This window comes from Leucobacter sp. 7(1) (assembly GCF_900163635.1).
In the GTDB taxonomy this organism is placed as follows: Bacteria; Actinomycetota; Actinomycetes; order Actinomycetales; family Microbacteriaceae; genus Leucobacter.
On sequence record NZ_FUID01000100.1, the window covers coordinates 1 to 46,943 of the forward strand.

At 67.8% G+C, this 46,943-nt stretch carries 36 protein-coding genes; 16 read left to right on the plus strand and 20 right to left on the minus strand.

Annotation, left to right across the window (positions count from 1 at the left end):
- Window positions 1-233: 233 nt before the first annotated feature.
- The gene (locus FM113_RS17095) at window positions 234-1,775 is read right to left on the minus strand and encodes an APC family permease (protein ID WP_254909072.1); all 1,542 of its coding nucleotides are present in this window, start codon (window positions 1,773-1,775) and stop codon (window positions 234-236) included.
- Between the two features lie 212 nt (window positions 1,776-1,987).
- A complete protein-coding gene (locus FM113_RS17100) occupies window positions 1,988-3,160 on the minus strand; it encodes a P1 family peptidase (protein WP_087016067.1) in 1,173 nt (390 codons plus the stop codon).
- A 110-nt stretch (window positions 3,161-3,270) separates the two neighbouring features.
- Between FM113_RS17100 and FM113_RS17105 the strand changes: the two genes are divergently transcribed.
- Both FM113_RS17105 and FM113_RS17110 read left to right on the plus strand, forming a co-directional pair.
- On the plus strand, window positions 3,271-4,773 hold the full coding sequence (locus tag FM113_RS17105; protein WP_087016069.1) for an APC family permease: 1,503 nt from the start codon (window positions 3,271-3,273) through the stop codon (window positions 4,771-4,773).
- Window positions 4,774-4,850: 77 nt separating this feature from the next.
- On the plus strand, window positions 4,851-5,477 hold the full coding sequence (locus FM113_RS17110; protein WP_087016071.1) for a TetR/AcrR family transcriptional regulator: 627 nt from the start codon (window positions 4,851-4,853) through the stop codon (window positions 5,475-5,477).
- Window positions 5,478-5,646: 169 nt separating this feature from the next.
- Here the strand turns inward: FM113_RS17110 and FM113_RS17115 are convergent, their stop codons facing one another.
- The 4 genes from FM113_RS17115 to FM113_RS17130 all read right to left on the minus strand — a co-directional run bounded on the left by FM113_RS17115 (window position 5,647) and on the right by FM113_RS17130 (window position 10,984).
- Window positions 5,647-6,318: a hypothetical protein gene (locus tag FM113_RS17115; protein ID WP_087016073.1), complete on the minus strand. Its 672-nt coding sequence runs from the start codon at window positions 6,316-6,318 to the stop codon at window positions 5,647-5,649.
- 3 nt (window positions 6,319-6,321) lie between these two features.
- Window positions 6,322-7,731: an aldehyde dehydrogenase family protein gene (locus FM113_RS17120; RefSeq protein ID WP_087016076.1), complete on the minus strand. Its 1,410-nt coding sequence runs from the start codon at window positions 7,729-7,731 to the stop codon at window positions 6,322-6,324.
- 39 nt (window positions 7,732-7,770) lie between these two features.
- Window positions 7,771-9,828: a primary-amine oxidase gene (locus FM113_RS17125; RefSeq protein ID WP_087016078.1), complete on the minus strand. Its 2,058-nt coding sequence runs from the start codon at window positions 9,826-9,828 to the stop codon at window positions 7,771-7,773.
- 199 nt (window positions 9,829-10,027) lie between these two features.
- Window positions 10,028-10,984 carry a helix-turn-helix domain-containing protein gene (locus FM113_RS17130; RefSeq protein ID WP_087016080.1) on the minus strand — a complete coding sequence of 319 codons (957 nt, stop codon included), beginning with the start codon at window positions 10,982-10,984 and terminating at the stop codon, window positions 10,028-10,030.
- 312 nt (window positions 10,985-11,296) lie between these two features.
- Here FM113_RS17130 and FM113_RS17135 point away from each other — a divergent pair, with 312 nt between their 5' ends.
- Window positions 11,297-12,760 (plus strand): APC family permease, encoded by a 1,464-nt coding sequence (locus tag FM113_RS17135; RefSeq protein ID WP_087016082.1) that lies wholly within the window; start codon window positions 11,297-11,299, stop codon window positions 12,758-12,760.
- A gap of 253 nt (window positions 12,761-13,013) precedes the next feature.
- Here FM113_RS17135 and hpaD read toward each other — a convergent pair whose 3' ends face one another.
- From hpaD to FM113_RS17165, 6 genes are all read right to left on the minus strand, one after another.
- Window positions 13,014-14,156 (minus strand): 3,4-dihydroxyphenylacetate 2,3-dioxygenase, encoded by a 1,143-nt coding sequence (gene hpaD / locus FM113_RS17140; RefSeq protein ID WP_087016084.1) that lies wholly within the window; start codon window positions 14,154-14,156, stop codon window positions 13,014-13,016.
- A 163-nt stretch (window positions 14,157-14,319) separates the two neighbouring features.
- Window positions 14,320-15,816 carry an aldehyde dehydrogenase gene (locus FM113_RS17145; RefSeq protein ID WP_087016086.1) on the minus strand — a complete coding sequence of 499 codons (1,497 nt, stop codon included), beginning with the start codon at window positions 15,814-15,816 and terminating at the stop codon, window positions 14,320-14,322.
- A gap of 70 nt (window positions 15,817-15,886) precedes the next feature.
- Window positions 15,887-16,573, minus strand: coding sequence for a GntR family transcriptional regulator (locus FM113_RS17150; protein ID WP_087016120.1), 687 nt, complete (start codon window positions 16,571-16,573; stop codon window positions 15,887-15,889).
- A gap of 2 nt (window positions 16,574-16,575) precedes the next feature.
- Window positions 16,576-18,078: a fumarylacetoacetate hydrolase family protein gene (locus FM113_RS17155; protein ID WP_087016122.1), complete on the minus strand. Its 1,503-nt coding sequence runs from the start codon at window positions 18,076-18,078 to the stop codon at window positions 16,576-16,578.
- Window positions 18,079-18,507: 429 nt separating this feature from the next.
- On the minus strand, window positions 18,508-19,335 hold the full coding sequence (locus FM113_RS17160) for an HpcH/HpaI aldolase/citrate lyase family protein (RefSeq protein WP_087016087.1): 828 nt from the start codon (window positions 19,333-19,335) through the stop codon (window positions 18,508-18,510).
- Window positions 19,320-20,105: a fumarylacetoacetate hydrolase family protein gene (locus FM113_RS17165; protein ID WP_087016089.1), complete on the minus strand. Its 786-nt coding sequence runs from the start codon at window positions 20,103-20,105 to the stop codon at window positions 19,320-19,322. Before FM113_RS17165 ends, FM113_RS17160 begins: the two co-directional genes overlap by 16 nt.
- A gap of 291 nt (window positions 20,106-20,396) precedes the next feature.
- Between FM113_RS17165 and FM113_RS17170 the strand changes: the two genes are divergently transcribed.
- From FM113_RS17170 to FM113_RS17190, 5 genes are all read left to right on the plus strand, one after another.
- Window positions 20,397-21,938: an ABC transporter substrate-binding protein gene (locus FM113_RS17170; RefSeq protein ID WP_254909073.1), complete on the plus strand. Its 1,542-nt coding sequence runs from the start codon at window positions 20,397-20,399 to the stop codon at window positions 21,936-21,938.
- A 73-nt stretch (window positions 21,939-22,011) separates the two neighbouring features.
- Window positions 22,012-22,953: an ABC transporter permease gene (locus tag FM113_RS17175; protein ID WP_087016091.1), complete on the plus strand. Its 942-nt coding sequence runs from the start codon at window positions 22,012-22,014 to the stop codon at window positions 22,951-22,953.
- The gene (locus tag FM113_RS17180; RefSeq protein ID WP_087016093.1) at window positions 22,950-24,770 is read left to right on the plus strand and encodes a dipeptide/oligopeptide/nickel ABC transporter permease/ATP-binding protein; all 1,821 of its coding nucleotides are present in this window, start codon (window positions 22,950-22,952) and stop codon (window positions 24,768-24,770) included. The genes FM113_RS17175 and FM113_RS17180 overlap by 4 nt, the downstream gene beginning before the upstream one ends.
- Complete coding sequence (locus tag FM113_RS17185; RefSeq protein ID WP_087016095.1) at window positions 24,767-25,600, plus strand: ATP-binding cassette domain-containing protein; 834 nt, start codon at window positions 24,767-24,769, stop codon at window positions 25,598-25,600. Before FM113_RS17180 ends, FM113_RS17185 begins: the two co-directional genes overlap by 4 nt.
- Window positions 25,601-25,641: 41 nt before the next feature.
- Window positions 25,642-27,858 (plus strand): DEAD/DEAH box helicase, encoded by a 2,217-nt coding sequence (locus FM113_RS17190; protein WP_254909074.1) that lies wholly within the window; start codon window positions 25,642-25,644, stop codon window positions 27,856-27,858.
- 134 nt (window positions 27,859-27,992) lie between these two features.
- Here the strand turns inward: FM113_RS17190 and FM113_RS17195 are convergent, their stop codons facing one another.
- Together FM113_RS17195 and FM113_RS17200 are read right to left on the minus strand one after the other, a co-directional pair.
- The gene (locus FM113_RS17195; protein WP_087016096.1) at window positions 27,993-29,072 is read right to left on the minus strand and encodes a hypothetical protein; all 1,080 of its coding nucleotides are present in this window, start codon (window positions 29,070-29,072) and stop codon (window positions 27,993-27,995) included.
- A gap of 88 nt (window positions 29,073-29,160) precedes the next feature.
- Entirely contained in the window at window positions 29,161-30,090 is a 930-nt protein-coding gene (locus FM113_RS17200) for a LysR family transcriptional regulator (RefSeq protein WP_087016098.1), read from the minus strand.
- A gap of 136 nt (window positions 30,091-30,226) precedes the next feature.
- Between FM113_RS17200 and FM113_RS17205 the strand changes: the two genes are divergently transcribed.
- The 7 genes from FM113_RS17205 to hisC are packed head-to-tail and all read left to right on the plus strand — an operon-like array spanning window position 30,227 to window position 38,083.
- Complete coding sequence (locus tag FM113_RS17205; protein ID WP_176387285.1) at window positions 30,227-31,147, plus strand: MBL fold metallo-hydrolase; 921 nt, start codon at window positions 30,227-30,229, stop codon at window positions 31,145-31,147.
- A 44-nt stretch (window positions 31,148-31,191) separates the two neighbouring features.
- Window positions 31,192-32,130, plus strand: a complete 939-nt coding sequence (locus FM113_RS17210; RefSeq protein ID WP_087016102.1) for a transporter substrate-binding domain-containing protein — start codon at window positions 31,192-31,194, stop codon at window positions 32,128-32,130.
- The gene (locus FM113_RS17215) at window positions 32,130-33,023 is read left to right on the plus strand and encodes an amino acid ABC transporter permease (RefSeq protein ID WP_087016128.1); all 894 of its coding nucleotides are present in this window, start codon (window positions 32,130-32,132) and stop codon (window positions 33,021-33,023) included. Before FM113_RS17210 ends, FM113_RS17215 begins: the two co-directional genes overlap by 1 nt.
- Window positions 33,024-33,034: 11 nt before the next feature.
- The gene (locus tag FM113_RS17220) at window positions 33,035-33,832 is read left to right on the plus strand and encodes an amino acid ABC transporter ATP-binding protein (RefSeq protein ID WP_087016104.1); all 798 of its coding nucleotides are present in this window, start codon (window positions 33,035-33,037) and stop codon (window positions 33,830-33,832) included.
- Between the two features lie 47 nt (window positions 33,833-33,879).
- Entirely contained in the window at window positions 33,880-35,526 is a 1,647-nt protein-coding gene (locus FM113_RS17225) for a thiamine pyrophosphate-binding protein (RefSeq protein ID WP_176387286.1), read from the plus strand.
- Window positions 35,523-37,016, plus strand: coding sequence for an aldehyde dehydrogenase family protein (locus tag FM113_RS17230; RefSeq protein WP_087016108.1), 1,494 nt, complete (start codon window positions 35,523-35,525; stop codon window positions 37,014-37,016). Before FM113_RS17225 ends, FM113_RS17230 begins: the two co-directional genes overlap by 4 nt.
- On the plus strand, window positions 37,013-38,083 hold the full coding sequence (gene hisC / locus FM113_RS17235; protein ID WP_087016110.1) for a histidinol-phosphate transaminase: 1,071 nt from the start codon (window positions 37,013-37,015) through the stop codon (window positions 38,081-38,083). The genes FM113_RS17230 and hisC overlap by 4 nt, the downstream gene beginning before the upstream one ends.
- Before the next feature lie 85 nt (window positions 38,084-38,168).
- Here the strand turns inward: hisC and FM113_RS17240 are convergent, their stop codons facing one another.
- The 6 genes from FM113_RS17240 to FM113_RS17265 all read right to left on the minus strand — a co-directional run bounded on the left by FM113_RS17240 (window position 38,169) and on the right by FM113_RS17265 (window position 45,200).
- Window positions 38,169-39,581, minus strand: a complete 1,413-nt coding sequence (locus FM113_RS17240; RefSeq protein WP_087016112.1) for an aldehyde dehydrogenase family protein — start codon at window positions 39,579-39,581, stop codon at window positions 38,169-38,171.
- A 96-nt stretch (window positions 39,582-39,677) separates the two neighbouring features.
- Complete coding sequence (locus FM113_RS17245) at window positions 39,678-40,916, minus strand: multidrug effflux MFS transporter (RefSeq protein WP_254909075.1); 1,239 nt, start codon at window positions 40,914-40,916, stop codon at window positions 39,678-39,680.
- Window positions 40,913-42,022, minus strand: coding sequence for an alpha/beta hydrolase (locus tag FM113_RS18540; RefSeq protein ID WP_176387284.1), 1,110 nt, complete (start codon window positions 42,020-42,022; stop codon window positions 40,913-40,915). The genes FM113_RS17245 and FM113_RS18540 overlap by 4 nt, the downstream gene beginning before the upstream one ends.
- Window positions 42,015-43,085 carry an alpha/beta hydrolase gene (locus tag FM113_RS17255; RefSeq protein WP_254909076.1) on the minus strand — a complete coding sequence of 357 codons (1,071 nt, stop codon included), beginning with the start codon at window positions 43,083-43,085 and terminating at the stop codon, window positions 42,015-42,017. The genes FM113_RS18540 and FM113_RS17255 overlap by 8 nt, the downstream gene beginning before the upstream one ends.
- A gap of 2 nt (window positions 43,086-43,087) precedes the next feature.
- Window positions 43,088-44,053, minus strand: a complete 966-nt coding sequence (locus FM113_RS17260) for an aldo/keto reductase (protein WP_087016114.1) — start codon at window positions 44,051-44,053, stop codon at window positions 43,088-43,090.
- Between the two features lie 28 nt (window positions 44,054-44,081).
- A complete protein-coding gene (locus FM113_RS17265) occupies window positions 44,082-45,200 on the minus strand; it encodes a zinc-binding dehydrogenase (protein ID WP_087016116.1) in 1,119 nt (372 codons plus the stop codon).
- 138 nt (window positions 45,201-45,338) lie between these two features.
- Here FM113_RS17265 and FM113_RS17270 point away from each other — a divergent pair, with 138 nt between their 5' ends.
- Complete coding sequence (locus tag FM113_RS17270; protein ID WP_087016136.1) at window positions 45,339-46,757, plus strand: amidohydrolase; 1,419 nt, start codon at window positions 45,339-45,341, stop codon at window positions 46,755-46,757.
- Window positions 46,758-46,943: the final 186 nt, after the last annotated feature.

Here is a 46,943-nt window from a genome sequence, read left to right on the forward strand (position 1 = left end):
TCAGTGGTGAGGGCTTCCTGCTAGAGATAGGGCAGGTGTTGCACTCACCACCTGAAACCGCCGCCGTTTTCTGCGGTATTTGGGTCCGTCCAGATAAATTGACTCGGTTTGGGTGGGGTGATCGGGGCTGGCGCTGGTGCGTAGCCCGGATCGCGGCCCCCGGATCCCGCAGGAACGTCGACGGCCCCTTCTCCCGAGTGGTGTGGGAGAAAGGGCCGCCGAGCGACAACCTGCTACGGACGCTCGAGATCCACGACGTCGACAAGCTCCGTGCCGTAAGCGCCCGGTTCGGTGCCGTGGCCGATCTGGGCGTAGATCGCGGGCTTTCGAGCTTTGATCACCAGCGCCCATATGATGCCGATGATGCCGGCGGCGAAGATAAGTCCCGGGAGTACGAAGGTCGAGGCACTCGCTTCGTCCTGATCGAGCATCAGTTGGAAGTTCATCAGAATCATGATGAACACCCAGAGCAGCGCTACTCCCGACACAATCGGGGCGACGAGCGTGGTCCACACGCTGAGCCCCCGCCGATTCTGACGGAAGAACCCGATCACGGCGGCGGCGATCACGGCCATGAGAAGCACCAGGCCCATCGCGCCTGTGTTCGTAAGCCAGGTGAACATGGTGAGCACCGGGTAGAGGAAAGCGGCGTCCCCGAGAGCGGCAGCCCCGCCGAACGCGTCCGCCGCGAGCGCGAAGCCGACGACAACCACAAGCGCGATGATCGTCTGCGCAACCGACCCAGCCCAGGGTGCGCCCGCGCGGCTGGTGCGGCCAAACCACGCCGGGAGCACGCCCTCGCGCCCCAGCGAGAAGAAGTAGCGCGCTACGGCGTTGTGGAAGGACTGCTGCGCGGCGAACAGGCTCGTCAGGAACAGCAGCGTCATGATGTCTGAGAACAGCACGCCGACGTGGTCGGTCATGAACACGAACATCAGGTCGGGGCCGAACTCCTGCGAGGATCCGACGATCTGCGACGGGCCGACGCCAACGGAGAAGGCCCAGGCGCTGAACGCGTAGAAGACGCCGATGATGGCCACGGCGGCGTAGGTCGCGCGCGGCACGGTGCGCTTCGGGTCCTTGGCTTCCTCGCCGTAGATTGCGGCACCCTCGAAGCCCATGAACGCGGCGACGCCGAACACCAGGATGATGCCAAGCGAGGGTCCGAACAGCGCGGTCGGGTTCAGCGTTGCGGTGGAAACGCCCTCGGGGGCAGCGGCGATGGCGACGATGTCGAAGATGATCACGACGAGGAACTCGAGCCCGACGAGGATGCCAAGCACCTTCGCTGACAGGTCAACGCGGTTGACACCGAGCACGCCCACGACGACGATGCAGAGCAGGATCCAGAGCCACCACGGTGAGGCGAAGCCGAACTTCGCCTCGAGGAACATGGAGAGCTGGAATCCAAAGAGACCGTAGATGCCGATCTGCATCGCGTTATATGAGACGAGCGCGATCAGTGAGGCACCGACGCCGAGCGGGCGGCTCAGGCCTTGCGAGATGTAGGCATAGAACGCGCCCGCGTTCGTGATGTGGCGGCCCATCGCGGTGAAGCCGACCGCAAAGACGGTGAGGATTACCGCGATCAGCAGGAAGCCGAGCGGTACGCCCAGCGACTTCGTAACCGCAAAGGATGTGGTGACACCCCCCGCCACCACGGTGAGTGGCGCGGATGCGGCGATGATCATCAGGGTAATTGCCGGCACGCCGAGCGTGCGGCGACTCAGCCCTGGGGCCTGTGACGCCTGCGGCGTCGATGAGGTGGTGGTCATGTGGATTCCCTCCCGGTCTTGCGGCGTTGCCGACCATGCCAGCGTCCGCGCTGGCAGCACATGCGACTTGAGTCTAGGTTCGGGAACGGGGGAGGTGAAGCGAGAAGCTGTGCCGAGCGCGCACGGGGCATGACGGTGCGCGCACGGCTATCCAAATGGACAGTGTGCCTCGATGAGTGTGATGAGGTCGTGGCCTGAGTGCCCGGCGCGTGTCAGCCCCCGAATGCGGCGCTAATCTCCCCGTGGGGGAGCGCAAAACTCGTATGTCCGGAGCGTCCCACCGTGTCACGGGCCGCGACCAGAGCATTGACCACGGCCTCCTCGGTGGCCTCCACAACGGCGGCGAAAAACGGGTCGATACTGCCCCATGCGACATGTTCGAGCGACTCGGTCACGATGGTGTCGGATCCCATGCGGGAGCTGAGGCCCGATTCGTTCGCCGTCGAAAACGCGAGGAAGATATCGCCCGAGAAATGGCTGCCGGTAGTCCCGGTGCGAGCAAGGCCAAGTGGCACGCGCCGGGCCAGGGCGCGGCACTGATCCGGGAGTAGCGGTGCGTCCGTGGCGACGACCACGATCACGCTCCCGGCCCCCGGCGTGGCCTTCGCGGCAGGAATCGTCGCGGCAGGCGGGATGACAGATCCGTCTCCGCCCAAATCCATCTGGAACCAGTTCTCGGTCTCCATGGGATTGGGGGCCGCAGAGTTTCGCCCGAGCGGGTGCCCCTGGATGCGCAGCTCAGAACGCGAACCGAAGTTTGCTTGGAGGAGCACGCCGACGGTCCAACTCTGGGTGCCAGATTGGACCATGCGCGATGCGGTACCCGTGCCGCCCTTAAACCCGTAGCAATTCATGCCGGTGCCACCGCCAACATTGCCCTCGGCCAGGGGGCCGGTGCGCGCGTCGCTCAGTGCGCGGGCGGCATGCGCGGGCTGCACGATATCCGCGTTGATGGAATTGAGATAGCCGTCCCACGTCTCACCCACCACGGGCAACATCCACGCCGCCGCGCTCGTGGGGTGCTGCTCCGCCATCCACGCGTCGACCCCGCGGTGCACCGCGCCCACCGCGTGCGAGTTGGTGATCGCGATGGGTGCCTGGAGCTGGCCTGACTCCTCGATCCAGCTGCGCCCGGTGAGTTCGCCATTGCCGTTGAGGACAGCGACTCCCGCGGCGCAGGGGGAACCGGCGCGCTCGCGGCCGCGCGGCAGAATGGCCGTCACCCCGGTTCGGGCGGTCACCGGCGAATCACTCGAGATTGTCACATAGCCCACCTCTAGCCCAGGCACGTCGGTGATGGCGTTCCAGGGGCCGGGTGTCCCGTCGAACGGGACGCCGAGGGCGCGAGCTCGCGGTGCGGGAGTGGTGTGCTCAACATTGAACATTGTTCTATCCGTTCACTTGTGCCTAGACTACGGAACACAAAAGTTCCTCAGGTGGATCTGACCGATGTTCAAATCCTAGCCGGATCTCGCGTCCAGACAAAGGAGTCCCCATGCCCAGCTCACCCGCCCCACCAGTCGCCCCCGCCGAGAGCGCCGCGGGGAGCTCGTCGCAGCTCGCCGCGGGACGTCTCGGCACGTGGGACATCATCTTCTTCGTCGTTTCCGCGGCCGCGCCTCTCACTGTTGTCGTGAGCGGGGCCGCGACATCATTCCGCCTCGGCGGCCTCGGCGCACCTGGCGCGATGCTGTTCAGCGGGGTCGTGCTGATCCTGTTTGCCCTCGGTTTTACCGCGATGTCGAAGAGCGTGCGCAACGCCGGGGCGTTCTATGCGTACGTCTCTCGCGGTCTCGGAAAGCCGTTCGGCCTCGGCGCGTCATCGGTCACCGTGTTTGCCTATATCTCCCTGGTGATCTCCTTCTACGGCTTCATCGGTTTCTTCGCCCAGTTCACGTTCGCTGAGCTGTTCGGGATCGACCTGCCCTGGGGAGTCTGGTCGCTGATCTCGGTCGCCATCGTCGCGTTCCTCGGCTATCGCAAGATTGACGTCGGCGCGAAGGTTCTTGCGGTGCTGCTCACGCTCGAGGTTGCGATCCTCCTGGTCCTGGCCTTCGCGACAATTGCAAACGGTGGTCCTGAGCCCTGGAGCGCCGCGCCGTTCAGCCTCGACAACGTGTTCTTCGCGCCGACCGCGGGCGCGCTCTTCGTTGTTGGGTTCGGCGCGTACCTGGGCTTCGAGAGCACCGCGATCTACGCCGAAGAAGCGAAGCGCCCCGAGCGTACGGTGCCTCGCGCCACGATCATCGCAGTTGTGTTCCTCGCTGTGTTCTACGGCTTCACCTTCTGGATTCTGACAGTTGCGTTTGGTGTCGACGGGATCCTGCAGCTCGCCGCGAGCGACTCCTTCGAGACGATGGTGATTGACGGCACCGAGCAGATCGCCGGGGCGTGGGCCAGCTACGTGATGAAGATCCTGATCGTCACGAGTTTCTTCGCGTGTGTGCTGTCGTTCCACAATGCGAGCACCCGATACCTGTTTGCCCTGGGCCGTGAGGGACTTCTGCCGCGGGCACTCGGCCGGACGACCGCGCGGACGCAATCTCCGGCGGTCGCCAGTCTCACGCTCTCCGTGTTCTCCGCGATCGGGGTGCTGATCGCGATCCTCGTCGGCGCAGATCCGTTCCTCGGCCTCGCACTCTGGACCTACGCGACGGGCGTCCAGGGCCTGGTATTCGCACAAGCGCTCGCTGCGATCGCCGTGGTCTGGTACTTCCTGCGGGATCGCCGCGGCCACAGTATCTTCCGGGTGGTGATCGCTCCCATCCTGGGGGCAATCGGACTCGTGGTTGGCTTCACCCTGATCGTCACGAACTTCGAAGTGGTGACCGGCCTCGAAGGCCCGATCAACCAAGTGCTCCTGCTGCCGACGCCGATCCTCTTCATCGGCGGGATCATCGTGGGGCTCATCATCAAGGCGCGCCGCCCTGAGTACTACGCCGGGCTCACCGAGTCGGTCAAGGTGCCGGTCGAGGGGCTGCCGGAGGCGCGAGGCTAACGCCGTGCCGGGGTCGGTCGCGGGATTCCTGCTCGGGCCGACCCCGGGGACTCGCAGGATCCTCTAGGCTGAGCCACATGAATGCGACCGCGCGACGCCGTCTGGAACGCCGAGACGAGATCGTCCAGGCCTTCTGGCGGGTCGCGCGGACGCGCCCCCGCGGGGGCGTCAACGTTCGCGCGATCGCCGCTGAGGCCACAATGAGCCCCGCAAACGTATTGCACTACTTCGGCAGCTTGAACGAACTTCAGATCACGGCGCTCGCCGGGGCGATGGAAGAGTTCGCGGAGCGTCGTCAGGCGATCCTCGACCGCCCGGAGAGCGCCGCCTCCCGGGTGGCCGCCATGATTGAGGCCGGCGTTCCGGACGAGATCAGCGACGAACTGCGCCACGTCTACGAGAGCGTCCCGATCCTGACCGACCATCCTGAATACCGCCCCGCGCACCGCGCCCTCGTGGAGCGCCAGATCATGCTCTACCGCACCCTCATCGAGATCGGTGCGGGCACCGGCGAGTTTGCGCTTGCCTCACCGCCCGGCATGATTTCCCGGAACCTCGTCGCGCTCGAGGACGCCTACGACTTGTACCCGCTGATCGGGGATCGTACCCCGCGTGAGGAATGCCGGGCCGCGGTGCGCAGTTACGCGGAACTCGCCCTCGGCCTCGCGCCCGGTACGCTCGCGGCGGCGGCTGGCCAGCCGTAGCCCCCGGCCCGCGCGCCCCGCCCCAAGCCACCGCCGAAACCGAGGCAGTCTCGCTCCCACGAGCCATTTTCTGGCATATATTCATCGTCGTAGATAAATTGGCTCAGTTTGGGCGAGCCGGGGTGCCAGGGCGGCGGGGGTGAGGCGAGGGGTGCTGGGCGCGGGGCGCTCAGCCGTGACCCGCGAGCATGGCGAGCAGCATCGCGGCCATGCCCCCGGCCTCCGAAGCGGAGAGGGTGCGCCGGTCTCGGATGGCGAGCACGCCCAGTCCGAGAAGTGCGGCGATAAGCAGGATGACGGCCGCGAGGGGGAGTGCGCCGGTGAGCGTCGCCGCACTGTGATGGGCGGGCGCGGCCGCTGGGGCCACTGTGCCCAGTGTGGCCCCGGCATCCCGGGTACCCCCGGCGGTACCCTCGGCCTGCCCACTGTGGCCGAGCACGAGCCAGGCGGTCGCGGGATACGCGAGCGCCGCCGCAACCATCACGGCGCGCGGTAACCACGCGCGCCGCCGGATCGACTCGGATTCCCGCGCGGCGAGCAGACGTGGATGCCGGATCATGGCAGTCCCCAGCGCTGGCCCCGGCACCGCCGCATCCTGAACCGGAGCGGGATCCGGCACCGCAACACCGCGACCACGCAGCCCGATGCCGAGCAGCACGGCGGACGCGACAAGCGCCCCCGCCCAGAGCACCGGGGCCACGATGCGGCTGACGGCGAGGTCGAGCATGGCGAGCAGCATCACCGCGGAGGCCACGATCCCGATCCAGCGCCGACCGATGACGGCGCCGCCGAAGCAGAATGCCCCGGCGGCGACCATCACGAACCCCGGGAGGAGTCCCACAGACTAGCCCTGGATGACCTGCGGCTGTGACACCGACTTCAGACCGGCCGTGCCAAACTCCTGGCCGTACCCCGACTGCTTCGCGCCGCCAAAGGGGACGGCGGGGTGGATGCTGCCGTGGGAGTTGATCCACACAGTGCCGGCGGTGATACGCGCCGCAACTTCGCGGGCGCGCTCCCGGTCAGCAGACCAGACGGAGCCGCCGAGCCCCACATCGAGCGCGTTTGCGAGCCGTACGGCCTCATCGAGATCCGTGTAGCGCACGATCGGGAGGGCGGGGCCGAACTGTTCTTCCACAACAAGTGCTGCCTCGGGATCGATGTCTGCAACCAGCGTCGTCGGGTAGAAGTACCCGGTCGCATCGTGATCCGGTGTTCCGCCCAGCACCACACGGGCACCCGCGGCCTTCGCCGATTCCACGAGCCGGTCCACGACGTTGAACTGCATCTCGTTTTGCAGCGGGCCGAGGAGGTTTTCCTCAGACAGGCCCACACCCATCGGCACGGCTGCGGCGAACTCCGCGAGCGCCGCAACGACCTCGTCGTAGATCGCGTCCGGTACGTAGAGCCGCTTGAGGGCAGCGCACGTCTGACCCGTGTTAATAAACGCGCCCCAGAACAGGCCTTCGGCGATGGCCTTCGGGTCGACGTCGTCGAGCACGATGCCGGCGTCGTTGCCGCCCAGCTCCAAAGTGAGGCGCTTCAGATTGCCGGAGCTCGCCTCGACGATGCGCTTGCCGGTGCGGGTCGACCCCGTGAACATGATCTTGTCGACGCGCTCGCTGGCGACGATCCGAGCACCGAGCTCGCCACCGCCGGAAACCGCGGTGAGCACCCCCGCGGGGAGCTCGGTGTTCAGCACGTGGACGAGCGCGAGGCCCGACAGCGGGGTGTACTCGGACGGCTTCTGCACCACGGTGTTCCCCATCCGAAGCGAGGGCGCGATCTGCCAGATCGCGATCATCATGGGCCAGTTCCACGGGGTGATCGCGCCGACGGTGCCGAGCGGGCGGTAGTGCATCTCGGCGTACGTGTCGCCGTCGTCGATGACGGTCTCCACGGGCAGTGGGGTGTCGGCGGTGACGCGGAGCCAGGTAACGCACGCGCCCACCTCGAAGCGGGCGTTCGGACCGTTGAGCGGCTTGCCTTGCTCGCGAGACAGGATCTCGACGAGCGCCTCGGCGTTTGCCTCGATCGCGTCGGCGGCGCGGTGCAGGATCGCCACGCGCTCGTCGTTGCTGAGGCCAGCCCAGGAGGTCTGGGCGGCGACCGCGGTGTCGATGGCTCGATCCACGTCGGCATCGGTGTCGACGGGCGCGCGCCCGATCAGCTCACCCGTCGCCGGATCAAAGATTTCACGGGAGTTTGGGCCGTCTGTCGTGACGGCTGCGAGCAGAGTGGAAGCGGTAAACATGTGTGGTCCTATCGTCGAGTCACGGAGTGGGAGGGATGGCTACTTGCCGCACCCGCAGTTCGGATTGGCGCAGGTGCAGCGCTCGCCGCTGCAGCAGCCACAGCCACCGCTCGAGCAGCAGCCGTCTTCATCCATCGCACAGGAGGAGCGGGATTCGGCGGGAAGATTGAGAGTCGGATTCTGATCGAAGAAGCCCTGTGGCTTGAACCAGAATCCGGCGTAGTCGACGGGCATGATCGGCCAGTCCTCGGTGCGCGGGAAGTGCGTGAGCCCGAAGGAGTGCCACATCACGATATCTTCCCCGTCGAGGCTGCGGTCCGCCTTCGTCCAGGTCGGGAGGCCGTCCCAACCGGAACTCTGGTTCGGGTACAGGCCCGCCGGGTACAGCTCGCCCTCCGCGAACTGGGTGCCCCAGAGGTTTTTCGTGGCGAAGGCGGCGCGCGCGTACACGCTCGACTCGGGCTGCGCGAGGAGCAGAGACTTTTCTTCGGGGATCAGCCAGTACGCGGTGGGCTTGCCCACGATGTTCTTCCGGTGGGCGCTCGCGACCTGCCAGACGCGGCTCATTGGGCCGTTGGCGAGGCGTTGGGCCCCTTGCTCGGTCGTGAGCTGGGTGTTCGACCAGGTGAAGGCGTTGCCGTAGGGGTTGTCCGGGCCCATCGGGATCTGCACGGCTTCAATCTCGTGCAGCGTGTTATCTTCGCCGTCGATTGCGACGTCCAGTCTCGCGGAGAAGATGTGCTGGTGGATCGGCGTAAAGATGCCGGGGGAGATCTCGGTGTTGTGGGCGTTCGGGCTGCCCGGAATCCCTGCCCCCGGGAACACGATGCCGGTGGCCTTCGCCTCGAACTGGATCGCGCCATCGAGGTAGAAGTACCAGAAGAAGCCGTAGTCATAGTTGCCGATTGTGGCGAAGTAGCTGATCACCAGGCGGCGGCTGCGCCGGGTTTCGGTCTCACCGTCGTCGTTGGTGTGCTTCCACTGGATCCCGTAGTCCTCCTCGTGCATGCAGATCACCTGCGGGATCTTGACCGCGTGTCCGTGGTCGTCGTTCACGAAGCCGTCGAAGTAGTGGATCACCCCGAGGCAGTCGCAGCCGAGCGCGAGGGAGTTCGCGCAGCGGCCGAGCAGGTACTCGCCCGCGTCGAAGTAGCTGATCCAGTACCGGGTCTCGTCGGTGTCCCCGTAGGGAACCACCATCTCGGGCACGCTGGCGCGCGTCAGAATGGGGCGAAGCTCCTCGCCTTGGTGCCAGCCGATGTTGTTGAGGACGAGGCCCTCACGGGAGTTGAAGCCGACGTGGAGGTCCCAGTTCTCCCACCGAACCCGGTTACCGTCGACGGAGAAGCTCGGACCCTCCGGCATCGTGATGTCGATGGGCTTCAGGGTGGTGCGGGCGGGGCCCTGAGCGTCAAGACCGTAGTTGCCGTTGCGCATCGGCGTCGGGACGTCGCCCTCGTCGTAGACGTCGATGACGCGCTGCTCGGTGAGATCGACCCGCACCAGCATGCCCTCGACCGGGTGCGCCCAGGGGCTGTCCCCCTCGTTCGGGGTGAGGTACACGAGTGAACGAACGAAGCGGCGGCCCTGTTCGTCCTCCCGGCCGAAGTAGCCGGGCGCGAGCGGGGAGCAATACGCGGTGTCGATGTACTCGCCGAGGCCGCGGCGCTCCATTGCGGCGCGCCACTCGGGGGACGCCTTCACGATGTCGCCGACGCCTGTGAACTCCTCCATGAGTACGGCGGCCTGACCGAAGGGTGCTTCGGTCGTGGGGAGGGTCCGGGAGGACTCGATCTGCTCGGTGGCGAGCGAGACCACCACCTCGGTGTGCTCGATCGTGGCGCGATCGAGCAGTGTGAAGACCACCCGACGCGGGATCGGATCGCCCGACTTCCACGCCGCGAGCTCGGGCTTCGTCGGCTCCTGCAGGAGGAGCATGGCAACGCGCACATGCTCGGTGAGCAGCCCGGCAGCTTCGATCACGCGGCGAGCCGCGGTGATTTCCACCTCGTTCAACGGGTCGAGGGGATGCACAGCCATGACGGGCGTGCTCACCCGCTTTCCGTGGGTGTGCGTCGTGTCAGGTGCGTGTGTCATGGGGTCCCTCACTCTTCGTTGATGATCCGGATGGTCCCAGTATCGAGGTGCCGATGCCTCGGGACGCGCGGTTCCACACGCTCGTGCGCCGGAAGACAAGAGCAGCACGTCAGGAGGTGACTCCGGCCGCATGGCTGCGCTGATTCGAGTGCCGATCCCGCGCACCCCGCCGGGGGCCGCCATCCGGGCGGCCCCCGGGCTACCGCGCGCTCGCCTCGCTGCGCAGTTCCCGGGGTGAGACCCCGTAGGCGGCTCTGAAGTTCCGGCTGAAGTGGGCGGCATCCGGGAAGCCCCAAGAAGCGGCGATCGCGGCCACGCCCGTGCCGGCGTGCGCGGGATCCAGCAGATCCGCCCGGCATTTTTCGAGTCGGCGCTCCTTGATCCATGCGGAAACGGACGTGCCCGTTTTCTGGAAGAGCGTGTGCAGGTGGCGGGTGGAAATGAAGTGCGCCGCGGCGATCTCGTCGGGGGAGAGTGACGGGGACCGGAGGTGCGTCAGGATGAAGCCCGTGATCTCACGCAGCAGCGCCTGATGCGGGTCCACCGTGGGGGCGTCCACGTCGAACACCGCCGCGAGCGCGGAGTTCAAGAGCTCAACGCTCGTGTGCGCGAGCTTCGTGCGGGCCGGCGCGGTGAGCTCGTGCAGGTGCGGAGCCGCGTTTGTGATAAATCCGGCTACGGCGTCGGCGAGCGGGTGCTGTTCGCCGAGAGAGACCGCCGTCAACGAGTCCGTGAAGCCGGCGGGGAACTCGAGCCGCTGCTTCGGGAACATCATGATGAGGTTGCTGAACGGGGTATCGAACAGCAGCGAATACTCCTGCGAGGTGTCGTAGAAGCAAATGTCTCCGGGCCGCATTACGGCCTCGCGCCCGTTCTGAATGAGGACGCCGGATCCGGCGAGCAGCAGGCTCACCTTGATGTAGCCCGCGCCGCCGCGGGCAATGCCGCCGGCCGTCCGCTCGACGAGCTGCGGCCGTGCCCGAACCTCGGTGAACGCGACCTCGTCGGCGTTGACGCCGCGGAGTGTCCCCGCGAACGGGCCCGGGCCCGTCGGCGTGATCCGGAGCGGCACGAACGACTCGGCTACGGTGCGCTGATACGCGTCGATATCGTGTGTGCGCGTTGGCAGTGACGCTGCCGTGTGTGAACTCTGCATTGCTGTTCCCTCAGGGCGGACCCGGACTCCTATGTCGGCGATTTGGGGCCGAGCTTAGCCCATGTTGACGCGCGCGGCTATCCACTTGGCAAGCCCGGTGTGTGGCGGGGCGCGAGGCGCGCGGCTCTTGCACTGCGGCGTGGAAAACCTGCGACGACTTGACTCTCCGCGCTGGATGGCCCGGTCCGATCGCGCGATCCGGCACCGCGTGTGAGGATCTGCGTCAGGCTTCGAAACGACGAGAGACAGTCGCTTCGAGCCCGCCCGGACGGCAACGACGCCGCCCGGACCCACCGGACAAAGGAGTTCCCCGTGACTGACCCCTCCCCAGGCGGCCTTGCGAAAAACCAGCTCGGCGTCGCCTCGATCGTGTTCCTCGTGCTGGCCGCGGTGGCACCCGTCACCGTGGGCATCGTGGTGCTGCCACTCGCAATTTCGCACGGCAACGGGGGCGGTGTGCCCGTCGCCGTCATCATCGTGGCGCTCGCGCTGCTGCTGTTCGCGGTCGGCTACGCGCAGATGACCAAAGAACTCACGAACGCCGGCGGGTTCTACGCGATCGTCGTCAAAGGACTCGGCCGCGCGGCAGGCCTCATCACCGGCATCATCGCCACTATCGGCTACAACGTGTTCGTCGCGGGGGCACTCGGCACGATCGGGTTCTTTACGGGGGCAGTGGCCTTCCCGATGGTCTTCGGCTTTGAGCTGAACTGGTTCCTCTGCGGTTTCGTGCTGTTCACGATCGTGTTCCTGTTGGCCCGATCCGGCATCCATCTGAGCGCGGTCGTTCTGGGTGTGGCGCTTGTGCTCGAGATCCTGCTGCTCCTCGCCTTCGCGATCTCCGTGCTCGTGCAGACAGGTTTCAGCGTGGAGGCGTTCACGCTCGCTTTCAGCCCGGAGATCCTTGTCGGAGGATCTGTCTGGATTGGGTTGCTCCTGGTGGCGACCGCGTTCATCGGCTTCGAGGCCACCGCGCTGTTCGGTGAGGAGGCGCGGGATCCGCGCCGGACCGTGCCTCGGGCAACGTATGTCGCGATTATTGTGATCGGGCTGCTGCACGCGTTCGCCGCGTGGGCGATCGTCAGCGCGCTGGGTGTACGGGACGCGCAGGCTGCGGGTCTCGCGCACGAGGCAGACGGTGATCTGACGCTCGCGCTGATCGGTGACTATCTCGGGCCGTTCATGGGCATCGTTGCTGTGATCCTCCTCGTGATCAGTCTGTTTGCCGCGCAGCTCGCCTTCCACAACTCGGCGGCACGGTACCTCTTTGCGCTCGGCCGGGCGCACGTGCTGCCGGCCTGGCTCGCCCGCACCAACGACAAGGGTGCACCGCAGCGCGGCCTCCTCGTGAACTACCTGTTTGGGCTGATTATTGCTGCGATCTTCGCTTTCTTCGTGGATACCGAGTTGCCCCCGATCTTCACCCTCGTGCCGGTGGGCCTCGGCTTTGGGACGCTCTCCGTGATGATTGTGCAGGCAATCGCGGCGCTTGCCGTGGTCGTATACTTCCGGCGGAAGCGCGATCCGCGGTGGTGGCGCACCTTCGTGGCACCGGGCCTTGGTTTCCTGGCGCTGCTGACGTTTAGCATCATGGCGATTGTGAATTTCGACCTCGTCGCCGGATCCGATGCCGGCTACGTGCTTGCGTTGCCGTGGGTGCTTGTCGCCGCGGTCGTTGGCGGGCTCGCCTATGCGGCCTATTTGCGTGCGCGGCGCCCGGCGACCTACGCGAGCCTGGTGCAGGACCTGGAAGACTTCACGGAACTCCCGAGCTAGCCCTGGCTGGTCGTCCACACTGAGCCAAATTCGCCCGCACGAGCCATTTATGGCCATATATACATCGTTGTAGATAAATTGGCTCAGTTTGGAGGAGCCAGGGTTTGGCGGATCCAGGGTCTGGCGGATTCCGGGGCTCGGCGGATCCCGGGGCTCGGCGGATCCCGGAACCCACCAGATCCCGGAACCCGGACCCGCAACGCCGAAGGGGGCCGAGGCGCACGCGCCCCGACCCCCTTATGGTGCTCCCGCCTTACAGCGTGTTGCCGAGCTTGAAGCCCTTCTCGCCGTCCTCGTCACGAGTGTACGAGAAGCCGTCAGCGCCGATTGTCACGGCCATCTCCGACGCGTCGGTGCGGGCGATCACAGGCTGCGGGTTGCCGTCGAGGTCGAGCACAAGCGATGCGTCCGTGTACCAGGACGGGACAACGGGGTTGCCCCACCAGTCGCGGCGCTGGTTGTCGTGCACATCCCAGGTGACAACCGGGTTGTCCGGGTCGCCGGTGTAGTAGTCCTGGGTGTAGATCTCGACGCGGTGGCCGTCCGGATCCAGGATGTAGAGGTAGAACGCGTTCGAGACGCCGTGGCGGCCGGGGCCGCGCTCGATCCGGTCCGACATGCGCAGCGCGCCAAGCTTGTCGCAGATCGCGAGGATGTTGTGCTTCTCGTGCGTGGAGAATGCGACGTGATGCATGCGGGGGCCGTCGCCGCCGGTTGCGGCCGTGTCGTGCACGGTCGGCTTGCGGCGCAGCCACGCAGCGTAGACGGTGCCGTCCTCGTCCTGGATGTCCTCCGTGACGCGGAAGCCGAGGTCCTGGTAGTGGCGCACGGCGCGGGGCACATCCGGGGTGACCTGGTTGAAGTGGTCAAGGCGCACGAGCGCGCCCGGCGTGTAGAGGTCGTAGCGCCAGGCGAGTCGCTCGACGTGCTCGACATCGTAGAAGAACTCGTAGGGGAAGCCCAGCGGATCCTCGACGCGCACGGAGTCGCCGATGCCCTTGGTGAAGCCGTCAGCGCGACGCTCAACGCGGCAGCCCAACTCAGTGTAGAACGCGACGGCCTTGTCGAGGTCCTCGGGGGTGCGGACGCGGTAGGAGAACGCGGCAACTGCGGCGATCGGTCCCTGGCGCAGCACGAGGTTGTGGTGGATGAACTCCTCGAGCGAGCGGAGGTAGACGGTGGTCTCGTCCTCCTCGGTCACCGTGAGCCCGAGCACGTCCACGTAGAACGCGCGGGAGGCCGCGAGGTCGGTGACCACGAGCTCCATGTACGCGCAGCGCAGGATATCCGGCGCGGGCACCGACGGGGTCGGAACCGGGTTAGCGGCGTTGATCGGGGCTTCTTTGGTGACGTAGAAGCCGGATGAGGTCTTTTCACGACCTGCGAGTTCAGACATGACGTTGTCCTTCAATCATTCATCGGATGGGATCCGCGCGACGGAGCGCGAAAATGTGGGAAAGGGTCTTGCGGAAAATCTGGGCGCCAGCGAGCTGGCGGTGGGGGATCCGGACCGGCTCTGCGCCGCGTGCGGAAGGAGCGGTGCCGGATCCCCGACGCGGTTACTTGCCGGCGCCGAAGCGCGGCGAGTGTGCCTCGTTGAGGGTGATCTGGATCGACTGCGCGGTCGTGTAGAAGTCGACCGAGCGGTAGCCGCCCTCGCGGCCGAGGCCCGAGGCCTTGACGCCGCCGAACGGGGTACGCAGGTCACGCACGTTGTTCGAGTTCAGCCACACCATGCCCGACTCGATGCCGTGGGCGAAATTGTGTGCGCGCTTCAGGTTCGTGGTCCACACGTAGGCGGCGAGGCCGTACTTCGTGTCGTTCGCGAGCTCCAGCGCCTCTTCATCGGTGTCGAACGGCGTGATCGCAACGACGGGTCCGAAGATCTCCTCCTGGAAGATCCGCGCGTCCGGCTTCACATCGGCGAACACTGTCGGGGCCACGTAGTTGCCCTCGGGGAAGCCCTCGGGGCGGCCGCCGCCGGCGACGAGGCGACCCTCGGTCTTGCCGATCTCGACGTAGCTCATGACCTTCTCGAAGTGGCTCGGGTGCACAAGCGCGCCCACCTCGGTTGCCGGATCGGAGGGCAGGCCCACAACGATGTTCTTTGCACGCTCGGCGTAGCGAGCGACGAAGTCGTCGTAGATCGAGCGCTCGACGAGCACGCGGCTGCCCGCGGTGCAGCGCTCGCCGTTCAGGCTGAACACGCTGAACACGGTGGCGTCGAGGGCTTCTTCGAGATCGGCATCCGCGAACACGATCGAGGGGCTCTTGCCGCCCAGCTCGAGGGAGAGGCCCTTGAGGTAGGGCGAGGCGTTTGTCGAGATCATTGCGCCGGTCGAGCTGTCACCGGTGAAGGAGATCAGCGGCACGTCGGGGTGCTTCACGAGCGCGTCGCCCGCGACGCTGCCCGAGCCGAGAATGAGGTTGAAGACGCCCTCGGGGACGCCGGCCTCGCGGAAGATTTCGGGCCACAGCGCTGCGGAGAGCGGCGTGTAGCTCGCAGGCTTCAGCACAACAGTGTTGCCGGTCGCGATGGCCGGGGCCAGCTTCCAGGACTCCTGCATGAAGGGAACGTTCCAGGGTGTGATCAGGCCTGCGACGCCCTTGGGCTTGCGGTTGACGTAGTTGATCTGGCGACCCGGGACCTTGGTGACGTTGTCGTGCTCGGCGACGATCAGGTCGGCGAAGAAACGGAAGTTCTCGGCCGCGCGGCGGGCCTGGCCCTTCGCCTGGGTGATCGGCAGGCCGGAGTCCCAGCTCTCGAGCAGCGCGAGCTGCTCGTCACGGGACTCGACGATGTCGGCGACCTTGTGCAGGATCCGGGAGCGCTCGCGGGGGAGCATCGTCGGCCACGGACCGTTGTCGAAGGCGCGCTTCGCTGCGGCGACGGCGAGGTCGACGTCTTCCTTCTGGGCGGATGCGGCCGTGATGTAGACCTCGTTGGTGACGGGCTCGATCACGTCGAACTCTGCGCCACTGATGGCGTCGACGAACTCGCCGTCGATGAAGAGCTGAATCTTCTCGGGCAGGCCTTCGGGCTTCTGGTGGTTCATGGTCTCTGCTTTCTGAGGTGATACTGTGGGTTTGGGATGGTCTGGTAGGATCCGGGCGGGGAGCGCCGGATCAGGCGGCCGGGGTCGCGGTGGCGTGTGCGGCTCCGGGCTGCGCGTGCTGGTGGTCGATCACGGCGTCGAGGGTGGCGGTGCGGTGCGCGCGAGCGGCAAGCTCGATGTCGAGTGCGGACGCGCCCTGCTCGATGAGCTGCAGCAGCCGCTCGTGCTCGTCCACCGATTCGCTGGCGCGACCGGGGACAAAGCTGAATGAGGAGTTGCGCAGCACCTTCATCCGGTTCCAGCCGCGGTGCACGAGGTCGAGGATGTGGGGGTTCGGGCAGGTCTCGAACAGCACGCTGTGGAACTCGAGGTTCAGTTCGGTGAAGCGCTGCGGATCGAAGGCGCTGAGCGACTCCCGCATCGTCTGGTTGACGGCGCGGGCGCGAGCGATCTGGTCGGCCGTAATAAATGGCGCTGCCAGTCCGGTCGCGGATCCCTCGACGAGTGCGAGCGTCTGCATCGTGTGGAGGTATTCGGTTTCTTTGATCAGCGCGACTTGGGCACCGACATTGCGTTCGAACGTGACAAGTTGCTCGGCTTCGAGGCGGCGGATCGCCTCGCGTACAGGCACCACCGACATGTCGAGCTCCGTCGCAATCGGCGCGAGTACGAGCCGGTAGCCCGGCACGTACTGGCCGCTGTCGATCCGTTCACGGATCAGGCGATACGCGCGCTCGGACTTCGACTCGGTTGACACGGTTACGCCTGCGTTCCGGCCGCGCCGCGCGACGCCTCGTACTTGGCGCGCCACTCGGCGTTCATGGGGAAGAGGCCATCTACGGCGTGGCCTTCGGCGACCCGATCCGCGACCCAGGCGTCCGCGATCTCCTGCTCTGCGGCCTCGGCGGCAACCTCGGCGAGGAGGAACGGGGGGATCACGAGAACGCCATCGCGGTCACCCATGATGATGTCGCCGGGCTGTACTGCGGCACCGCCGCAGGCGATGGTGACGTCGGTCTCCCACGGGACGTGGCGGCGGCCGAGCACGCTCGGATGCGCGCCCTGCGAAAAGACGGGGATGTCGAACTCCTGGACGGCCGCGAAATCGCGCACCCCACCATCGGTGACGACCCCCACGGCACCGCGCACCTGGGCGCGCAACGCGAGCACATCGCCGACCGTACCGGTGGAGGGGATGCCGCGCGCCTCGACGACGAGCACCTCGCCCGGGTTGACGGTGTCGAATGCGCGCTTCTGTGCGTTGAAGCCGCCAGCGTGCGACTTGAACAGGTCAGGGCGGAACGGAATGAAGCGGAGGGTCTTGGCGGTGCCGAGGATGCGGTCGCCCTCGTGGTTCGGGTGGACCCCGTCGATGAAGATGTCAACGTAGCCGCGCTTGCGCAGTGCCGCGGACACCGTCGCTACGGCGACGCCGTCGAGCAGCTCGCGGATCTCGTCGGTAAGGGGGCCTGTGGCGGCTGCATCACCGTCGAGCGGCGTCGCGCGGCCGGCGGCGACTGCCGCGGCGTGTTCTGCTTCGCTGCCCCAGGCTTCGACGCGCTGTAGATCGTCGGCCTTCGGCGTGTTCCCGAAGTCGCCGAATGCGGTGGTGCCCTGCGTGACCGTGGTCACCAGGCGACCCGTCGTGGGTGCGCCGGGGGCGTTCGGGGCGTCAACCTCGACCTCGACGACGTCGCCGGGGAGCACGACGGAGGAGCCAGCGGGGGTGCCCGTGAGGATCACGTCTCCCGGCTCAAGCGTCATGTGCTGCGAGAGGTCGGCCACGAGCTGCCCGAAGGGGAATTTGAGCGTGTCGCTCGTGTCGTCCTGGACGAGTGAGCCGTTGACCCAGGTGCGCACGCGCCACGCGTCCTGGCCGATGCCGTCGGTCGGGATCGCGGCGGGGCCGACGGGTGTGAAGCCGTCGCCGCCCTTGTTGCGGACGTTCGAGCCTTTGTCGGCGGCGCGCAGGTCGTAGAGGCCGAAGTCATTCGCGGCGGTGACCTCGGAGACGTAGTCCCAGCCGTCTTCGGGGGCGACCCAGCGTGCGGTTTTGCCGATCACGAGGGCGATCTCACCCTCGAAGGCGAGGAGCTCGGTGCCGGCGGGGCGCTCGATCGTGCCGCCGGTGGGGGCGAGGGAGGACGCCGGCTTGAAGAAGTAGGACGGGAACGCGGGCGTGCGGCCACGCTGTGCGATCCTCGACGGATAGTTCAGGTGAACGGCAATAATCTTGCCGGGGGTGTCGATTCCGTACGTCATGGCAACCTCGCTCATCTCGTTGTATTTCTTATCGTATACGATCTGCAGGGATTTGGAAAGTGGTGTCAGATCCCGTGCCTCTGGTAGGCCTGTCTCGGGTTCTTGGGCCTAACGCCCACGAGCCCCGGCCGCTCGGCCACCGGCCGCTCAGCCACCCGGCCCCACGCAACCGCCCACCAGCGCCAACCAAAACCTCGGAGATCCTGCGCCGATGTTCGGTTTGCGGCAGAAAATCTCCTCGTTTTCCGTGGATCTCCTGCTGTTTGGGCGACGCGGGAGATGGTTGAGCCACGCGTTCGCGCATCGATGCCGAGGCTGATTGCGTCGACCAGTGGCCGCGCAGCGGCGAAGGGGCGTCCGTGAGGAGCGAAAATCACGACACGTCATCAGCGATCCCCGCTCCACCCAGCACTACTCCACTGCCGCCCCTTAGTAGCTCGCGCGCGGGGTGTCACCCGCATCTGCCGCGCCGACAAAGCGCTCCACGAGCGCCTCGGTTTGGCGGGCGAGGATCGCGACGTCCGCGCCGACCGCAACAAATGAGGCACCGGCGGCAATGTAGCGCTCGGCGTCAGCCGGCACAAACGCGTTCACGCCGACGGGCTTCCCCGCGGCAACGCCCGCCGCGATCGCGCGCAGCACACCCGCAACCACGTCCGGGTGACCCTGCTGGCCGAGCAGCCCCATCGAAGCGGCGAGATCGGACGGGCCGACGAAGATCGCGTCCACGCCGTCGACCGCAACGATGCGCTCGACATCGGCGACGGCCGCCGCGGATTCGATCTGCACGGTCAAGCTGATCGTCTCATTGGCGCGGCCGAGGTACCCCCCGACCCGGTTCCAACGCGCCGAACGCGCAAGCGCAGACCCGACGCCGCGGACGCCGCCGCCGGCGGTGCCGTCTGGGTAGCGCACGGCGCGCACGATCTGCTCGGCCTGCTCGGCGGAGTCCACCATCGGGATGAGGAGGTTCTGCGCACCGAGGTCCAGGAACTGCTTGATGGTGACGGTGTCGCCAAACGGCGGGCGCACGAGCGGTGCGACCGGGTAGGCCGACATCGCGTAGAGCTGCGCCAGCACCGACTCGAGCCCGTTGGGGGAGTGTTCGGCATCAAGCAGCACCCAATCGCAGCCGCTGCCGGCAACGATCTCCGCGGTGATGGGGCTCCCCGCGCACGCCCAGAGGCCGATGAGTGGGCGCTCGCTCGCGGTGAGGCGTTCGCGCAGCGTCGCGGGAAGCTCTACACGAATCGGCATGTCACCGAACCCAGCTCGTTGTAGTCGGCGTGGATCGTGTCGCCGCGCTCCACCCACATCGGCTTCGTGAACGATCCGGCGAGAATGATCTCTCCGGCCTCGAGGCTCTGCCCGTGCTGAGCGAGCTTGTTTGCGAGCCAGGCGACGCCCATGGCGGGGTGGCCCAGGATCGCGCCGGCCACGCCGGAGTCCTCGATCGTCTGGTTGCGGTACAGCAGCGCGGGGACCCAGCTGAGGTCGACCTCGTCGACCTTCACCGGGCGGCCGCCGACCACCATGGCGCCCATCGCGGCGTTGTCGCTGATGGTGTCCACGATCGTGCGGCCTTCGAGTTCGAGGTGTGAGTTCAGCACTTCAAGGGCGGGCACCACGTACGCCGTGGCGTCGAGGACATCGAAGATTGTGACGCCGGGGCCCGCGAGCGGCTTGTTCAACACGAAGGCGAGCTCGACTTCGATGCGCACGTTGGAGTAGCGGTCAAATTCGAGCACCGCACCCGACTCGAAGACCATGTCGTCGTGGATGACCCCGTAGTCGGGTTCCGAGATCCCCGTGGCGAGCTGCATGACCTTCGAGGTAAGGCCGATCTTGTGACCCACGAGCTTCGCACCCTGCGCGATTCGGCGATCCGACCACACCTTCTGGATCGCGTAGGAATCTTCGATCACCATGTCCGGGTAGCGTGCGGTGAGCTTGGGCAGAATCGCGCGGTCAATGTCCGCCTGCACAAGCTCGTCGGCGATGGCGTCAATCTGTGTCTGGTCGAGCACGGGGCCTCCTTTGGTCGTGGTTCAGATCGTATATGATCTGCCTCCGGATCTGCCACCCTGCGGCTCGACAATTGCGGGATTCAGGCGCTGCGGGGGCTCGTGCGAAATTGTTATTCTCGGGACGTAGACGATAGTTTGCTTTTTTAGTCAACGATCGTAGAATGAAAACCGACGGCACACCGAAGTGACGTCCATCACACCCCCGGGGACCGGATCGTCGGCCGGATGTGCGGTGGAACAGCAACGGAGCCTCACCACACCACACATGTCCAAAGACCGAGAGAAGCAGACATGATGAAGAAAACCCTCACGGGTGTTGCGGCGCTGGCTGCCGCGGCCCTGGCATTGACCGCGTGTTCCGGTGGCGGCGGATCGGCCGGTGGTGGCGACGAAGCCACCGGGGCCGTGAAACCGCTCAGCATCGGCAACTTCCTCGACGTCACCTCCTGGGATCCCTCCCTTGCCGACGTCGGTTTTGATGGCCCTTACATGTCGGCGATCTATGACCCGCTACTCGCCATCGACGAGCACGGCACACCCCAGCCGGCGCTCGCGACCGACTGGGAAGTCTCTGACGATTTCACGACGATCACTATGAACCTCCGCACTGACGCGGTGTTCTCCGACGGCGAGCCGTTCAACGCTGACGCCGCGGTGAAGAGCCTGGATTACCTGAAGCAGGGTGCTCGGTCCCAGGAGGCCTACCCTAAGGTCGAAAGCTTCGAAGCTGTCGACGAGGACACAATCGCCATCCACCTCACCGAGCGCGACGACACGATCCTGTACTTCATGGCGCTCGGTCGGAGCTACATGATGGCACCCGACGCCATCGACGCTGGCACGCTCGCCGAGAAGCCGGTCGGATCCGGACCCTACACGCTGGGCGATTCCTCGATCACCGGCGCGGAGTACCACTTTGACAAGGTTGCCGAGCATTGGGCCGCAGAAGAGTTCCCCTTCGACCCGCTCACGGTGAGCCCGCTCTCGGACGCTACCGCGATGCTCAACGGCATGGAGACCGGCCAGTTCAACATCATCTACGGCGACAAGACCGCGACGGATCTTGCTGAGGAGCGCGGCTGGAATGTTGCGTCAGGCCTCTCCACCTGGGTGGGCCTCCAGTTCAGCGACCGCGCTGGGGTGACTGAAATGGGCAAGCCCATCGGAAACCTGAAGGTGCGCCAGGCCCTGAACCTCGCGTTTAACGGGCCGGAGATGGTCGAGACAATCGCACAGGGCGTGGGTGAGGCCACAAACCAGGTCTTCCCCGTCGGAACCCCGGGCTACGTCCCCGCACTCACCGAGAAGTCGAAGCCGGACCTGGCCGCCGCGAAGGCGCTCCTGGCTGAGGCAGGCTATGCCGACGGTTTCGACGTGACGATGCCGATGGCACCCCCGTTCCAGCCCTGGCAGGCAATCATCGAGCAGACCTTCGGCGAGCTCGGGATCGGCCTCACCTGGAAGGAAACCGACTTCATGCAGTACATGTCGGTGGCCCCGGACTATCCGATGTTCATCGGCGTCATCGCGATGGATTCGAACCCCATCGCGACGGTGGAGCGGCAAATCTCGAAGCCGCAGTGGTACAACCCGACCCCCGGCCTCGAGGCGTTCCCCGAGGTCCAGGCGCAGGTCGACAAGGTGCTCACCGCGGATCCGGGCGACGCGCAGCTCGCCGAGGTGGAAAAGCTCAACGAGCTCGTCACCGATCAGGCTTTCTACTCGGTGTGGGCGCAGTCCACGAACTCCTATGTGTCGATCGCGGACTTCACGGTGACCCCGGTCACCGGCATGATGTTCCCGACACTGCGACAGATCTCCCTCCAGGGCTAAGTGCAGCTGCGGGGCCGGTGCGTACTGGCCCCGCAGCTTTGCCTCCCTCTCTGACTGATTTCACGGAGACCTCATGCTTACCTTTACCCTGAAACGGCTGATTTCCGGGGTGATCCTGCTCGTCGCAGTTGCGACGGGCACGTTCTTCCTCGCGCACGCCGCGATCCCGGATCCCACCCTGGGCCTGCTCGGCAGCGCCGCGACACCCGAAGCGCAGGCTGTGCTCGCTGAGAAGATCGGAACCAATCGCCCCGTCCTCGTCCAGTTCGGCGAGTGGGTCGCCAACATGCTCCGGGGCGACTTTGGCGTCTCCTGGAAAAACTTCCAGCCTGTCGGCGCGCAACTCGCGGTGAAGTTGCCAGTCACCCTGTCGGTGGTCACGGCAGCGATCCTGCTCTCAGCGGTGCTTGGGGCGATCTTCGGCACGCTCGCGGGGCTGCGCCCGAACAGCTGGATCGACAGGGTCGTCAAGGCAGCCTCGGTGATCCTGTTCGCGCTCCCCGGATTCTGGGTCGCGCTCGTGCTCGTCATGGTGTTCGCCGTGAACCTACGCCTCTTCCCCGCGGTGGGCTATGTGCAGCCAGAACAGTCGATGGGCGGGTGGATCCAGTCGATTACCCTGCCAGCGATTGCGCTTGCGCTGGGTGCCATCGTGATGATCGCGGAACAGCTCCGCAACGCGATCATCCAGGCAGACGGCCAGGACTACGTGCGGACCCTGCGCAGCCGCGGCCTTCCGACCTGGCGCGTCGTAGTGCATCTGCTCCGCAACGCGGCACCGGCCTCACTCACCGTCCTCGCGCTGATGTTTGTGGGGCTGCTGTCCGGGGCGATCATCGTTGAACAGATCTTCGCGCTGCCCGGCATAGGGCCGCTCACACAATCCTCCTCGCAGAACGGCGACATCCCCATGCTGTTGGGCATCACCGTCATCACCGTGGTCTTTGTTGTCATCGTCAACTTCTTGCTCGACATCCTGCTCGGCTGGATCAATCCGAAAGCGCGTGTGAAATGACCGCCCCGCTCACCGAATCGCTCGATACGCGCGGCGGACGCCGTGGATCGCTTGTCATACGTCTCCTCCGCCGCCCGGCCGGGGCGATCTCTCTGGGGGTTCTCGCCCTCATTGTGCTCGTCGGGGTCTTCGCGCCCTGGATTGCGCCCTACGACCCGAACCTTGTGGATCTCTCCCAGACGCGTGCGCTCCCGAGCGCCGAGCACTGGATGGGCGGAGACACGACCGGCCGTGACGTTGCCAGCCGCCTGATTTGGGGCACGCAAACCACCCTCTGGGGCGCACTTGTTGCGATCTGCACCGCGCTCGTACTCGGCGTTCCCTCGGGCCTCGCGGCCGGCTACTACGGCGGCATGACCGATCGGATTTCGGCCTGGATCAGCGACGGTCTGCAGTCGATCCCGGGCATGGTGATCCTGCTGATTGTGGGGGCCAACACCGGCAACAATTTCAATATCCTGATGGTGACCGTCGGTATTTTCATGGCCCCGGGATACTTCCGACTCACCCGCTCGACAGTGCTTTCCGTCCGCGGCGAGGCCTATGTCGATGCGGCCCGCGTCTCCGGCCTGTCGGATGCTCGCATCATGACACGGCACGTGATTAAACAGGTCACCGCCCCGATCGTGATTCAGTCGGCACTGACCGCTGGCATCGCAATGGGCATGCAGGCCGGGCTCCAGTTCCTCGGCATCGGCGGCGGCACCACCCCGGGGTGGGGGGCCGCGATGAACGAGGGCTTCAAGGTCATGCGAACCGATCCGCTCCTGCTGCTGTGGCCGTCGATTGCGCTCGGCATCACCATTGCCGCACTCGCGGTGCTCGGATCCACCCTCGCCGATGTCATTCGGGTGAAACAGCCGACGCTCTCGCGTCGGGAGCGGAAGCGGATCGCGGCGGAGAATGCGGCGAAGCGACCCGTCGGAGCGACGACAACGACAACCGGGTCGATCTCCGTGGCCGCTGTGGACTCGGCCGTGCGGCTTGAGAACCTCCGCGTCAGGTACGAGACTCCGGATGGGGAGGTCGAGGTTGTGCACGGCATCACCCTCGATGTTGCCCCCGGCGAGGTCCTCGGCATCGTGGGGGAGTCCGGGTCCGGCAAGTCCCAAACCGTGTTCTCCATGCTCGATTTGCTCCCCAAATCTGGCTACTACACCGCGGATGCGATCTGGATCGGCGGCGAGGACGTCACCACGCTGTCCCGACGCGACCGGGCACAACTCCTGGGCCATGAGATCGGCTACATCCCGCAGGAGCCGATGACAAACCTCGACCCGTCGTTCACTATCGGGTTCCAGCTGACCGAACCGCTCCGCGCCGTACACGGCATGAGTCGCGCCGAGGCGCGGGATCGCGCTCTCGCGATGCTCACGCGGGTCGGCATCGTCGACCCCGAGCGGGTCATGCGTGCCTACCCGCACGAGCTCTCCGGCGGCATGGCACAGCGCGTGCTGATCGCCGGGGCAATCTCCGGGAAACCCTCGGTGCTTGTCGCCGACGAGCCGACAACCGCGCTCGACGTCACCGTGCAGGCCGAGGTCCTCGAACTGCTCCGCGAATTGCAGCAGGAATACCAGATGGCGCTCGTCATCGTCACGCACAACTTCGGTGTCGTTGCCGACATCTGCGACCGCGTCGTGGTGATGCGATCCGGATCCATCGTCGAAATTGATGATGTCGGCCCCATCTTCCGGAACGCCGAGCATCCCTACACCCGTGAGCTCATCGCTGCCTCCCTCGACGGGGCGCAGAGCCGCACGCAACTCGACGCGGCGGCCTCCTCCGCCCCGTCCGTTTCGGAAGGAACCCGATGACTGCGCACCGCCCCCTGCTGACCGCCGAAAATGTTGTCGTCGAATACGGCTCCCGCCGCCGCCCCAACCGCGTGCTGCACGAGGTCTCCCTCGACGTCCGCGCGGGCGAGTGCGTGGGACTCGTCGGCGAGTCCGGATCCGGCAAATCCACGCTGGGGAAGGCGATCCTGGGCCTTGTCCCAGTCACGAGTGGCACGATCACCTTCGACGGTCAAGACATCACTCACCTGAAGCGGAAAGAACGCCGCGCGCTCGCCGCAGACATTCAAGTCGTGTTCCAGGATCCCTACGGATCACTGAACCCGATGCTCACGATCGGGGAGATCCTCACGGAACCGCTCTCGACCGCGGGCGTCGGCAAGAGCGACGCTCGGCGCGCCGTGGGGGAGATGCTCGATCGCGTGAGCCTGCCCGCGAACGTGCTCGACCGGTACCCGAGCGAATTCTCGGGCGGGCAGCGGCAGCGTATCGCTATCGCCAGAGCGCTGGTACGCAAACCGCGCCTGATCATCTGTGACGAGCCGGTGAGCGCGCTCGACCTGACCACACAGGCGACGGTGCTTGAACTCCTGATCGAGTTGCAGCGGGACACGGGCGTGTCGTATCTCTTCGTGTCGCACGATTTAGGGGTGGTGCGCAGCATCTGTCACCGGGTTGCCGTGATGTATCGCGGCAACCTTGTGGAGGTGGGCGACAGCGAGGAAATCACGCGCGCACCCGAGCATCCGTATAGTCAGCGGCTCCTTGCAGCCTCGCCTGTGGCGGACCCTGCGCGGCAGGCTGAGCGCCGTCAGGCGTGGCTCGAAATGCGCGAACAGCAGGCCAGCTAACATATTGGGTCGTCGGATGGCCCGAGCCGGGGTAGAATAGTATGATGACCTCTTCTGAGAACACCGAACCCACAGGCGAAGCCGAAACTCCGGCCGCTGTGGTCGGTGACACCGAACCCACTGACGTTGCCGATATCCCGGCCGCGGTGACCGGTGACACCGCAGCTCCCACCGACACCCAGGGTGAGCGCGCAAGCTTTGCCGATCTTGGCCTGCCCGCCGAAGTACTCCGCGCCGTGACCGGCCTGGGCTACGAGACCCCCTCCGCAATTCAGGCGGCCACGATCCCGACCCTTCTTGAGGGTCGCGACGTGGTCGGCCTGGCGCAGACCGGCACGGGCAAGACCGCCGCGTTTGCCCTTCCGATCCTGTCCCGCATCCAGCCCGGTGCTGGCGCACCGCAGGCGATCGTGCTTGCTCCCACCCGTGAGCTCGCGCTCCAGGTGTGCGAGGCGTTCGAAAGCTACGCCGCGCACCTGCCCGAGGTGCACCTGCTCCCCGTCTACGGCGGTCAGGCCTACGGCCAGCAGCTTTCCGCGCTGCGCCGTGGCGTGGACATCGTTGTCGGCACCCCCGGTCGCATCATGGACCACATGAAGCGCGGCTCCCTCGACCTCAGCCAGATCAAGTACCTGGTGCTTGACGAGGCCGATGAGATGCTCAAGATGGGCTTCGCTGAGGACGTTGAGACGATCCTTGCTGATACGCCAGAGGAGAAGCAGGTTGCCCTGTTCTCGGCGACAATGCCGGCGCAGATTCGCCGCATCTCGAAGCAGTACCTGCGCAATCCCGAAGAAATCAAGATCGCCGGGAAGACGCAGACGAGCTCGAGCATCACGCAGCGCTACATCGTCGTGTCCTACACGCAGAAGCTTGACGCGCTGACCCGCGTGCTTGAGGTTGAAGACTTCGACGGCCTGATCGTCTTCACGCGTACGCGCGGTGATTCTGAGCAGGTCGCGGAAAAGCTGCGCGCCCGTGGGTACTCGGCGGCCGCCATTAATGGCGACATTCCGCAGAACCAGCGTGAGCGCACCGTGCAGTCGCTGAAGGACGGCAGCCTCGACATCCTCGTGGCGACCGACGTCGCGGCCCGTGGTCTCGACGTGGAGCGCATCAGCCACGTCATCAACTACGATCTGCCGATCGATACCGAGTCCTACGTGCACCGCATTGGCCGCACCGGCCGTGCAGGCCGCACGGGCGACGCGATCAGCTTCGTTACGCCGCGCGAGCGCCGGCTGCTGACCGCGATCGAGAAGGCCACCAAGCAGCCCCTCACGCAGATGCCGCTGCCCGGAGTCGAAGAGGTCAACGCGACCCGTCTGTCCCGCTTCGATGACGCGATCACCACAGCGCTCGGCGAGACTGCGCGCGTTGACCGCTTCCGCGACATCATCGCGCACTACGTGCGTCACCACGACGTGCCCGAGACCGATGTCGCAGCGGCACTCGCCGTGGTGGCGCAGGGCGACACGCCGCTGCTGCTCACCGACGCCGACGACCGCAAGTTCGAGCGCGATCGCAAGCAGGCGCGCGCCTTCCTCGAAGAGGATCCCCGTGCCGGGCGCGAGCGCCCCGCTCGTGAGGACCGTGGCCCGCGTGAGCGGCGCTCTGACCTCAAGATGTACCGCATCGAGGTCGGCCACCGGCAGAAGATCAACCCGGGCCAGATCATCGGCGCGATTGCGAACGAAGGCGGGCTGACCCGCGACGACTTCGGCCGCATCCAGGTGCGCGACGACTTCTCGCTCGTTGAGCTCCCCGCGTCCCTGCCCGCAAGCACCCTCGAGAAGCTCGGCGAGACCCGCATTAGCGGCAAGCTCATCGAACTGGCCGAGGACCGGGGCCCGGCCCCGCGCGGCAAGGGCTGGGAAGACCGCGGCTCGCGCGGCGGCGATCGTGGCAGCGACCGCGGTGGCCGTGGTGGTTACGACCGTGGCGGCGACCGTGGTGGACGCGGCGGCTACGACCGCGGTGGCGACCGTGGTGGCTACGGCGGCGACCGTGGCGGCGACCGCGGCGGGCGCGGCGGCTACGGTAACGATCGCGGCGCTGACCGCGGTGGCTACGGCAACGACCGTGGCGGCGATCGCGGTGGCCGTGGCGGCTACGGCAACGACCGCGGCAACGACCGCGGTGGCTACGGCGGGGACCGCGGCGGGCGCGGCGGCTACGGCAACGACCGTGGTGACCGCGGCTATGGTCGCGACCAGGGCGATAACCGCGCCGACGGGAAGCGCAAGCCCCGCTGGTAACCGGCCCGGCCCGGCCGAGCCGCGACCGCGACCTGACCCCTTAGTCACGAAACGACCCCGAAATCGCAGGATTTTCTGTGATTTCGGGGTCGTTTCGGCGTTAAGGGGTCGTTTGGTGAATGCGCGGGGCGGCGCTAGCGCAGGCGTCGGAGCAGGGTTGCCGTGGCGGGGTCGGTGCGCTCGGAGGGCGTGCCCGGGACCGGCACACCGAATGCGGCGAGGCGGGCACCGAGCGTCGCCGCGCTCATCACGTCGGCTGCACCCCAGCGCACTCCGCGGCGCCCGGTCGACCCGGTGATCCAGTCGTGTCGCCGTTTCTCCCGGACCACGACCTCCTCAGCGCTTCGGGCGCCGCGCAGCGCAGGGTCGGTGTACTTGTGCTTCCCGTCACACTCGCCGAAAAATGGCGCATCGATGAACCAGAAGTCGACGTAGTACGTGCCACCACGCTCCCCGCGGACCGCGAACTGGGGTTCAATATCGATCCCCAGTTGTGTGAGCCGCAGTCGGCTCACCGATTCCAACGGCGAATCTGCGCGGGGGTCGGCAAGCGCGGCCAATGCCCGCACGCGCCTGATCCCTGGCATACCCGCCGCATGGGTAATCCGTTTGCGAAACACGGCCTGCCAATTCCGCCAGCGTGCGATGTCGACGTGTGGGCCGACCCGGAATGTGCGTCTCAAATGCTGGTCTGCGCAGGCAAGGGCCACCTCAAAGGGCTCGGAGCGCGCGAGGTCGAATAGGGTGCGGTCGACCGAGGTGACTGGCACGCCGGCCACGGTACACCGGTCCGTGTCGGGAACCGTGCCCTGCCGATACCGAACAAAGGTGCTGCGTGCAGCTCGGAACCCGGGTGGCACCAGTTGCTCGGTGATGAGCTGCTCCTCGAGGGAGGGGAGCGGAGCACCGCCGCCGGTCGCACGCAGCCAGTCCGACCAGACGGGAAGATCGTGCGCCGTCGCTGCGGAACGGTGGCCGAACAGGATGCCAGACGGCGTCGCGTGGTGCGCAGCCCTCATGGCGGCAAGCTGCCGGGTCCGTGGCGACGCCGCCCGCAGCACCGCGGTTTCGGCGTACCAGCCCCGCCGAAGTCGGGTCAGTTCACCGCTCGCCGTCCGCTCTGCGATGATCCGCCCGGTCAGTCCGAGTTGAAGTAACTCGTGGGTGGTGTGCAGGAGCGTATCGACGCTCGGATCGCGCTGCTCGTCGGCCATACTTCGAGTATCGGTGACCCGGGTTCGCCGCAGGAGGCCGAGGGGCGATCTGTGGAGAAAACGTGTCGGCGACCCGAGGCTCGGCGACTCAGCGCTCGGGGAGGATTGAGGTCACGAGGTCGAGGAAGGCACTGGCAGCGGGGGAGAGCGGGCCCGCCCGGTGCAGTACGAAGATCGGCCGCCGGATCCGAGGCGCCAGGGACAGCACCCGGAGTCCGGAGTGCCGGGCCTGTTCGCCTGAGGCGCGGGGCAGCACCGCGGCACCCGCGCCCGCGTGTACGAAGGCGAGCGCGGCTTCTCGGCGTTCGACCTCGATCACCGGATGCCACGGGGTGCCGTCCGCGAGCGCCGCGGCTTCGGCGAGGTCGCGGATCAGTGTCCCGCGTTTGCCGGTAATCAGGCCCTCGCGCATGAGTTCGGCCAGCGTGATGCTGCTGCGCGGCGAGGCGGGCGCTGCCGCACTCCCGGGGTCCCGTGCTGCGTCGAGCCGCTCGCCCGAGGCTGCGGGCAGCACCGCGACGAGTTCCTGCGTGTCGACCCGCGTGAACACGAGCTCTGCCTCGGTCGCATCGCCGACGGTGAGCCCAACCTCGGCGCGACCGGAGCGGATCATCTGGGTGACCTGCTCGGGTGTTTCCACCTGCTCGATCCGCACCTCGATACCGGGCCAGTGTTTGCCGAAGCGGCCGAGCCAAGGGGCGAGTGGGGAAGTGACCAGCCCCGGGAGTGAGACCACGTCCAGGCTGCCGCCGCGCAGTCCACGCACCGCGCGGACGCGCTCGGCGGCGATTGCGAAGTCGCTCACGATCTGTGCGGCGGGGAGCCGAAGGCTTTCGCCCGCGGACGTGAGCCGCACGCCGCGAGGCAGGCGGTGGAAGAGCGGTGTGCCCACGTTCTTCTCGAGCGCCTTGATTGTGTGGGAGAGCGCCGGTTGGGACATGTGCAGGTCCCGTGCAGCCTCGGCCATATTGCCGCGGTCGCAGACGGCGAGGAATACCTCCAGTTGGCGACGTTCCATTTTTCCCTTTCAACGTACCGCGGGATCGCACGAGAGTTAACCAATTCTATAGTTTGGCTAAAAATACTTGAAATTGTGTGAACTCGAATGCCCGCCCAAGATAGAAACATCCGTTCAATGACGAGAAGGAGTGGGCGTGCACAGCAACGCTTTGGAGATCACCCTCACCGGGACGGGGACGCCGATCCCGGTCCCCGATCGCGCGGGGCCGGGGGTCTGTATCCGCACGCCGGACGCCACCGTGCAGATCGATACCGGACGTTCCACGGTGCTGCGCCTGGCCGAGGCCGGCGTGAATGTAGGTGATCTTACTGTCGTGTGCTTGACCCACCATCACTCGGACCACACCACGGACCTCAGCGACGTGCTGATGTCCGCCTGGATCATGAACCCGGATCACGACATTGACCTCGTGACACCCACGGGCCTCGCCGCCGACTTCGCGCGCTCCGTACTCACCCCGCTGGAGGGAGACCTCGAGTTCCGCCGGATCCATCGCGGCGTCACCGACATCGCCCGGCCCCGCGTGCGGGAGTTCACCCCCGAGCGGAAGGGCACCCGGGTGTGGGAGGACGGGGAGACGCGGATCGACGCGGTCGCCGTGCGCCACGAGCCCGTCGAGCACGCCGTGGGATACCGCGTGAGCTGGGGTGAGCACGCCGTCGTCGTCTCCGGGGACACGCGCGCCTGCGCCGAGCTCGAGGAGCTCGCCCGCGGTGCCGACGTCCTGGTCCACGAGGTAGTCGCGCCGGATCGGGTGCCGCCCCATCGCACGCACACGATCGACTACCACGCCCTCCCGCACGAGGTCGGCGCGCTCGCTGAGCGGGCCGGGGTCGGCGTGCTCGTGCTCACCCACCTGTGGCCCGCGCCCCAGAACGAGGCCGATGTTGCGAGCCTGCTCGACGGCGTGCGGGCAGGCGGCTTCACTGGCGAGGTCGTGGTCGGCTGCGACCTCACCCGCGTCACGGTGCACGGGGATGCGCGTACCGTGACCGTTCCCACCCGCCCCGGCGTGCCGGGCCTGCATGCTCCCGCCGTCCCCGCCGTCGTGTAACCACGCCCGGCCTACCCACCTATTTCTCACCCGTGGAGGTTTCAATGACGTACCCCGCACCGCGCACTCGTGCGCTGTCTCGCACCCTCATCTTGGGGGCGACGGCCCTCGCGCTCACACTCACCGGCTGTAGCGCGCCCCAGCCGGAATCCGAGCCCGGAAGCGCTCAGACCGCACTGCCGGCCAACGCCGAGCTTCACGCTGCGCTGCCCGCCTCCGTGCAGGACTCCGGGGTGCTGCGCCTCGGTTCGCCCACCACCAACGCGCCCTACATCACGAAGCCCACGACGGACGTCGAGGGTCTGATCCCCGAGCTCGCCGCCGCGGTCGGTGACGTCCTCGGCGTCGAGGTCGAGTTCGTGGACACCCCGTTCCCCGGCCTCGTCCCCGCGCTGGGGGCGCAGCGCATCGACGCGATCTGGACGGTGATGAACGACACCGCTGAGCGCGAAGAAACGATGCAGATGGTCGACTGGATCAAAAGCGACTCCGGGTTCCTCGTGACCGCCGGCAACCCCGAGCAGCTGAACCGGATCGAGGACTTCTGCGGGCACGCCGCGGGCACGCTGCGCGGCAGCGCACAGGCCGAGCTGCTCGAGACCACGAGCGCGGACTGCGTGGCCGCCGGCAAGCCGGCGATCGAGATCAAGCTGTACGAAGACATGGGGGCCGGGCAGACCCAGCTCCGCTCGGGGAACCTTGCCGGCTACTTCGGGGGCACGGTGCCGCTGCGGTACCTGGCATCCCAGGTCGACGGGGGCACCGCCTTCGAAGTGATGGATCAGACCTATCTCGGTGGCGTGTTTGCCATCGCAGTCCCGCTCGAGGACACAGCGTTCGCGGACGCCCTCGTTGCGGCACTCGCCGAGGTCGAAGCCGCGGGTGCCTACGGCGAGATCCTCGACGCCTACGAGGCGGGTGCCGACGCGCTCTCGAGCGAAGAGTTCCAGGTGAACGGAGTTGGCGCGGGGGCATTCGGATGATGACCGAGACGACCGCGAACCCGACGCTGGCCGCTGACGGCCAAGCGCGGCACCCCAACGTCGACCTGAGCGTGCCGCCCGTGCCGGTGCGGCACCCCGGACAGTGGGTCATCGGCGCGATCGCCGTGCTCGCGGTTGCGGCCCTCGTGCTGTCGCTCGCGCAGAATGAGAAGCTCGACTGGGGCACCGTGGGTGCGTACCTGTTCACCCCCTCGGTGTTGCAGGGCCTGCTTGTCACCTTCGAGCTGGCCGCCATCGGCATGGTGATCGGGGTCGCGTTGGGGATCCTGCTCGCACTCGCCCGGATGTCGCATAGCCGCGTGCTGCGCGGGCTGGCGAGCGGATACATCTGGGTGTTCCGCGGGGTGCCGCTGCTTGTGCAGCTGCTCGTGTGGGGCAACCTCGGGCTCTTGTTCGCCACGCTCGGCGTGGGGATCCCGTTCACGGACCTTACGCTGCTCGAGGTCAACACGAACGTCCTCGTGACCGGCTTCGTTGCGGCCTGCCTGGGGCTTGGCCTGCACGAGGCCGCGTATATGGCGGAGGTGGTCCGCGGCGGCATCATGTCGGTTGACCCCGGGCAGCGGGAGGCCGCGATCGCGCTCGGCATGGGTGGCACGACGGCGATGCGTCGGGTAGTGCTGCCGCAGGCGATGCGCGTGATCGTGCCGCCGACCGGCAACCAGTTCATCTCGCTGCTGAAGGCCACCTCCCTCGTGTCGGTCATTGCCGGCGGCGACCTCCTCACCGTGGTCCAGAACATCGGCGCGGTGAACTTCCGCACCCTCGAAATGCTGTTCGTGGCGACCTTCTGGTATCTCGTGGTCGTATCCGTGCTGAGCGCCCTGCAGCACATCCTCGAGCGCCGACTCTCGCGCGGCTACACCCGGTAAGGAGCCCGGAAATGACTGACAACATTGCAGGCAGCGGCGAGCCGCTCGTCGACATCGTCGGCGTCCACAAGTCCTACGGCGAGGTCGCGGTGCTGAAGGGCATCGACCTCACCGTGGCGCCCGGCGAGGTCGTGTGCGTGATCGGCCCGAGCGGATCCGGGAAGTCGACGCTGCTGCGCTGCGTGAACGAACTCGAAACTGTGGATCGCGGCGCGATCTTCGTCGACGGGTCGCCGGTGGGCAGCAGCATCGTTGCCGGGCGGCTGCGCCGCTTGCGCCCGCGGCAGGTGGCGAAACAGCGACGCGACATCGGCATGGTGTTTCAACGCTTTAACCTGTTCCCGCACATGACGATCCTCGAGAACGTCGCGGAAGCTCCCGTGCGCGTGCGCCGCGAGCCGCTCGCCGAGGTCCGTGAGCGAGCCAGGGCCCTGCTGGATCGGGTGGGCCTCGCGCACCTTGAGCAGCGCTTCCCCGCCCAGCTCTCGGGCGGGCAGCAGCAGCGCGTGGCGATCGCCCGGGCCCTGGCGATGCGTCCGAAGCTCATGCTGTTCGATGAGCCGACCAGTGCGCTCGACCCCGAGCTCGTGGGGGAGGTGCTGGACACGATGAAGGAGCTCGTCGCCACGGGGATGACGATGATCGTGGTCACCCACGAGATGGACTTCGCCCGGGAGATGGCGGACCGGGTGGTGTTCATGGATGGCGGAGTGGTCGTGGAGCAGGGCACCCCCGAGCAGGTGCTCGAGCGGCCGCAGCGCGAACGCACACGAAAGTTTTTGACCGCGGTGCTCTCGGCGACGCCATGACCGCCGAGCAACACGCACCGACACTGACGCAGCAGGAAAGAGAACTGATGACACACACGGGAGGCGAGCTTCTCGCCGCGCAGCTGGTAGCCGAGGGAGTGGAGAAGGTGTTCGGGGTCCCCGGCATCCAGCTCGACTATGCGGTGGACGGCCTCGCACAACACGCCGATCAGATTGACTTCGTCGTCGCCCGGCACGAGCAGGGTGCCGCGTACATGGCGGACGGCTATGCCCGTGTCTCGGACAAGCCGGGCGTCTGCCTGGTCGTGCCGGGCCCGGGCCTCCTCAACGCGGGTGCCGCGCTGTCGACCGCGTACGCCACGAGCAGCCGGGTCGTGATGATCGTGGGGCAGATCCCGTCGCCGACGATCGACGCGGGCCTCGGGATGCTGCACGAGATTCCGGAGCAGTCGCGGCTCATCGCTTCCCTCACCAAGTGGCATCGCCTGGTCACGGATGCCGCGGACATCCCCGCGGCCGTGAACGAGGCGTTCCGGCAGGTGCAGAGCGGCCGGCCACGGCCCGTCGCGATCGAGGTGCCGCCGGATGTGCTGAAGACCGTCGCCACGGCTCCGATCCTCCCCGCGGCGGTGGGCGAGCCGCTGGCACCGGACGCTGGGCAGATCGCCGATCTGGCGGCCCAGCTGAGCGCCGCCGAGCGGCCCGTGATCTACGTGGGCGGCGGCATCCGCGACATCCCGGCAGCCACGGCGCTGCAGGCGGTCGCCGAAGCCCTGGGCGCCCCCATCGTGATGAGCCGTAATGGGCGCGGTGCCGTGAGTGACCGGCACCCACTCGCACTCACGCGGCTCGCGGGCGGCCCGGCGCTCGACGCGGCGGACTTCGTACTCGCCGTGGGAACTCGATTCATGACGCAGCAGGGCCGGCCGGTGGTGCACCCGGGCCGGCACCGAATCGCCGCGATCAACGCCGAGGCGGCCGACCTTGCCGCGCCGCGCAGCTTCGGGCTCGCGCTGCACGCGGATGCGCGCTTGGCGCTTGAGGCGCTCCTCCCGCAGTTGGCCCCGCGGACCGCGGCGGCAGCGGAAGGCACCCCCGACCCTGCGGAGCTCCGGGAGCGCGCCGACCGCTTGCTCGACGAAGTAGCCCCGCAGCGCGACTGGCTGCTGGCGATCCGCGCGGGCCTCCCCGACGATGGCGTGTTTGTCGACGAGCTGACACAGGTCGGCTATCCCTCCCGCATCGCGTACCCCGTGTACACGCCGGGGAGCTACGTTACCCCGGGATATCAGGGCACCCTCGGATATGGCTTTCCGACGGCGCTCGGCGTGCAGGCGGCGGATCCGGACCGCCCGGTCGTGTCGATCAACGGTGATGGTGGCTTCGGGTGGGCGCTGCAGGAGCTGTCCACGGCAGCAAAGTATCGGCTCGGGCTCGTCACGATCGTGTTCGAGAACGGTGTGTTCGGCAACGTCGAGCGGATCCAGCAGGAAACCTTCGGGCGCACGGTCGGGGTGGATCTGCATAACCCGGACTACACGCTGCTGGGTGAGGCATTCGGAGTCGCGGTCCGCACAGTGCGCACCCCGGACGAATTGACCGCCGTGATTCGAGATCACGCGGGCGTGCGCGAGCCGCTGCTCGTGGTTGTCCCGGTGACCGATTTCCCCACACCCTGGGATCTGATCGCCGAACCGAGCTACGGCGATGCAAACGGGCGGGGGCAGGCATGAGCGCCCCACTCCTGACAAGTGTGATCGCCGGGCGGCCGGTCGCGGCGTCGCCGGCGTCGGGCCGATACGCAGTCACGAACCCCGCGACGGAGGAACCGCTCGCGACGGTGGCCTTCGCCTCCGCAGAGCAGGCGGCCGAGGCGCTCGACGCCGCGGTCGCGGTTCGGGATCGCTGGGCTGCCACGCCGGTGCGGGATCGCATCGCGCTGGTTGAGTCGATCGCGAACGTCCTGGAGGAAGAACGCGAGTCCCTGATCGCGACGGTCGTCGCCGAGGTCGGGATGCCGCGGGCTCAGGCGGCCGTGCAGCAGGTCGGTGCCGCGATCGCCGCGGTGCGCGATGCGGTGCAGGACGCCCCGGAACTACTCGAGCCCGAGGTCATAGGTGCTGCGCGCGTCGAATCGGTGGCCGCGGGGGTCGTGGTCGCGATCACCCCCTGGAACTATCCGCTCTACCAAGCTGCACTCAAGGTCGCCCCGGCGCTCGTCGCCGGCTGCCCCGTTGTGCTGAAGCCGAGCGAGGTGACCCCGCAGTCGGTGCTGGCCCTCGCCGACGCGTTTGCGACGGCGCGCGCTCGGCTTTCGGAGCGCGGGATCCTGATCCCGGGCGAGGTGTTGAGCGTGGTGCTGGGCGACGGCGTGATCGGGGAGCAGCTCGTGTCCGATGCGCGCGTTGATCTCGTGTCGCTGACCGGGTCCACGCGCGCCGGGATCGCGGTGCAGCGCGCCGCGGCCGCCGGGGTGACGCGCGTGTCCCTGGAGCTGGGCGGGAAAAGCGCCCTGCTGGTGCTTCCGGGCACCGACCTCGCGGCGGCTGTGGACTACGGGGTGGCGCGCTGCCTCGTGAACACCGGGCAGACTTGTGCGGCGCTGACGCGGCTGATCGTACCGCGCGCAGATCTCGACGCGGTGGAGCGGCTCGTGTCCGCTGCCCTGGCGCGGCACCGCGTCGGGGATCCCGAAGCGGAAACCACGACGCTCGGCCCGCTCGTGACGCGCGCGCAGCGCGACCGCGTCCGCTCCTATATCGACGCTGGTGTCGCCGCCGGTGCCCGGCTCATCCGCGCAGACGCCGGTGAGGCCGCGGACACCGGAGACAAGGGAGACTCGGCGCTCCCGAGCCGGGGCTGGTTTGTGGCCCCGGTCGCGTTCTCGCGCACCGCGCCCGACATGGCGATCGTACAGGAGGAGATCTTCGGCCCGGTGCTGGTGATTCAAAGCTATGAAGAGGTGGGGGAAGGCATCGCCCTCGCGAATGGTACCGCGTACGGGCTTGCCGCAGGCGTGATCGGTCCGAGCCGGGAGACGGAGCTCGCGGTGGCCCCACGGCTTCGGGCGGGCATAGTGTTTGTGGGGGCGGCGCGACCCGAGCCTCGCGCGCCCTTCGGTGGCGTCAAGTCTTCAGGGTTTGGACGCGAGCGCGGACCGCACGGACTCGCGGAGTTCCTGGTAACACAGAGCTTCGTGGCCGCAGTGGAGGTCGGCGCATGAGCCCGATCTCGCTCCGGGAGGGGCTAGATACACTGCCGCCCTACGTGCCGGGGACGCGACCGGACGGCGGGCCTGAGGCGAGTCCACCCCCGGTGCGGGCCGCGTCGAACGAGGCCCCCGCCGGCCCGCACGACAGCGTGCGCGCCGCGGTCGCGGAGGCCGCCGCGGAACTGCACCGCTACCCGGAGTTCTCGAGCGGCACGCTCGGTGCAGCGCTGGCCGAACGTGCGGGCCTCTCACCCGAGCACGTGACTGTCGGCACCGGATCCTCGGCGCTGATCCGCGACCTGGTGACCGCGCTGTGCGGGCCGGGTGACGAGGTCGTGTTCGCGCAGCCCTCGTTCCCGTACTACCGCAATGCCACCGTGGTGGCGGGGGCTACCCCGGTGCCGGTCCCGTTGCGTGAGCTCGTGCACGACCTGGATGCGCTGTTGGCAGCCGTCACGTCGGCGACGCGCCTGCTGTTCCTGTGCAACCCGAACAACCCGACCGGGACGGTGCTTTCTGCCGATGCGATCCGGGCGTTCCTGGCCCGCGTGCCCGAGCACGTGGTGGTGGCGGTCGACGAGGCGTACATCGAGTACTCTCCAGACGCGTCGCTGGCCGCGGACGTGGGGCGCGATCCGCGGCTCGTGATCCTGCGCACCTTCAGCAAGGCCTACGGGCTCGCCGGTGCTCGGGTCGGATATGCGCTGGGGGATCCGCGGCTGATCGCTGGGATCGCGCGCGTCGCCGTGCCGTTCGGCGTGAGTATGCCCGCGCAGGCCGCGGCCCTGGCGCTGCTCGCCCCGGAGGCGCAGCAGTCGCTCGCGGAGCGCATCGCGGACACGGTGGCGGAGCGCAAACGCCTCGCGGCGGATCTCCGACGCGGCGGCTGGGCCGTGGTTGAGAGCGGGGCGAACTTCCTGTTCCTTGACGTCGCGCAGCCAGCGGATCTGGCCCAGGCGCTGCAGGAGCGCGGGATCCTGGTGCGCTCGGTGGGTGGGGGCGTGCGCATGACAATCGCGACCCCCGAAGAGAACGCGCGCGTGCAGGCAGCGCTGGAGTCTTTGGGCGCGCAGCGTTAGCTGCCTCCCAACGCCGCGGGCCCGGTGCCCCTCCCAAGTGATTCGGGTGGGGCATCGGGCCCGCGGTTGTCGTGCGGTTCGGCGCCTAGCCGCTGATGACGTGCGGCTCGGCGACGGCTTTGAGGCCCTCCACGCCGAATTCGCGGCCATAGCCGGACTGCTTCGCCCCGCCGAACGGGATCATCGGGTGCAGCGCGCCGTGCGAGTTGATCCACGTGGTGCCGGCCTGCAAGCGCGCGGCGACCTCGAGGGCCTTCGCTCGGTCACTCGACCACACCGAAGAGCCGAGGCCTACCTCGAGTTCATTGGCGAGGCGCACGGCATCATCAAGATCCGTGTACCGGATAATCGGCAGCGCCGGCCCGAACTGCTCCTCCAAGACGAGCTCCTGGTGGGGATCGATATCGGCGATCAGCGTGGCCGGGTAGAAGTAGCCGACGGCGTCGCGATCGGGGTTGCCGCCGAGCACGACGCGTGCGCCCGAGGCCTTCGCGGACTCGACCAGGCGATCCACGATGTCGAACTGTGACTTGTTCTGCAGCGGGCCGAGCACGTTCTGCTCGTCGAGGCCCACGCCCATCGGCACGTTTGCGGCCACCTTGGCCAGCTCGTCGACGACCGCGTCGTAGATCGAATCGTGCACGTAGAGTCGTTTGAGCGCGGCGCAGGTCTGGCCCGTGTTGATGAATGCGCCCCAGAAGAGATCCTCGGCGATCTTCGCGGGTTCCGCGTCGGGCAGAACGATCCCGGCATCGTTGCCACCAAGCTCGAGGGTTAGGCGGGTGACGTTCGGGGCCGAGGCCTCGATGATCTTCTTGCCGACCGGGGTGGAACCCGTGAACATGATCTTCTTGATCTTCGGGCTGCGCGTCAGGGCGTCACCGACCGTGCTGCCCTTGCCGGGCACGATGTTCAGGACGCCGGCGGGCAGCACCTGATTCATCACGGCGACAAGCGCCAGCACGGAGAGCGTGGTGTTCTCGGCGGGCTTGATGACAACAGTGTTGCCCATGCGCAGGGCGGGGGCGATCTGCCAGATCGAGATCATCATGGGCCAGTTCCACGGCGAGATCGCGCCCACAACGCCGAGGGGGCGGTAGTGCATCTCGGCGTAGCCGGACTCGTCGTCAATGATGACCTCGACGGGCAGGGGCGTGTCAGCGGGGGTGCGCGTCCACGCGACGCAGGCTCCGACCTCGAAGCGGGCGTTCGGGCCGTTCAGCGGCTTGCCCTGCTCACGCGAGAGGAGCTCAGCGAGCGCCTCTGACGACGCTTCGATCGCGTCGGCAGCCTTGTGGAGCAGCGCGCTCCGCTCAGCGTCTGGGAGCGCAGCCCAGGTGGGCTGGGTGGCCTCGGCCGTGTCGATCGCAGCTTCGAGCGCGGCGACATCCTGCATCGGTGCGAGGCCGATCAGCTCGCCCGTCGCGGGGTCGAACACCTCGCGCGTCTCACCGCCTTCCGCGACAACGGCTGCAAGCAGGCTTTCGTAGGTGTTCATGGATCCTCCACTCCGAGTCCGGGCAATAGTCTCAGCGTACGGCGCGGGCCGAGCGCCGCGCTTGTCTTGCGCGGCAGCCCGGTTGTGTTTGCGTGATCACTCCGGACCGCTCTGGCCCCGTGGCACCAGCCGCCGCACGGCGAGCAGTGCGACGAGTGCGGCAGCGCCGGATCCCGCGGCGATACTCGCGACCATCGTGACGGCGGAGGTGCCGGCGAGGGCGGATACGAGGGGCGCGGCGATCGCGCCCGCCGTGAACATCGCCATGCCGAGCAGCGCTGACGCGGTCCCGGCCCGGCCGCCGTGGTGCCCGAGCGCCAGCGTCGTCCCGTTCGGGCCGCCGAGCCCGTTCGAACCGAGGAACACGGCGAGCAGTACGATCACCACGATCGCGGGTGCCCCGGCGAGGGTGGCACCGAGCAGCACCAGCGCGGCGCTCGCCCCGGCCAGCTGACCCACGAGGTACATCCGCGCGGTGCCGACGCGCGCCACGAACAGCCGGCTGATCTGTGCGCCCGCGAGCTGAGAGAGCGCGTTGATCGCGAACACGATGCTGAACAGCTGCGGGGTGAGCCCGTACTGATCCTGCATCACGAAGCTCGACATCGACAGATACGAGAAGAACGCGGCACCGCCGAGGCATGCCGCGATCATCAGCGCGACGAACAGTGGATCCCGCAGGATCTCGCGGGTGTGCCGCACGGTGGTGCCCAGCACGCTGCCGGAGTGGCGTCCCTCGCCCAGGGTTTCTCGGAGCCCGAATTGTGCCACGAACACGAGTACGGTTCCCACCCCGGCGAGCACTAGAAAGATGCCACGCCAGTCCATGATCCGCGCGAGCTGCCCGCCGATCACGGGCGCGATGATTGGCGTGAGCGAGGTGACGAGCGCCAGGAGCGAGAGCATCCGTGAGAGTTCAACCCCCTCGAACAGGTCTCGCGCGACCGCCATGCTGATGACCACGCCCGCGGATCCGGCGAGGCCCTGCAGGAAGCGAGCCACGAGCAGCACCTCGATCGAGGGCGCGAACGCGCACACCGCGGACAGCAGGGCGAAGAGGATCACGCCGGTCACGAGCGGGCGCTTCCGGCCGAAACGATCCGAGAGAGGTCCGGCAATGAGCTGCCCGAGCCCGAGCCCGATCATGCACACCGACATCGTCGCCTGTGCGAGGGCGTCGGTTGTGTCGAGGGTGCGGGCGAGCTGCGGCAGCTGCGGCAAGTACAGGTCCATTGAGAGGGGACCAAACGCTTCCAGCGCGCCGAGCACGAGGGTGATCCTGAGGAGCCCCATCGGGCGCGGGGTCGCGCCCGATGGGGATCGTGCCGCGCTCATTGCGCGAGGATCCGGCGCCACCAGCTGTCACGGGCAGCGTTCGCGGCGTGCGAGACGACCGCGTCGGGGGAGAAACCGCTGAAGCCGTGGTAGGCCCCCGACCAGACGTGCAGTTCGGCCTGGCCGCCCGCCGCCCAGATCCGGCTCGCGTAGGCGATCGTTTCGTCACGGAACACCTCCGCGGCACCGACCTCGAGAAACGCTGGGGCCAGCCCCGACAGATCCGTGGCGCGGGCCGGGGCGCGCACCGCCTCGACGCGTTCGGTGCCGCGGTCGTCGCCGAGGGCCGCGTCCCAGCCGACATCGTTATTGCCACGGTCCCACGCCCCCACGCCGACGTACTGCCACGAGGAGTCTGTGTTGTTGCGATCGTCGATCATCGGGGTGTTCAGGAGTTGCCCCGCGAGGGCCGGTCCGCCGCGATCCCGGGCGAGGAGCGCCACGGCGGCGGCAAGCCCGCCCCCGGCGGACGCGCCGGACACCACAATCCGCGCCGGATCAATGCCGAGTTCCGCAGCGTGTGCCGCGAGCCAGACGAGCGCCGCGTAGCAGTCCTCCGCCGCGGCGGGCGCCGGGTGCTCCGGCGCGAGCCGGTACTCGACGGCGACGCCGACGGTGCCGTGCGTCTCGGCAAGATCGATGAGTTCGCCGGTGCCGAAGAAGCGGGTGCCGAGCACGTAGCCGCCGCCGTGGATCCCCAGGACCGCGGGGGCGAGATGCGGGGCGGAATCGGGATCTGGCACCGCGGGATCCGGTACCGGGCGATCCGGCACCGCGGGATCCGGCACCGCGGGATCCGGCACCGCGGGATCCGGCACCGGGCGATCCGGCACCACGGGATCCTGCACTGCGGGCCGGACGATTGTGACGGCGACGTCGGGTGCCCCGGGCGGGCCCGGGACGATCCGGTTTTCCCAGGTCACGGCGCGGCCCGCGGTCTGCGTGGCCATGTCCTGCGTGATGGACGCCAGGTGCGCCCGGTTCTCCGCGATTGTGTCCGCGGTGAGGGGGATCGGCTCGACGAGCTCACGGAAGAACGCGAGCCCGGGGAGCAGCTCCGGATCGTAGGGCACGGGGACCGGGAGATTCGCGGGTGCGTCAGCCACGGTCACCCCCGCCCAGGATCCGGCGGAGCCACGAGTCGCGGCTCGCGAGTGCGGCCCGAGTGATCTCGGTCTCCGGCGCGTACATGTCGAAACCGTGGCAGCCGCCCGCCCACACATGCAGTTCGGCCTGCCCACCCGTAGCCCAGATGCGCCGGGCGTACTCGGTGTCCTCGTCGCGGAACATCTCGGCGGCCCCCACCTCGATGAAGGCTGGCGGAAGCCCCGAGAGGTCCGCCGCCCGCGCGGGGGCCGCGTAGGCGGGGGCGTCCGCGGCGTAGGCCAGATCCGGCCCGAGAACGCAGCGCCAGGCGAGGAGGTTCGCGTCCCGCTGCCACGTGCCAATGCCGTCGTACTGCCTGCTCGACACCGTGGTGTTCGTGTTGTCGAGCATGGGGCACAGCAGGAGCTGACCGGCGATGCGCGGGCCGCCGCGATCCCGCGCCATCAGTGCTACAGCCGCGGCAAAGCCGCCCCCGGCACTGCCCCCCATCACGACGAGCCGCGCAGGATCCGCCCCGAGCTCTGCCGCGTGATCCGCCACCCAACACGTCGCCGCGTAGGTGTCCTCGGCGCCGGCGGGAAACGGATCTTCGGGGGCCAGGCGGTACTCCACGTTGACGCCGATGACGCCGTGCTGGGCGACGAGTTCGGCAACGCGGGCGTGCTCCCAACTGCGGTGGCCGACGATCATGCCGCCGCCGTGGAAGTTCACCAGCACCGGGAGACCGGTGCCGGATCCCGCATCGGATCCGGTGTCCGATCCTGCCGTCGCCGCGGGGCGAAACACGGTGACCTCCAATCCAGGGGCACCGGCGGGGCCGGGGATACGGAGCTCCTCGGACGTGACACCGAGTGCCGTAGCGACAGCCGTGCCGTCGGGGAAGGCGGGACCGCCGCCACCGCGCATCGCCGCGAGCGTCTCCTCGGTGAGCGGCGGCTGTGCGCTCGCCGCCAACGCATCGAGCATCGGCACGAGTTCCGGATCGAACAGCACCGGGGTGAGCGCGGGTCGGCCCAGCGCGATCGGCATGGCGGGGTTGTTCACGAGGATGGACTCGGTCATGGTTACGGGCCCTCCGGATCCACGAGGCCGCGATCGGCCCAGAACGGCTCGACCCGGGCGCGGAGCTCGGCCGCACCGACGCGATCCAGGAGTTCCAGGCTCCCGAGGTTCGCCTCGAGTTGGGCCACGCTCGACGCCCCGAAGAGCGTGTTGGCGGTTGCCGGGTGGGTGAGCGTGAACGCGATCGCGAGCTGCGCTGGTGTCGCCCCCAGCTCCTCCGCGAGCGTGACAAATGCCGGCACATCGATGATGATGCGTTCGCGGATCCCACCGGGATCCCGCCCCACCTCACGGTCCGTCGCGATTTTGCCGGCGAGGTAGCCGCCCTCCATGACGTCTGATGCCTGCATCGAGAGCCCCTGATCCCAGAGCTTCGCGAACGGGGCCCCGTCGGGGATGGACCGGCGCGACACGCTGTACTTGAGCTGCGCCATGGCCGGGCCGGGGAGCCCCTCCGTCGCGGCGATGTCGAGGAGTGCCTGCACGTTCGACGCCGACCAGTTGTTGACGCCCCAGGCGCGGATCAGGCCGTCACGCTGCAACTCGGCGAGATTCGTGACGATGTCGCGGAGTGCGACATCGTCACGGCGGAGGTCGCCGAGCACCACGAGGTCGGCATGCTCGGCACCGACGCGGAACAGCGCGCCGTCGAGCTGGCTGCGGAACCCGGTGGAATCGTCCCAGCCCTCGAGCCAGAGTTTTTCAGAGAGGAGATACTCGTCGCGGGCGACGCCCGCGGCGCGAATGATCGCCGAGAACAGGACGTCGGTGAAGGCGGGCGGGCTGCCGGGGGCCGCGTACACGCCCACGTCGAAGAGCGTGATCCCGCGGTCGATGGCGGTGCGCACCATCTTGACGGAGTCCTCGAAGTGCATGCGGTCGTAGATGTGCCAGGATCCGAGCGCGAACACCGAGGAGGTGAGCTCGCTCTGGCCGATCCGGCGCTGGGGGACAGGTGGGTGCGTCATTGCGTTCCGTTCGCTGGAGGGGTGTGGGTTAGGGGCGGCGTGTGAGGCGCGGATCGATGACGGCTTTCACCTCGCCGAGCTCGTGCATGTTCGCGATCCGCGCGGACGCTTCTTCGAGGCCGCAGGGGGCCGAGAACAGCTCGTCCCAGGGGAAGCGGTCGGCGAAGCTGCGGAAGAACTCGATGGAGCGGTAGTAGTCGGCGACGTCCCCGTTGAGTGAGCCGACGACTGTGAGCTCCTTGCCCATGATCGTGGAGAGGGGGAACGGTTCGCCGGCGGGGCCGGTGGAGCCGACGATCGCGATGGTGCCGCGCTGGGCGGCCATGCCGACCGCCTCGGGGCCGATGCTCGGGGCGCCCGCGAAATCGAGGATCAGGTCCGCGCCCTCGCCGTCGGTGAGCTCGAGCGCGCGCGCGATTGTCGCCTCGGAGCCGCCCGCGATGTCGATTGTGTGGGTCGCACCGAAGCGCTGGGCGAGTTCCAGCCGGGCCGCGGGGGCACCCGCGGTGATCACGGTGGCGGCACCCGAAATACTTGCGACGGCGGTCGCGAAGAGGCCGAGCGCCCCCGAGCCCTGGATGATCACGCGTGATCCCGGGCGCACCCCGCCCGCGCGCTCGAATGCCCGCAGCACAGTTTTCGCGGCGCAGCCCGCGGCGGAAGCCCACGTGTCTTTCACCTCGTCGGGCAGGCGGAGCTTCTGCGCGCCAGGGGTGACATAGGCGATCTCGGCGAGGCCGGCGGTCGCGAACGGGTGCACCTGGGTGCTCTGCAAGAAGCCGTAGCCGCGGTTACTGCAGGCCACGGGCTGCCGCAGCACCGTGCAGCCGAAGCACTTCCCGCACACGGATTCTGACCAGCCGATCCGGTCGCCGACGGCGAGAGCTTCGCCGAGCGCATCGGTGGTGCCCTCGCCCACGGCGATGACCTCGCCGACCATCTCGTGGCCGAGGACCATGGGCAGCATGCCGGGGAAGCTCATCTTGCCCGCCCAGATCTCGATGTCGGTGCCGCAGAGCGTGGTGCAGGTGATGCGCACGAGGGCCGCGCCGGGTTCGATGTGGTCGGGAAGCGGAAGCTCCTGGAGTTCGAGGGGGGCACCGTGTTCTGTGAGGACGGCGGCGAGTGTGGATGTGGGGATCGTCATTGAAGGCTCCGTTCCGGTGGGATCGGCGCGGCCTCGTTGCCCGGGGCGCCGATCATGTAGTTTTATTCTACATACGTTGACCATAAGCGTGAAGCCCTCGTTGAGGGCGCGGCCATGGGGGCCGCGGGAAAGGGGATCATGGAAGACACCGAGGCGCGCGATGCGCTGGACACCGCGGAGCTGATCCTGCACGGCGGGACCGTGCTCGTGCTGGATGCCGCCGGATCGACCGCGGGCAGTGTGGCCGTCGCGGGTGGCCGGATCGTGGCGGTCGGCGGGGGCGAGGTGCTGCACCGTTGGCGCGGCCCCAACACCCGGGTGATCGAGCTTGCCGGCCGGGCCGTGCTGCCGGGGATCAACGATTCGCACCTCCATGCGTCGTGGCTGGGCGCGCGCTGGCCGCACACCCTGTTTGCGGCCGCCGACCCCGAGGCTGCCGCAGCACTGTCCGGAACCCTTGTGCAGGATCGGGCGGAGCGGCGTGACGCAATTCTCCGGGCAGGCCCGCTGCTCAGTGAGTTGGGGATTACAAGCTTCACCGAGCCGGGGATCGGTCCGGGGGAGGACGCAGGGGAAACCGGGAGCTTCCACAGTGAGGTCATCGAGATCTACCGGGAGCTCGCGGCCGCGGGCGAGCTGCGGCAGCGCGTCACCCTGCTCGCTCTACACGGGATTCTCGACGGCCCGAGCGACGTGGCCGATGTCGTCGCCGGGATCCGCGCGCACGCAGAGTTTGCGGGCGAAAGCGACCCCACCTGGCTCTCGATTCCCGGGGTCAAGATCTTCGGCGACCTGATCCCGCTTTCGCGCCAGGCCTGGACGAATCACGAATACGACGACGGCACGCACGGCGAGCTGCTCGTGCGCGGCGACAGTATTGAGGCGAAAGCGGCAGGCCTGCGGGACATGCTCATGGCTGCCCACGCGGCGGGGCTGCAGGTCGGGATCCACGCCACCGGCGACCGGACAATCCAGCTCGCACTCGATGCGTTCGTGGACGCCGCGGCCGTCCCGGGGACTCCGAGCGTGCGCGAGCTTGGCCACGTGATCATCCACGGCGACCTGGCGACGCCTGAGCAGGTGGCACGCATGGGCGAGCTCGGCGTGTGGCTGAACACGCAGGCCGGCATCGCGGCTCACGCGGGCGAGTGGCTCGCGGCAATGCTGGGCGAGCGAGTCGCGGACGCCGCCTGGCCGCTCGCCGCGGCGCTTGAAGCGGGCACGCTGGTGCTGTCCTCGGACGCGCCGGTGCTCGACTTCGACTGGCGGCGCGGGATCGCCGCGGCCGAAGATCGGATTCTCGCGACTGGCGGTGCCGCCGCCGGGGATCCGGCCGAGGCCCGGAAGCGGTTGCTCGGCCTGCTGCGGTGCTACACCGCGGTGCCGGCGGCGCAGGATCGCGCGGCGGACTGGAAGGGCACCGTCGAAGTGGGCAAGGTCGCGGACCTCGTCGTGCTCGAACGCGACCCCTTCGAGGTGGGCGCCGCGGGGCTGCCCCAGGTCGCCGTGGACCTCACGATCCTCGACGGCCACGTCGTCTTCGAGCGGGCGGGGTAGCCGGCCGGGCGGGCGGGCTGGCTGGGCGCGCTGGCTGGGCGCGCTGTGACCCCGCGCCCCGCCTCGCACCCTCCTCACGGAGGCTTTTTCGCCAAACTGAGCGATTTTCTGCCAAATATCGCTCAGTTTGGCGAAGATGCCTCGTGTGGGAGGCGATGGGAGGCGATGGGGGTGTTGGAGGTGATG

Excerpts from the sequence above, each read along its gene's own strand:
- FM113_RS17110 (WP_087016071.1), top strand. The coding sequence starts at position 4,851 with ATGAATGCGACCGCGCGACGCCGTCTGGAACGCCGAGACGAGATCGTC.
- FM113_RS17100 (WP_087016067.1), bottom strand. The coding sequence starts at position 3,160 with ATGTTCAATGTTGAGCACACCACTCCCGCACCGCGAGCTCGCGCCCTC.
- FM113_RS17190 (WP_254909074.1), top strand. The coding sequence starts at position 25,642 with ATGATGACCTCTTCTGAGAACACCGAACCCACAGGCGAAGCCGAAACT.
- FM113_RS17200 (WP_087016098.1), bottom strand. The coding sequence starts at position 30,090 with ATGGAACGTCGCCAACTGGAGGTATTCCTCGCCGTCTGCGACCGCGGC.
- FM113_RS17225 (WP_176387286.1), top strand. The coding sequence starts at position 33,880 with ATGACACACACGGGAGGCGAGCTTCTCGCCGCGCAGCTGGTAGCCGAG.
- hisC (WP_087016110.1), top strand. The coding sequence starts at position 37,013 with ATGAGCCCGATCTCGCTCCGGGAGGGGCTAGATACACTGCCGCCCTAC.
- FM113_RS17260 (WP_087016114.1), bottom strand. The coding sequence starts at position 44,053 with ATGACGCACCCACCTGTCCCCCAGCGCCGGATCGGCCAGAGCGAGCTC.
- FM113_RS17255 (WP_254909076.1), bottom strand. The coding sequence starts at position 43,085 with ATGACCGAGTCCATCCTCGTGAACAACCCCGCCATGCCGATCGCGCTG.
- FM113_RS17160 (WP_087016087.1), bottom strand. The coding sequence starts at position 19,335 with ATGCCGATTCGTGTAGAGCTTCCCGCGACGCTGCGCGAACGCCTCACC.
- FM113_RS17265 (WP_087016116.1), bottom strand. The coding sequence starts at position 45,200 with ATGACGATCCCCACATCCACACTCGCCGCCGTCCTCACAGAACACGGT.
- FM113_RS17125 (WP_087016078.1), bottom strand. The coding sequence starts at position 9,828 with ATGACACACGCACCTGACACGACGCACACCCACGGAAAGCGGGTGAGC.
- FM113_RS17210 (WP_087016102.1), top strand. The coding sequence starts at position 31,192 with ATGACGTACCCCGCACCGCGCACTCGTGCGCTGTCTCGCACCCTCATC.
- FM113_RS17195 (WP_087016096.1), bottom strand. The coding sequence starts at position 29,072 with ATGGCCGACGAGCAGCGCGATCCGAGCGTCGATACGCTCCTGCACACC.
- FM113_RS17120 (WP_087016076.1), bottom strand. The coding sequence starts at position 7,731 with ATGTTTACCGCTTCCACTCTGCTCGCAGCCGTCACGACAGACGGCCCA.
- FM113_RS17230 (WP_087016108.1), top strand. The coding sequence starts at position 35,523 with ATGAGCGCCCCACTCCTGACAAGTGTGATCGCCGGGCGGCCGGTCGCG.
- FM113_RS17155 (WP_087016122.1), bottom strand. The coding sequence starts at position 18,078 with ATGACGTACGGAATCGACACCCCCGGCAAGATTATTGCCGTTCACCTG.
- FM113_RS17180 (WP_087016093.1), top strand. The coding sequence starts at position 22,950 with ATGACCGCCCCGCTCACCGAATCGCTCGATACGCGCGGCGGACGCCGT.
- FM113_RS17245 (WP_254909075.1), bottom strand. The coding sequence starts at position 40,916 with ATGAGCGCGGCACGATCCCCATCGGGCGCGACCCCGCGCCCGATGGGG.
- FM113_RS17170 (WP_254909073.1), top strand. The coding sequence starts at position 20,397 with ATGATGAAGAAAACCCTCACGGGTGTTGCGGCGCTGGCTGCCGCGGCC.
- FM113_RS17175 (WP_087016091.1), top strand. The coding sequence starts at position 22,012 with ATGCTTACCTTTACCCTGAAACGGCTGATTTCCGGGGTGATCCTGCTC.
- FM113_RS17105 (WP_087016069.1), top strand. The coding sequence starts at position 3,271 with ATGCCCAGCTCACCCGCCCCACCAGTCGCCCCCGCCGAGAGCGCCGCG.
- FM113_RS17185 (WP_087016095.1), top strand. The coding sequence starts at position 24,767 with ATGACTGCGCACCGCCCCCTGCTGACCGCCGAAAATGTTGTCGTCGAA.
- FM113_RS17145 (WP_087016086.1), bottom strand. The coding sequence starts at position 15,816 with ATGAACCACCAGAAGCCCGAAGGCCTGCCCGAGAAGATTCAGCTCTTC.
- FM113_RS17215 (WP_087016128.1), top strand. The coding sequence starts at position 32,130 with ATGACCGAGACGACCGCGAACCCGACGCTGGCCGCTGACGGCCAAGCG.
- hpaD (WP_087016084.1), bottom strand. The coding sequence starts at position 14,156 with ATGTCTGAACTCGCAGGTCGTGAAAAGACCTCATCCGGCTTCTACGTC.
- FM113_RS17270 (WP_087016136.1), top strand. The coding sequence starts at position 45,339 with ATGGAAGACACCGAGGCGCGCGATGCGCTGGACACCGCGGAGCTGATC.
- FM113_RS17130 (WP_087016080.1), bottom strand. The coding sequence starts at position 10,984 with ATGCAGAGTTCACACACGGCAGCGTCACTGCCAACGCGCACACACGAT.
- FM113_RS17240 (WP_087016112.1), bottom strand. The coding sequence starts at position 39,581 with ATGAACACCTACGAAAGCCTGCTTGCAGCCGTTGTCGCGGAAGGCGGT.
- FM113_RS17095 (WP_254909072.1), bottom strand. The coding sequence starts at position 1,775 with ATGACCACCACCTCATCGACGCCGCAGGCGTCACAGGCCCCAGGGCTG.
- FM113_RS17220 (WP_087016104.1), top strand. The coding sequence starts at position 33,035 with ATGACTGACAACATTGCAGGCAGCGGCGAGCCGCTCGTCGACATCGTC.